43 protein-coding genes and 1 riboswitch (1 of these 44 only partly in view) are annotated in these 48,257 nt (G+C 70.8%); of the genes, 12 read left to right on the plus strand and 31 right to left on the minus strand.

The genetic code is table 11. The features are described 5' to 3' along the window. Positions 1–260: the start of a CDP-diacylglycerol--glycerol-3-phosphate 3-phosphatidyltransferase gene (pgsA, locus tag OO014_RS00930; protein ID WP_272460344.1), read on the minus strand. The gene continues 403 nt to the left of window position 1, outside the view; the window shows 260 of its 663 coding nt (coding positions 1–260); it begins with the start codon at positions 258–260; the stop codon falls past the left edge of the window. Further along, on the minus strand, positions 257–1,726 hold the full coding sequence (gene rimO / locus OO014_RS00935) for a 30S ribosomal protein S12 methylthiotransferase RimO (protein WP_272460345.1): 1,470 nt from the start codon (positions 1,724–1,726) through the stop codon (positions 257–259). Before rimO ends, pgsA begins: the two co-directional genes overlap by 4 nt. Positions 1,727–1,763: 37 nt before the next feature. Here rimO and OO014_RS00940 point away from each other — a divergent pair, with 37 nt between their 5' ends. Continuing rightward, positions 1,764–2,957, plus strand: coding sequence for a dipeptidase (locus OO014_RS00940; protein WP_272460346.1), 1,194 nt, complete (start codon positions 1,764–1,766; stop codon positions 2,955–2,957). A gap of 9 nt (positions 2,958–2,966) precedes the next feature. Here the strand turns inward: OO014_RS00940 and OO014_RS00945 are convergent, their stop codons facing one another. Together OO014_RS00945 and OO014_RS00950 are read right to left on the minus strand one after the other, a co-directional pair. After that, positions 2,967–3,716: a two pore domain potassium channel family protein gene (locus OO014_RS00945; protein WP_272460347.1), complete on the minus strand. Its 750-nt coding sequence runs from the start codon at positions 3,714–3,716 to the stop codon at positions 2,967–2,969. Positions 3,717–3,764: 48 nt separating this feature from the next. Beyond that, positions 3,765–6,725, minus strand: a complete 2,961-nt coding sequence (locus OO014_RS00950) for a DNA translocase FtsK (RefSeq protein ID WP_272460348.1) — start codon at positions 6,723–6,725, stop codon at positions 3,765–3,767. A 278-nt stretch (positions 6,726–7,003) separates the two neighbouring features. Continuing rightward, positions 7,004–7,130: riboswitch (SAM riboswitch) on the plus strand. A gap of 35 nt (positions 7,131–7,165) precedes the next feature. Between OO014_RS00950 and OO014_RS00955 the strand changes: the two genes are divergently transcribed. Then, positions 7,166–8,578: an aminotransferase class V-fold PLP-dependent enzyme gene (locus OO014_RS00955; RefSeq protein WP_272460349.1), complete on the plus strand. Its 1,413-nt coding sequence runs from the start codon at positions 7,166–7,168 to the stop codon at positions 8,576–8,578. 31 nt (positions 8,579–8,609) lie between these two features. Here the strand turns inward: OO014_RS00955 and OO014_RS00960 are convergent, their stop codons facing one another. The 11 genes from OO014_RS00960 to paaA all read right to left on the minus strand — a co-directional run bounded on the left by OO014_RS00960 (position 8,610) and on the right by paaA (position 18,860). Then, the gene (locus OO014_RS00960; RefSeq protein WP_272460350.1) at positions 8,610–9,602 is read right to left on the minus strand and encodes an endonuclease/exonuclease/phosphatase family protein; all 993 of its coding nucleotides are present in this window, start codon (positions 9,600–9,602) and stop codon (positions 8,610–8,612) included. Continuing rightward, positions 9,599–11,284 carry a ribonuclease J gene (locus tag OO014_RS00965; RefSeq protein WP_272460351.1) on the minus strand — a complete coding sequence of 562 codons (1,686 nt, stop codon included), beginning with the start codon at positions 11,282–11,284 and terminating at the stop codon, positions 9,599–9,601. Before OO014_RS00965 ends, OO014_RS00960 begins: the two co-directional genes overlap by 4 nt. A 52-nt stretch (positions 11,285–11,336) precedes the next feature. Continuing rightward, complete coding sequence (gene dapA, locus OO014_RS00970) at positions 11,337–12,221, minus strand: 4-hydroxy-tetrahydrodipicolinate synthase (protein ID WP_272460352.1); 885 nt, start codon at positions 12,219–12,221, stop codon at positions 11,337–11,339. A gap of 184 nt (positions 12,222–12,405) precedes the next feature. Further along, entirely contained in the window at positions 12,406–12,870 is a 465-nt protein-coding gene (locus tag OO014_RS00975; protein WP_272460353.1) for a dihydrofolate reductase, read from the minus strand. Positions 12,871–12,932: 62 nt separating this feature from the next. Further along, positions 12,933–13,748, minus strand: a complete 816-nt coding sequence (locus tag OO014_RS00980) for a thymidylate synthase (protein WP_272460354.1) — start codon at positions 13,746–13,748, stop codon at positions 12,933–12,935. Between the two features lie 106 nt (positions 13,749–13,854). Continuing rightward, the gene (locus OO014_RS00985; RefSeq protein ID WP_272460355.1) at positions 13,855–14,961 is read right to left on the minus strand and encodes a hypothetical protein; all 1,107 of its coding nucleotides are present in this window, start codon (positions 14,959–14,961) and stop codon (positions 13,855–13,857) included. Positions 14,962–15,107: 146 nt separating this feature from the next. Then, positions 15,108–16,229, minus strand: a complete 1,122-nt coding sequence (gene paaE / locus OO014_RS00990; protein WP_272460356.1) for a 1,2-phenylacetyl-CoA epoxidase subunit PaaE — start codon at positions 16,227–16,229, stop codon at positions 15,108–15,110. Continuing rightward, on the minus strand, positions 16,230–16,733 hold the full coding sequence (gene paaD / locus OO014_RS00995) for a 1,2-phenylacetyl-CoA epoxidase subunit PaaD (protein WP_272460357.1): 504 nt from the start codon (positions 16,731–16,733) through the stop codon (positions 16,230–16,232). Positions 16,734–16,747: 14 nt separating this feature from the next. Beyond that, positions 16,748–17,515 (minus strand): 1,2-phenylacetyl-CoA epoxidase subunit PaaC, encoded by a 768-nt coding sequence (gene paaC, locus OO014_RS01000; RefSeq protein ID WP_272460358.1) that lies wholly within the window; start codon positions 17,513–17,515, stop codon positions 16,748–16,750. After that, on the minus strand, positions 17,512–17,820 hold the full coding sequence (paaB, locus tag OO014_RS01005; RefSeq protein WP_272460359.1) for a 1,2-phenylacetyl-CoA epoxidase subunit PaaB: 309 nt from the start codon (positions 17,818–17,820) through the stop codon (positions 17,512–17,514). Before paaB ends, paaC begins: the two co-directional genes overlap by 4 nt. After that, positions 17,817–18,860, minus strand: coding sequence for a 1,2-phenylacetyl-CoA epoxidase subunit PaaA (gene paaA, locus OO014_RS01010; protein WP_272460360.1), 1,044 nt, complete (start codon positions 18,858–18,860; stop codon positions 17,817–17,819). Before paaA ends, paaB begins: the two co-directional genes overlap by 4 nt. Positions 18,861–18,940: 80 nt before the next feature. On the opposite strand from paaA, the gene OO014_RS01015 reads away from it, so the two are divergent. The 3 genes from OO014_RS01015 to OO014_RS01025 are packed head-to-tail and all read left to right on the plus strand — an operon-like array spanning position 18,941 to position 20,600. Next, positions 18,941–19,558 carry a GNAT family N-acetyltransferase gene (locus OO014_RS01015; protein ID WP_272460361.1) on the plus strand — a complete coding sequence of 206 codons (618 nt, stop codon included), beginning with the start codon at positions 18,941–18,943 and terminating at the stop codon, positions 19,556–19,558. Next, the gene (locus OO014_RS01020; protein ID WP_272460362.1) at positions 19,555–20,289 is read left to right on the plus strand and encodes an AzlC family ABC transporter permease; all 735 of its coding nucleotides are present in this window, start codon (positions 19,555–19,557) and stop codon (positions 20,287–20,289) included. Before OO014_RS01015 ends, OO014_RS01020 begins: the two co-directional genes overlap by 4 nt. Then, a complete protein-coding gene (locus OO014_RS01025) occupies positions 20,286–20,600 on the plus strand; it encodes an AzlD domain-containing protein (RefSeq protein WP_272460363.1) in 315 nt (104 codons plus the stop codon). The genes OO014_RS01020 and OO014_RS01025 overlap by 4 nt, the downstream gene beginning before the upstream one ends. Before the next feature lie 113 nt (positions 20,601–20,713). Here the strand turns inward: OO014_RS01025 and OO014_RS01030 are convergent, their stop codons facing one another. From OO014_RS01030 to rpsO, 4 genes are all read right to left on the minus strand, one after another. Beyond that, positions 20,714–22,360, minus strand: coding sequence for a hypothetical protein (locus OO014_RS01030; protein ID WP_272460364.1), 1,647 nt, complete (start codon positions 22,358–22,360; stop codon positions 20,714–20,716). A 116-nt stretch (positions 22,361–22,476) separates the two neighbouring features. Then, positions 22,477–23,241: a 4-hydroxy-tetrahydrodipicolinate reductase gene (gene dapB, locus OO014_RS01035; protein ID WP_272460365.1), complete on the minus strand. Its 765-nt coding sequence runs from the start codon at positions 23,239–23,241 to the stop codon at positions 22,477–22,479. Positions 23,242–23,357: 116 nt separating this feature from the next. Further along, positions 23,358–25,595 carry a polyribonucleotide nucleotidyltransferase gene (locus tag OO014_RS01040; RefSeq protein ID WP_272460366.1) on the minus strand — a complete coding sequence of 746 codons (2,238 nt, stop codon included), beginning with the start codon at positions 25,593–25,595 and terminating at the stop codon, positions 23,358–23,360. A 162-nt stretch (positions 25,596–25,757) separates the two neighbouring features. Continuing rightward, positions 25,758–26,027, minus strand: a complete 270-nt coding sequence (rpsO, locus tag OO014_RS01045) for a 30S ribosomal protein S15 (RefSeq protein WP_272460367.1) — start codon at positions 26,025–26,027, stop codon at positions 25,758–25,760. 361 nt (positions 26,028–26,388) lie between these two features. Between rpsO and OO014_RS01050 the strand changes: the two genes are divergently transcribed. The 5 genes from OO014_RS01050 to OO014_RS01070 all read left to right on the plus strand — a co-directional run bounded on the left by OO014_RS01050 (position 26,389) and on the right by OO014_RS01070 (position 31,782). Then, positions 26,389–26,544, plus strand: a complete 156-nt coding sequence (locus tag OO014_RS01050) for a DUF6131 family protein (RefSeq protein WP_272460368.1) — start codon at positions 26,389–26,391, stop codon at positions 26,542–26,544. Positions 26,545–26,688: 144 nt separating this feature from the next. Beyond that, the gene (locus OO014_RS01055; protein ID WP_272460369.1) at positions 26,689–27,162 is read left to right on the plus strand and encodes an NAD(P)H-dependent oxidoreductase subunit E; all 474 of its coding nucleotides are present in this window, start codon (positions 26,689–26,691) and stop codon (positions 27,160–27,162) included. Further along, positions 27,159–28,694, plus strand: a complete 1,536-nt coding sequence (locus OO014_RS01060; RefSeq protein WP_272460370.1) for an NADH-ubiquinone oxidoreductase-F iron-sulfur binding region domain-containing protein — start codon at positions 27,159–27,161, stop codon at positions 28,692–28,694. The genes OO014_RS01055 and OO014_RS01060 overlap by 4 nt, the downstream gene beginning before the upstream one ends. Further along, complete coding sequence (gene fdhF, locus OO014_RS01065; protein ID WP_272460371.1) at positions 28,691–31,528, plus strand: formate dehydrogenase subunit alpha; 2,838 nt, start codon at positions 28,691–28,693, stop codon at positions 31,526–31,528. The genes OO014_RS01060 and fdhF overlap by 4 nt, the downstream gene beginning before the upstream one ends. After that, positions 31,525–31,782, plus strand: a complete 258-nt coding sequence (locus tag OO014_RS01070; protein ID WP_272460372.1) for a formate dehydrogenase subunit delta — start codon at positions 31,525–31,527, stop codon at positions 31,780–31,782. The genes fdhF and OO014_RS01070 overlap by 4 nt, the downstream gene beginning before the upstream one ends. 345 nt (positions 31,783–32,127) lie before the next feature. Here OO014_RS01070 and lpdA read toward each other — a convergent pair whose 3' ends face one another. The 12 genes from lpdA to ileS all read right to left on the minus strand — a co-directional run bounded on the left by lpdA (position 32,128) and on the right by ileS (position 45,859). Further along, positions 32,128–33,525, minus strand: a complete 1,398-nt coding sequence (gene lpdA / locus OO014_RS01075) for a dihydrolipoyl dehydrogenase (RefSeq protein ID WP_272460373.1) — start codon at positions 33,523–33,525, stop codon at positions 32,128–32,130. Positions 33,526–33,598: 73 nt separating this feature from the next. Then, entirely contained in the window at positions 33,599–34,732 is a 1,134-nt protein-coding gene (locus tag OO014_RS01080; protein WP_272460374.1) for an FUSC family protein, read from the minus strand. A gap of 21 nt (positions 34,733–34,753) precedes the next feature. Beyond that, positions 34,754–36,661 carry a peptidoglycan D,D-transpeptidase FtsI family protein gene (locus OO014_RS01085; protein WP_272460375.1) on the minus strand — a complete coding sequence of 636 codons (1,908 nt, stop codon included), beginning with the start codon at positions 36,659–36,661 and terminating at the stop codon, positions 34,754–34,756. A gap of 91 nt (positions 36,662–36,752) precedes the next feature. Next, positions 36,753–37,253, minus strand: a complete 501-nt coding sequence (gene mreD / locus OO014_RS01090; protein ID WP_272460376.1) for a rod shape-determining protein MreD — start codon at positions 37,251–37,253, stop codon at positions 36,753–36,755. After that, entirely contained in the window at positions 37,250–38,140 is an 891-nt protein-coding gene (gene mreC / locus OO014_RS01095; RefSeq protein WP_272460377.1) for a rod shape-determining protein MreC, read from the minus strand. Before mreC ends, mreD begins: the two co-directional genes overlap by 4 nt. 5 nt (positions 38,141–38,145) lie before the next feature. After that, positions 38,146–39,180 (minus strand): rod shape-determining protein, encoded by a 1,035-nt coding sequence (locus tag OO014_RS01100; RefSeq protein WP_272460378.1) that lies wholly within the window; start codon positions 39,178–39,180, stop codon positions 38,146–38,148. Positions 39,181–39,274: 94 nt separating this feature from the next. Next, positions 39,275–39,697 (minus strand): nucleoside-diphosphate kinase, encoded by a 423-nt coding sequence (gene ndk, locus OO014_RS01105; protein WP_272460379.1) that lies wholly within the window; start codon positions 39,695–39,697, stop codon positions 39,275–39,277. Next, entirely contained in the window at positions 39,694–40,104 is a 411-nt protein-coding gene (locus OO014_RS01110; RefSeq protein WP_272460380.1) for a DUF4233 domain-containing protein, read from the minus strand. The genes ndk and OO014_RS01110 overlap by 4 nt, the downstream gene beginning before the upstream one ends. Positions 40,105–40,117: 13 nt before the next feature. Further along, on the minus strand, positions 40,118–40,564 hold the full coding sequence (locus tag OO014_RS01115) for a hypothetical protein (protein WP_272460381.1): 447 nt from the start codon (positions 40,562–40,564) through the stop codon (positions 40,118–40,120). A 98-nt stretch (positions 40,565–40,662) separates the two neighbouring features. Further along, positions 40,663–42,051, minus strand: coding sequence for a bifunctional folylpolyglutamate synthase/dihydrofolate synthase (locus OO014_RS01120; protein WP_272460382.1), 1,389 nt, complete (start codon positions 42,049–42,051; stop codon positions 40,663–40,665). Then, the gene (locus OO014_RS01125; RefSeq protein ID WP_272460383.1) at positions 42,048–42,599 is read right to left on the minus strand and encodes a GNAT family N-acetyltransferase; all 552 of its coding nucleotides are present in this window, start codon (positions 42,597–42,599) and stop codon (positions 42,048–42,050) included. Before OO014_RS01125 ends, OO014_RS01120 begins: the two co-directional genes overlap by 4 nt. After that, a complete protein-coding gene (ileS, locus tag OO014_RS01130) occupies positions 42,596–45,859 on the minus strand; it encodes an isoleucine--tRNA ligase (protein WP_272460384.1) in 3,264 nt (1,087 codons plus the stop codon). Before ileS ends, OO014_RS01125 begins: the two co-directional genes overlap by 4 nt. A 277-nt stretch (positions 45,860–46,136) precedes the next feature. Between ileS and OO014_RS01135 the strand changes: the two genes are divergently transcribed. Next, positions 46,137–47,546, plus strand: coding sequence for an FAD-binding oxidoreductase (locus OO014_RS01135; protein WP_272460385.1), 1,410 nt, complete (start codon positions 46,137–46,139; stop codon positions 47,544–47,546). Between the two features lie 12 nt (positions 47,547–47,558). Further along, positions 47,559–48,101 carry an NUDIX hydrolase family protein gene (locus OO014_RS01140; RefSeq protein ID WP_272460386.1) on the plus strand — a complete coding sequence of 181 codons (543 nt, stop codon included), beginning with the start codon at positions 47,559–47,561 and terminating at the stop codon, positions 48,099–48,101. The last annotated feature ends 156 nt before the right edge of the window (positions 48,102–48,257 follow it).

Below are 48,257 nucleotides of genomic sequence, written 5' to 3' on the forward strand. Positions count from 1 at the left end.
GGGTCGGCCACCTTGCCGAAGGTGGTGATCTGGCCGTTGCGCCGCGCGAGACGGCCGTCGATGCCGTCGGTGACGGCGGCCAGCACGAAGACCACAAAGGCCCAGAAGCGCCACCACGGGTGGGTGCCGCCATCGTAGAAGAGCAGCACCGCATAGACCGGGACGAGCAGGAAGCGGAGCACCGTCAGGGCGTTGGGCACGTTCCAGTCCGTCGGGCGCGGCGAGGGTCCCTCACCGTGCGGCAGCAGCGGCTCCGTCATACCGCCTCCGCGACGAGGTCGATGCCGTCGGTGCCCACCACGACGGCTCGGACCAGGTCGCCGACCGCCGCGCGCTGTCCGGGCGCCGGCTCGATGTAGGTCAGACCGTCGACGTCGGGCCCTTGGAAGGGAGCGCGTCCGACGAGCCGCCCGTCGTCCTCGTCGATCTCCTCGACGAGGACCTCGACGTGGTCGCCGATCCGCTCCTCGGCGCGCTGGGTCGTCAGCTCCTCCACGAGCCGGGTCAGGCGGTCGACCCGCTCGGCGATGACAACGGCGGGCAGCTTCTCGCCGTAGCCTTCGGCCTCGGTCCCGTCCTCGTCGGAGTAGCCGAACACCCCGACGACGTCGAGCCGTGCTTCGGTCAGGAACGCCTCGAGCTCGGCCACGTCGGCCTCGGTCTCGCCCGGGAAGCCGACGATGACGTTGCACCGGATCCCGGCCTCGGGGGCGTTGGCGCGCACCCGGGCCACGAGGTCGAGGAAGGCGGGCCGCGACCCGAAGCGCCGCATCCTCCGCAGCACCGGCTCCGCCGCATGCTGGAAGGAGATGTCGTAGTAGGGCACGACGCCGGGCGTCGCGGCCATCGCCTCAAGCAGCCCCGGCCGGATCTCGGCCGGCTGCAGATAGCTCACCCGGACCCGCTCGATCCCCTCGACGGCGGTCAGCTCGGGCAGCAGCTTCTCGAGCAGGCCCAGGTCGCCGAGGTCCTTGCCGTAGGAGGTGGAGTTCTCGGAGACGAGGAACAGCTCCTTGACCCCCTGCCCCGCGAGCCAGCGCGCCTCGGCGATGACATCGGCGGGCCGGCGCGAGACGAAGGCGCCGCGGAACATGGGGATGGCGCAGAACGAGCACCGGCGGTCGCAGCCCGACGCGATCTTGAGCGGCGCCCAGGGGCGCCCGTCGAGGCGGGCCCGGACCACGCGCGGACCGCTGGCGGGAGCGGGACCCAGCTCAGCGGCATACGACTCGGTGGTGCTGCCGTGGCCGGGGAGGGCGACCTTCGCGGCCTCCTCCTGGCGCGACGCGGGGGTCAGCGGGAGGAGTCGACGCCGGTCCCCCGGCGTGTGGCTCGGCACGTGCCCGCCCGCGAGGATGGTCTGCAGGTGCGCCGACATGTCCTGGTAGGAGTCGAAACCGAGGACGGCGTCCGCCTCCGGGAGCTGGTCGGCGAGGTCCTTGCCGTAGCGCTCCGCGAGGCAACCGACCGCGACGACCGCCTGGGTGCGGCCGCCGTCCTTGAGGTCGGAGGCCTCCAGCAGTGCGTCGATCGAGTCCTTCTTGGCCTGCTCGACGAAGCCGCACGTGTTGACGACGGCGACATCGGCCTCGGCGGCGTCGTCGACCAGTGTCCACCCCTCCGCCTGGAGGCGCCCGGCGAGCTCCTCGGAGTCGACCTCGTTGCGCGTGCACCCGAGGGTGACGAGGGCAACGCTGCGCGCGGCGGCCGGTGGGGGTGGGGTCATGCGACCCACTCTAGATGGGACCGTGTTCAATGGCTGAATGCCCGACCCTCTCGCCCACGCGCATGCCCTCCTCGCCGAGCACCCCCTCGTGGACGGCCACAACGACCTGCCGTGGGAGGCGCGCGTGCAGGTCGGCTACGACTTCGACCGGCTGGACCTGCGCTCCCGGCTGAGCACGACCGTCACCGACCTCCCACGCCTCCGGGACGGCGGCGTCGGTGGCCAGTTCTGGTCGGTCTTCGTGCCGAGCACCCTCCAGGGCGACGCCGCGGTGACCGCGACCCTGGAGCAGGTGGACGGGGTCCACCGGATGATCGGGACGTATGCCGCTGAGCTGGCTCTCGCGCGGACCGCTGACGACGTCGACGTGGCCAGGTCCCAGGGGCGGATCGCGTCGCTGCTGGGCGCCGAGGGAGGCCACTCGATCGGCTCATCGCTGGCGACGCTGCGCGCGCTGTATCTCCTCGGCGTGCGCTACCTGACCCTGACGCACAACGACAACGTCCCGTGGGCCGACTCGGCCACGGACGTGCCGGCCGTCGGAGGGCTGACGGAGTTCGGGCGCGAGGTCGTCCGCGAGATGAACCGCCTCGGGATGATGGTCGACCTGAGTCACGTCGCGGCGACGACGATGCGCGCCGCCCTCGACGAGAGCACGGCGTCCGTCATCTTCAGCCACTCGTCGGCCCGGGCGCTGTGCGACTCACCGCGCAACGTGCCCGACGACGTGCTGGGCCGGCTGCGGGACAACGGTGGCGTCTGCATGGTGACGTTCGTGCCGGAGTTCGTGTCGCCGACCGTCGCGGCCTGGCGGGTCGAGGCCGCTGCAGCGGCCGCGAAGGTGGGGGTCGACGCGAAGGACTGGCTCGCGTTCAAGCGCTTCGTCGCCGGCCACGTCCAGGACAACCCCAAGCCGGAAGCCGCGATCGCGGACGTGGTCGCCCACCTCGAGCACGTGCGCGAGGTGGCCGGGATCGAGCACGTCGGCCTCGGCGGCGACTACGACGGCACGGACTCCTACCCGGCCGGCCTGCAGGACGTCAGCGGCTACCCGCGGCTCGTGGCGGCGCTGGTCGAGCGGAACTGGTCGGACACCGACCTCGCCCTGCTCCTGCGCGGCAACACGCTGCGGGTGATGCGCGACGTCGAGGCGGTCGCCCGCGACCTGCAGACGACGCACGCACCCAGCCTGAGAACGATCGAGGAGCTCGACGCCCCACGGGAGGGCTGACGGGAGCGCTCAGCTCTGCCGGAACCGAGCGATGGTGAGGCCGACGAGTCGAGCCACGACGAGCGCGACGTAGAGCATGCCGGTGATCTGCTGGAGCAGCACGAACGACCGCGGGTGCGGCGTGATGGCGTAGATGTCCGAGAGCCCCGTGCCGGTCATGTTGGCGATCGAGAGATACAGCAGCTCGTACCAGGTCCGGGTGCCGGCCAGGTCCTCGCCGTGGATGACGAACGAGTTGGGCCAGATGAACTGGATCGCGAGGTAGAGGTAGGCGTACGCCCACGCCAGGACGGTGAACGTCGCCCCGGTCGCGAGGAGCTCGTCGCGGGTCACCCAGTTGTCGGCGAACATGTAACGGAGCAGGGCATAGCCGGTGTAGAAGTAGAACGCCGCGTGGAGCAGGGCGGACCAGAAGACGATGGTGCCGTTCTCCGGCCAGACCGACTCAGCGATGGTCAGGACGAGGACGGGGCCGCCGAGCAGGAACGACACCCACGTCAGGGCCGGCGTCGCCCGCACGGCGCGGACCGCGAGGAAGAGAACGAGGAGCCCCACCAGCCCGAAGGCGGCGTGACCCGCCTGCCGGAACTCGCCGAGCTCCAGCGTCTGGAGGAACGGGTAGAGCAGCAGCGCCAAGAGCTGGACGACGAGCAGTACGCCGGACGGGGTCTCGACGATGGTCCGCCGCCACCGGTCCAGTCGGCGCGGGGGGCCCGCCCTCCGTGGTGAGGACGGCCACAGCTCCAGCGATGCAGTCACGTCGGGGACTTTACCCGCGGCGGGCCGGTCGTCCCGGCAACCGACGCCTCACCAGCGATCGTCGCGTCGATCCGTGAGCTGCCAGGCGTCCTCCGACTCCTCGTCGTCCTCGGAGACGACGGGCGTCAGGTCGCCGGGCTGCCACGCCGCGACGGGCACGCTCGCGGTGTCGTCGACGTCCTCGCCGTGGGCGCGGCGCTCTCCGCGCTGGGCGACGAGGGAGGCGGTGCGGACCGGCTGTTCTTCCGCCGATGCCTCGTCGTATGCCGCTGGGCTCGCTTCCGGTGCGTCCTCACCTTCGACGATGGTCGGGTCCGCGCTGAACGGCGCCGGCTCGTCCAGGGGAACGCCGGACTCGTCGTCACCGACCGGTCCGGTGGTGTCGTTGGGATGCGGCACGTCCTCGCCGCGCAGGAGAGCCAGGGTCTGCTCGAGATCCTCGGGACGGACCAGCACGTCACGTGCCTTGGACCCTTCGCTGGGGCCGACGATGCCGCGTGATTCCAACAGGTCCATCAGGCGTCCGGCCTTGGCGAAACCGACGCGCAGCTTGCGCTGGAGCATCGACGTCGAGCCGAACTGCGTCGTCACGACGAGCTCGGTGGCCTGGAGCAGGACGTCGAGGTCGTCACCGATGTCGTCGTCGATCTGCTTCTTCGGCTGGGCGACCGTGACGTTCTCGACGTAGTTGGGCTTGAGCTGGGTCGTGACGAACTTGACGACCTCGTGGATCTCCGACTCGTTGACCCAGGCACCCTGCACTCGCATCGGCTTGCTCGCGCCCATGGGCAGGAAGAGGGCGTCGCCCTGGCCGATCAGCTTCTCGGCGCCGGGCTGGTCGAGGACGACTCGGGAGTCGGCGAGCGAGCTCGTGGCGAAGGCCATCCGGGAGGGCACGTTGGCCTTGATCAGACCCGTGACGACGTCGACCGAGGGACGCTGGGTCGCCAGGACGAGGTGGATGCCGGCGGCGCGGGCCAGCTGGGTGATCCGGACGACCGACTCCTCGACGTCGCGCGGCGCCACCATCATCAGGTCGGCGAGCTCGTCGACGACGACGAGAAGGTAGGGGTAGGTCGTCAGCTGGCGCTCTGAGCCGGGGAGCGGCTTGACCTTGCCCGCCCGGACCGCCTTGTTGAAGTCGTCGACGTGCTTGAACCCGAAGGCCGCCAGGTCGTCGTAGCGCTGGTCCATCTCCTTGACGACCCAGGCGAGTGCCTCGGCCGCCTTCTTCGGGTTGGTGATGATCGGCGTGATGAGGTGCGGGATGCCCTCGTAGGCGGTGAGCTCGACCCGCTTGGGGTCGACGAGGATGAGCCGGACCTCCTCCGGAGTCGACCGCATCAGGATCGAGGTGATCATCGAGTTGACGAAGCTCGACTTGCCGGAGCCGGTGGCGCCGGCGACGAGCAGGTGCGGCATCTTGGCGAGGTTGGCGATGACGTAGGCGCCCTCGACGTCCTTGCCGACCCCCATGACCATCGGGTGCTCGTTGCTCCGGGCCGTCTGGCTGCGCAGGACGTCGCCGAGCGCGACGTTCTCGCGGTCGGCGTTCGGGATCTCGATGCCGATGGCGCTCTTGCCCGGGATCGGGCTGAGGATGCGGACGTCGGCGGAGGCCACGGCGTAGGCGATGTTCTTGGACAGCGCGGTGACACGCTCGACCTTGGTGCCGGAGCCGAGCTCGACCTCGTAGCGGGTCACCGTCGGACCTCGCGTGAAGCCCGTGACGGCGGCGTCGATGTCGAACTGCTCGAAGACGTGGGTCAGCGACTCGACGACCTTGTCGTTGGCCTGGCTGCGCGTCTTGTGCGGGGCGCCGTGCGCCAGCATCGCATGGTCGGGCAGGTGGTAGGTGACGTTGCCCTCGAGGGAGAGCTGCTCGACCCTGGAGGGGATCGCCGACGTGGGGGGCGGCACGAGCTCCGGCTTGGGCCCGACCCTGGACGTGTCGGGCGCGCCGTGGGCTCGGGGGTCAGTGGCGTCGATGGCCTGCGTGCTTCCCGACGAACCCGCCGGTCGCGGTGCGAGGACGCCGGGCGCGGTGGGCCGCTTCTCCCCCGGACGCAGCTGCTGCGTCGGCTCGTCCTCGGCGCCCTTGGTCGCTGCCTGACGGAACGCCTCGTCGCCGTCGCGCTCGCTGAGGTCGACCGCCTTGCGCCGGCCCCGCTTCGTCGGGCCCGCCTCGTCGGCCGCCTCCGAGCCGTCGGCGGTGTCCGCGTCGTGCGGTCGGTGCAGCACGAGGTCACGCAGCTGGCGCAGCCGGTGCGGGATGTGGTTGACCGGGGTCGCCGTGATGACGAGGAGACCGAAGGTGCCGAGGAGGATGAGGATGGCGATCGCGCCGTAGCGGGACACGGCCGCGTCGAGCGGACTCGAGGCAAGGAAGCCGATGATCCCACCCGCGGCGCGCATCCCGTCCGCGCCGTCCGGCGGGTTCGGGATGCCGTCGCTGATGTGGGCCAGCCCGCTCGCGGCGAAGGTCAGCGCGATCGTCCCGACGATGATGCGGTTCGTCGCTGCATCGTCCTCGGGGGCACGCAGCACCCGCAGGCCCAGCAGGAGCAGCACCAGGGGGACTGCGTAGGCGATCCGCCCGAACGTGCCGGCGACGACGGCGTGGACACCCTGGCCGAACATGCCGTCGACGCCCCACCACTCGCGAGCCGCGACGATGATGGCCAGCGCGATGAGGGCGAATCCCACGCCGTCCCGGCGGTGCTCCGGCTCGAGGTCACGGGCACTGGCCCCGACGCGGCGCACCGCTCCCCCAGCCACGTGAGAGACCCCCATCCAGGTGTTTCGGACCGCCCGCACGGGCAGTGGCAGGCCTCCGCCCTTTGCCTTGCTTCGCGGCGCCGGACGCTTGGTCGTGCGAGTGCCGCCGCGGGGCGCAGCCGGGCGGGCCGCGGTCTTGGTCCGGGTCGACGGTGAGCCGCTCGCTCCGGACGACCCGCGGCTCGTCGAGGACGAGGCGGGCCGTGCGCTGCTGGACCGACGTGTCGCCATGTTCGCACCGTACGACACACACCCCCCTGAACTCACGCGTCACACGCGCAACACCGGCATTTATGCCCCAACCCGCGACCCCACCGCCCCCACCCCCCGCAACACGCCCGGAAGCAGGAAACTCCTCCGTGAAGCAACACGGGGAGTTCCGTGCTGCGGGGCGTGTTGCGTCGGGCGGCCGGACAGCGACAGCCCGCCCAGCGGCATACGTCTCAGATGACGACACGCCTGCCCGGCCCGGTGGACACATCAGCGGGAGTCTCCGTATCTTCGTCGCAGGTCATGAGCGCCAGCGTCAAGCCCCGGCTCGCTGGCCAGCAACCCTCCTCCGCGGTGGGGTGCTCCGGGTGACGACCAGGCCGTCCTCGCCACGTTCGTGGTGACGAGGACCGGCAAGCGCGGACCTGCACCCGGTGGGTCCCCCGACCCCAGGAGCACCCATGTCAGTTCTCCCCAGCACCCGTTCCGGCGCGCTCGACGGCCCGACAGCAACCGGTTGTGCCGGCGCGGGCCCGGCAGGCTTCACGACCCGGACCCGCCCTGCTGCCACCACGACGCCCGGCAGCCTCCCCGCGGTCGTGGGCGCCGGGCTGGTCGTCCCCACCGTGTCGGGACCGACCACCTACGCCAACCTCGACCACGCCGCGTCCACCCCCGCCCTGGTCACGGTCAAGGAGGCCGTTGACCGGGCCCTGGAGACGTACGCCTCCGTGCATCGCGGCGCCGGTTATGCCTCCCGGCTGACCAGCGCCTGGTACGAGCAGGCCCGGACCGAGGTTGCCGACTTCGTCGGAGCCCGGTCCGACGACGCCGTGGTCTTCACCCGCACGACGACGGACTCGTGGGCCCTGCTGGCTGCTGCCCTCCGGCACGATGCCACGGTCGTCGTCTTCGCGTCCGAGCACCACTCGACGCTCCTGCCGTGGGGGGACGACCGGACCGTCCGCCTCCCCGTGCCGCACACCGTCGCCGAGGCTCGGGACCGACTCGCCGACGCCCTCACCGCACGCCCCGACGGCCAGCGGCTCGTCGTCATCACCGCCGCCTCCAACGTGACTGGCGAGGTGTGGCCGATCGAGGACTTCGCCCGGCTGGCGCATGCACACGGCGCCCGCATCGCGGTCGACGCCGCACAGCTCTCGGCGCACCGGCGGATCGACCTCGCCGCGTGGGAGGTCGACTATGTCGCCTTCTCCGGGCACAAGACGTATGCGCCCTTCGGCACCGGCGTCCTCGCCGGGCGCTCCGACTGGCTCGACGGCGGCGACCCCTACCTGCGCGGCGGCGGTGCGACGCGCGCCGTGGCCGAGAGCGGCGTCACCTGGTCGACCGGTTCGGCCCGGCACGAGGGGGGCAGCCCCAACGTCATCGGGGCGATCGCCCTGGCTGCCGCGTGCGCCACGATCGCCGCCAACCGGGCGGCCATCGAGGCCCATGAGACACAGCTGCTGGCCCGCCTCCGCGAGGGGCTGCGATCGATCGACGGTGTCGAGGAGCTGTCGATCTTCAACGAGTCGAACGACCGCGTCGGCGTGGTTGCGTTCACGGTGCGCGGGTTCGACTCCTCGCTCGTGTCGCAGGTCCTCTCGGTCGAGCACGGAGTCGGAGTGCGCGACGGGCGGTTCTGTGCCCACCTCCTCGTGGACGAGCTGCTCTCCGGGTCAACGGAGCACGGAACGGCGGTGCGAGCCAGCATCGGTCTCGGCTCGACGGCTGAAGGCGTGGACCGGCTCATCGGGGCGCTCCGGGAGCTCGTCGAGGCCGGCCCGGCCTCCGCGTGGACCCACGACGGATCCGGCTGGGTCGTCGAGGGACTGGACCCGCGCGACCGTGAGGTCGTCCGCCCCTGGTGAACGGGACGGCCCTGGTCCGTAGGGAGCTGGGTCAGCTCGGCAGGGCGTAGGCGGCCCACACGATGGCGTGGTCGGTGCCGTGCACAGCTGTCTGTCCGGCCTCGACCACTGTCAGCCTGCGGCTCAGGAGATGGTCCAGCTGGACGTAGGGCGGCATGCGGTGACCGACGACGGGCCAGGTGCGCACCCAGCCCAGGCCAGCAACCTCGTGAGCGTCGTCGAGGCCTGCCGCCACGCTCCGGAACGCCGGATGGCCCTGGCTGGCGTTGAAGTCACCGGCGAGCACGAACGCCTCATCGACGTCCTGCCGGTCCCGCCACGTGCCGAGCGCCCGCAGCGCAGCCCGCCACTGCTCCGTGTCACCGGCCAACGGGGCCGGGACGTGCACTGCCTTGACCCGCACCGGCGTGCCGTTGACGTCGACCACGACCTCCGGCTGCAGGCTCGGCGTGTGCGCGTCCACCGGGTCGTCCCCCGTGGTCTCGGTGACCGGGAAGCGCGAGAAGACCATGGTGCCGGTGTAGGACTCCGGGCGGGTCTCACCCACCTGCTCGATGAACCAGCGGCCCAGACCGGCCTCCTCGAGGGAGGCAAGCGCATCGGGCGTGATCTCGGTGGCGACGATCACGTCGACTGACCGCGCCCGCACCGCGTCCGCGACCTGATCGGCATCGGCCATGCCGAAGGAGAGGTTCACGGACATCACCGTGAGGTCGGTCTTCGCGTCCGGCGCCGTGCGCGCAAACCAGCCGGGCAGGCTGATCCAGGCGGCCACGGCGACCGCCACCGTGACCGGCGCGAGCATCCACCACCGCCGGAGCAGCAGAGTCAGCACGAGGAGCAGCAGCAGGCCGATGGCCACGAAGGGTCCGGCCGTCTGGAGGATGACGACCGGCTGCGCGGTCGAGTCGAACCAGCGGGCCGCCCCTACCACTCCGAGGAGGACGAGGGCCAAGCCGATCGCGACGTCACGCCACGAGGTCCGACGGGACGTGCCGCGCCCGCCCCTACCGATCCGGATCACGCCTGGAGGACGACCGGGATGATCATCGGCCGGCGACGGATCTTGCCGCCCACCCACGAGCCGACGGCTCGACGGATGACCTGCTGGAGCTGCTGGTCGTCCCGCACGCCGTTGGCGACGGCCTCCTCGATGGCTCGTTCGACCTTGGGGATCACCTGCTGGAAGATCTCCTCGCTCTCGACGAAGCCACGCGCCGTGATCTCGGGACCCGAGGCGATCTTGCCGGTGGCGGCGTCGAGCACGACGATGCAGGTGATGAAGCCCTCGTCGCGCAGGATCCGCCGGTCCTTCAGGAGCGCCTCGTCGGTGCCGCCGATGTTGGTGCCGTCGACGTAGATGTAGCCGCAGTCGACGACCCCGGTGACCGAGGCGTGGCCGTCGACGAGGTCGACGACGACACCGTCCTCGGCGAGGACGACGTTGCGCTCCGGGACACCGGTCTGGATGGCCAGCTGAGCGTTGGCGAACATGTGCCGCCACTCGCCGTGCACCGGCATGACGTTGCGCGGCTTGACGATGTTGTAGCAGTAGAGCAGCTCGCCGGCGCTGGCGTGCCCCGAGACGTGGACCCGGGCGTTGCCCTTGTGCACGACGTTGGCGCCGAGGCGCATGAGGCCGTTGATGACGCGGTAGACGGCGTTCTCGTTGCCCGGGATGAGGCTGCTCGCGAGCAGGACGGTGTCGCCGGGACCGACGTTGATCCGGTGCTCGCCGTTGGCCATCCGCGAGAGCGCGGCCATCGGCTCGCCCTGCGACCCGGTGCTGATGAGCACCAGCTCGTTGTCGGCCAGGTCGCCGACCCGCTTGACGTCGACGAGGATGCCCTCGGGCACGTGGAGGTAGCCGAGCTCGGCTGCGATCCCCATGTTGCGGACCATCGAGCGGCCGACGAACGCGACCTTGCGCCCGGCCTTCGCCGCGGCGTCGAGCACCTGCTGGACCCGGTGGACGTGGCTGGAGAAGCAGGCGACGATGATCCGGCGCTGGGCGTGCCGGAAGACCTTGTCGATGGCCGGCGCGATCTCGAGCTCAGGTGTCGTGAAGCCGGGCATGTCGGCGTTGGTCGAGTCGGTGAGGAACAGGTCGACACCCTCCTCGCCGAGCCGGGCGAACGCGCGGAGGTCGGTGATCCGGCCGTCCAGGGGCAGCTGGTCCATCTTGAAGTCGCCGGTGTGCAGCAGGGTGCCGGCCTCGGTGCGCACGAAGACGGCGAGCGCGTCGGGGATCGAGTGGTTCACCGCGACGAACTCGAGGTCGAAGGCGCCGACGCGCTCGCGCTGCCCCTCCTTGACCGCGAGAGTGTAGGGCCGGATCCGGTGCTCCTTGAGCTTCGCCTCGACGAGCGCGAGCGTCAGGGTGGAGCCGATGAGCGGGATGTCACCCTTGAGCCGCAACAGATAGGGGACGGCTCCGATGTGGTCCTCGTGGCCGTGCGTCAGGACAATCGCCTCGATGTCGTCCAGACGATCGTGCAGGTACGAGAAGTCCGGGAGGATGAGGTCCACGCCGGGGTGGTGGTCCTCGGGGAACAGCACGCCACAGTCGACGATGAGCAGACGGCCCTTCGTCTCGAGGACGGTCATGTTGCGGCCGATCTCCCCGAGTCCGCCGAGGGCCACGACCCTCAGGCCGTTGTCGGGAAGCGGTGGCGGGGCGGTCAGCTCGGGGTGAGGATGGCTCACAGGGTTCCTGTCGGTGGGCTCGGCTGCTGGGGGTAGGGGTGGTGCTGCGTCCTCAGGCAATCGTCGCGAGGGCGGCCCGGACCTGGGCGCGCTGCTCGCCGGTCGCCTCCACGAGGGGCAGTCGCGTCGCGGCGGACTCGACGAGGCCCTGCTCGGCGAGGGCGGCCTTGGCCATGATGGCGCCCTGGGTCACGTACATCACCGCGTCGACGATGTCGTGCAGCGACCGGTGGATCGCTCGTGCGTCGTCCCAGCGTCCGTCGACGACGGCGTCGGCGAAGCGGCGGTAGACGGCAGGGCAGGTCTGTGACGTGACTCCGACGAAGCCGACCGCGCCGTTGACGAAGTGGGCGAGGTTCATCGCGTCGTCGCCGGAGTACCAGTCCAGACCGGTGGACTCCATCAGCTGGCTGGCGAGCCACAGGTCGCCGCGGGCGTCCTTGACCGCAACGATCCGGTCGTGCTCTGCGATCCGCAGGTACGTCTCACGGGCGATCGCGATGCCCGAGCGTCCGGGGATGTCATAGACCATGACGGGCAGGTCGCTCGCATCGGCAAGGGCGAGGAAGTGTGCGGTGAGGCCGGACTGCGGAGGCTTGTTGTAGTACGGCGTGACAGCCAGGACGGCGTGGGCGCCGGCCTGCTGCGCCATCTGCACCGACTCGACGCTCTTGGCGGTGTCGTTGCTGCCGGCCCCCGCGATGATCACGGCCCGGTCGCCCACGGCCGCGACGACCGCTCGGAGCAGCTCCTCCTTCTCGGCTGCCGTGGTTGTCGGGGACTCCCCGGTCGTGCCGGACACGACGATCCCGTCGTGCCCCTGGTCGACGAGGTGGTTCGCGAGGCGCTGGGCGGAGTCGAGATCGACCGATCCGTCTGCGCGCATCGGCGTCACCATCGCCGAGAGGACACGTCCGAGCCTGGGTGCGTCTGCCATGCGCCAAGGTTAGCGCCCGGGCCCGGGCCCTTCGGCCGCACGCCCACCACGCCGAGGTGGACGCAGAAAGCGAGGCACTACTCGCTCGGGGGTCCGAGTAGTGCCTCGCCACCCCTTCCATCGCACACCCGACCCTGGCGTTACACCGAATCGCCGAGAATTTTGATCCGGCCGGCTGCCATCGTCAGCGCCGGGCGTAGGTGACCCAGGAGAAGCCGTCATGCTCCTCGCGGTCGGTCTCCTGCCACTGGGCCTCGTCGATCTCGGGGAAGGTGACCGAGCCCTCCGGGGACCGGTCGACCTCGGTGATGACGAGCCGGGCCGCAAAGGGCATGGCCTCGCGATAGACCTCTCCCCCGCCGACGATGAACACCTCGTCCGCCGGCCCGGCGAGGCTCAGTGCCTCCGCGAGCGAGTGGGCGGTCTCGACGCCGGCGTGCTGCCACTCGGGTTGGCGGGTCACGACGATGCTGCGCCGCCCGGGCAGCACGCCCATCGTCTCGAACGTGCGGCGGCCCATGATCATCGGATGGCCCATGGTGGTGCGCTTGAAGAACTTGAGGTCCTCCGGCAGGTGCCAGGGCATCGCGGACCCGTCGCCGATCACGCCGTTGCGACCGACGGCCGCGATCATCGTCACGTTGGTCATGGAGCCACTGTCGCAGGTCCGCGGCGGAACGTCGCGGGCCGCGGCCGACACGTCGCTGCGGATCAGACGGCGATGGGCGCCTTGATGCCGGGATCCGCGACGTAGTCGACCAGCTCGAAGTCGTCGAGGTCGAACTCGTCGATGTCCGTCTTGCCCGGCGTGATCCGCATGGTGGGCAGGGGGTGCGGGGTCCGGGTGAGCTGGAGTCTGGCCTGCTCGAGGTGGTTGAGGTAGAGGTGGGCGTCCCCCAAGGTGTGGACGAACTCGCCCGGCTCGAGATCCGTCAGCTGGGCGACCATCTGGGTCAGCAGTGCGTAGCTGGCGATGTTGAACGGCACGCCGAGGAAGATGTCGGCGCTGCGCTGGTAGAGCTGGCACGAGAGCCGCCGGCGCCCACCGGGCTCCGTGGCCGGGTGGACGTAGAACTGGAAGAGCGTGTGGCACGGCGGCAGCGCCATGTCGTCGACGTCGGCAACGTTCCAGGCGGACACGATGTGCCGCCGCGAGTCCGGGTTGGTGCGGATCTGCTCGATCACCTTGGCGATCTGGTCGACGCGCCGGCCGTCGGGTGTCGGCCAGGACCGCCACTGGTAGCCGTAGATCGGCCCGAGGTCGCCGCTCTCGTCGGCCCACTCGTCCCAGATGGAGATGCCACGCTCCTGCAGCCACTGGACGTTGGTGTCACCCCGCAAGAACCACAGCAGCTCGCCGATGATCGAGCGCAGGTGCAGCCGCTTGGTCGTCATGGCCGGGAAGCCGTCCGCGAGGTCGAACCGCATCTGGTGCCCGAAGACACTGAGCGTGCCCGTGCCGGTCCGGTCGGACTTCTCCTGGCCGTGGGTCAGGACGTGGTCGAGGAGGTCGAGGTACTGCCGCACAGCCGCAGCCTAGCCCGGCCCACTGACATCCCGCCGTACCCGCTCAGGGTGTGTGCCGCGACCGGGTTCCCGGCCCCAGTCGCGGCACACACCGGCCTGACGAAAGTCAGGCCGCTCGGTCGGCGACGGCCGGGTCGGGCGCGCGCTCAGGCTCCGGGGCCGTGTCTCGGACGAGTGGCCAGAGCCCGAAGAAGTCGCCCGCCCAGGCCATGGCCGGGAAGGTCACGGCGAGGAGCGCATTGGCCAGCCACAGCTCGGCATCGAAGCCAGGGGCTCCCGAGGGCAGGTCACCGGTCACCAGCGGCATCACCGCGGCGTACGCGAGCGCGAGAACGCTGCCGACGAGGGCTGCGGCCGCTGCGCTCGCCAGACCCTTGACCGGCCCACGGAGGCTGCCGAACAGAGACCCTTGGAGCATGTTGAGCAGGATGACCGAGCCGAAGATGAACGGGATCGGCACTCGCACGAGGAACACCGGCGCGTCCATCCCGAGCCCGCGGGTCCCGACCCAGAAGAGGGCGCCGCCGATGACGACGGAGGCCAGCGTCCAGACGATGCCGAGGACCGGCTGGCGCATGACCGCACCGAACCGGGTCAGCGGCCACAGGTCGAAGTGGAGGAAGAGGAACATGACGGCGAGCGCGGTGACGGCGAGGACCGTCATGTCCCAGGCGTTGAAGAGCCCACCCGGGTCGAGCGAGGGCTGGTAGAACGGCGCACCCTTGGCGAACCCGTAGTCGAAGAGCACGTAGAAGAGGACGGCGTTGACGACGTAGGCCGTCACGAGGAGACCGAAGCCGCCGACGAGCCGGGTGCGCACGAGCGACCAGGGCCAGCCGCCCCACACGATCGCGAGGAAGAAGGTTGCCACGACCGACGTGATGATCGCCTGGATCACCATCGGGACGGGGGGCGTGACCCCGCCGCCGATGGTGGCGAGGTGCACCACCGCGATGACAGCCGCGACGGCCGCGGTCAGGACGAGGAACAGCAGTCCCCGCACCGGCTGGGGCCGCGCGGCAATCGACGCCGGCACGGCCCCGCGCCAGAACACCCCGATGACGATGCTCACGGGGATCGCGCACATGAGCGCGAACGACACCCAGCCCCCGAAGGTGGGCCAGGAGAAGAACGAGATGAAGACGAGCGCGGCGAGGATCACGGCGGTCGTCGCGACGACGCCGAGCAGGGGCTGGCGCAGGCGAGCGGGCAAGGGGCACCTCCAGGGGCAGGCGCGGCGGTGCTGCCGCGCGGCCCGAGGCTAGGGCGCCCGGCCCCTGTTGCGCCCGGACCGTTCCACGCTGAGGTACGCGGGGCTCCAGCCGGCCCGGTGACGCGCCCCGGAGGCGAGGTCTCGGCTCAGGCGTCGTAGTCCAGGGACACCTCGTCCGTGACCGGGTGGCTCTGGCAGGCCAGCACGATCCCGGCCGCGACCTCCTCCGGCTCGAGGGCGTAGTTCCGCTCCATCTGCACCTCCCCGGAGACGAGCCGGGCCCGGCACGTCCCGCACACGCCGTTGGTGCAGGAGTAGGGCGCATCGGGACGAGCGCGCAGCGTCGCGTCGAGGATCGTCTCCTCGCGGCTCGGCATGGGGATCACGGTGGTGCGCCCGTCGAGGTTGACGGTCACGGTCGCCGCGGGCGGCGCGGCCTCGTCGACGACGACCTTGCGCTTCGGCTCGGTCCCGTCCTCGACGTGGAAGATCTCGTGGTGGATGTGGTGCGGGTCGACTCCGCGCTCCTTGAGCAGCGCCTCGGCGCCGGTGACGAGACCGAAGGGGCCGCACAGATACCACTCGTCCACCGAGCCGACTGGCACGAGTGCGCCAAAGATGCGCTCGAGGCGCTCCGGGTCGAGCCGGCCGCTGAACAGCTCGACGTCCTGCAGCTCCCGGGACAGCACGTTGATGAGGTGGAACCGGCCGGGGAAGCGGTTCTTGAGGTCCTCGAGCTCCTCGAGGAACATGATCGTGCTCGTCCGGCGGTTGCCGTAGAGCAGCGTCGCCCGGGACGCCGGCTCCTCCTCCAACGCCGTGCTGAGCAGGGCCATCACCGGGGTGATGCCGGAGCCGGCGGCGATGGCGACGTGGTGTCGGGCCGCGCCGGGCTGCGTCGCGCAGGTGAAGCTGCCGAGCGGGGTCATCACCTCGAGCACATCGCCGGGGGCGACGACGTCGTTGAGCCAGGTGGACATGCGTCCCTGGGGCACACGTGCCGCGGCCACCCGCAGTGTCCCGGTGGCAGCCGCCGTGGCGCGGGACTGGCAGATGGAGTACGACTGCCGGACCTCCTCACCGTTGAGCACGGCGCGGATGGTCAGGTGCTGACCGGGCTCGAAGAGGTAATCGTCGGCGAGCTCCGGCGGCACGGCGAAGGTGATCGCGACGGACTCGTCGGTCAACCTCTCGACGTCGGCGACGGTCAGGTCGTGAAAGCGGGCCCGATGGCGGGCGGGTGCGCCCTCGGTGGTCAGGTCGGTCATTCAGATGGCCTTGAACTCGTCGAAGGGCTCGCGGCACGCGTCGCAGCGGCGCAGGGCCTTGCACGCGGTCGAGCCGAAGTGGGCGATCTCGGTGGTGTCGTCGGAGCCGCAATGGGGACAGGCGACGACGTGGCGCTGGAGCTGGACCGACACGGGTCCCCGCGACGGGCCTCCGCCCTCCGCTGAGGGCCCGGGAGGGGCGATGCCGAAGCGCGCCAACGCCTCTCGGCCGGCGGCAGTCATCCAGTCGGTGGTCCAGGCGGGTGACAGCTGGGTCACGACCTCGGAGCGGTAGCCGTGAGCGTCCGCCTCCCAGCGGATCCGGTCGGCGATGGCCTCCATGGCCGGGCAGCCGGAGTAGGTCGGTGTGATCGTGGCGACGACGGTGCGGGCGTCCTCGTCGACCGAGACGTCGCGCAGGATCCCGAGGTCAGCGATGGAGATCACCGGGATCTCGGGGTCCGGGATCCGGGAGATCGCTTCTGCGACAGTCGTCCTCGACACGGCCAGCACCGCGGTCACCACGTGGCGCCGGGATGGGAGCGCGCGATGTGCTGCATCTCGGCGAGCAGGTAGCCCATGGGCTTCGAGTGGATCCCCGCGCGGCCGCCCCGCGCGCGCCACGTGGGGGCGTGCAGGTCGAGCGTCGCCTCCTGGCACACGGCGGCGACGTGGGTGGTGACCGCCTCGTGCAGCGAGGACGGCAGCACCCCGATCCCCGACTCGGCGGCCGCGACGGACGCCTCGTCGTCGAAGAACAGCTCGGGCAGGTAGGGCAGCACCGAGTCGAGCGCCGCCTGCATCCGCGTGTGCGACTCCTCGGTGCCGTCACCGAGCCGCACGACCCACAGGGCCGCGTGGTCGAGGTGGTAGCGCACCTCCTTGAGCGCCTTGCCCGCCACCCCCGCGAGGACGGGGTCGCTCGAAGCGAGCAGAGCGGCATACAGCTCCCGCTGGTAGGTCGCGAACCACAGCAGTCGCGCCATCTCCTGCCCGAAGTCGCCGCGCTCCTGCTCGACGAGGTGCACGTTGCGCCAGTCCCGCTCGTCGCGCACCATCGCGAAGTCGTCCTCGCTGCGGCCCGTGCCGTCGAGGGTGCCGACGTGCGGATAGAGCGCCCGCGCCTGCCCGAGCAGGTCGAGCGCGATGTTGCCCAGCGCCATGTCCTCCTCGATCTGCGGCGCGTTGCTCATCCACTCGGCGAGCCGCTGCGCGTAGACCATCGCGTCATCCGCCAGACCCAGGACGTATGCCGCTGGGCTCGCTTGCGCTGCAACCTCGGTCACAGGTACTCCACGTCCTCGGGGACCTCGTAGAACGACGGGTGGCGATAGACCTTGTCAGCGGCCGGGTCGAAGAAGGAGTCCTTCTCCTCCGGGCTGCTCGCGACGATGTCGGAGGCCCGCACGACCCAGATCGACACGCCCTCCTGGCGGCGGGTGTAGAGGTCGCGACCGTTGCGCAGGGCCAGCTGCGCGTCGGGGGCGTGGAGCGAGCCGACGTGGACGTGCGAGAGCCCTCGCTTGCCACGGACGAACACCTCCCAGAGCGGCCAGCTCTTCTCGGTCGAGCTCTCGGGAGCTTCGGTCACGCAGCACTCTCCTTCTGCTTCGCTGCCTGCTTGGTTGCGTAGGCGTTGGCGGCTTCCCGGACCCAGGCGCCGTCCTCGTGGGCGCGGCGCCGGTGGGCGATGCGCTCGGCGTTGCATGCGCCGTCGCCGCGCAGCACGCGCCAGAACTCGTCCCAGTCGATCGGGCCGAAGTCGTAGTGGCCGCGCTCCTCGTTCCACTTCAGGTCGGGGTCGGGCAGCACGATGCCGAGCTTCTCCGCCTGCGGCACCATCATGTCGACGAACTTCTGGCGCAGGTCGTCGTTGGAGAACCGCTTGATTCCCCAGGCCATCGACTGGGCCGTGTGGCCGCCCTTGGCGGCCTCACCGGTGTCGGGCGGGCCGAACATCATCAGCGCCGGCCACCACCAGCGGTCGGCGGCGTCCTGGGCCATCGCCTGCTGCGCCTCGGTGCCGCGCATGAGGTTCCAGAGGATCTCGAAGCCCTGCCGCTGGTGGAACGACTCCTCCTTGCACACGCGGATCATCGCGCGGGCGTAGGGACCGTAGGAGCAGCGGCAGAGCGGCACCTGGTTCATGATCGCCGCGCCGTCGACGAGCCAGCCGATGGCGCCGCAGTCGGCCCAGGTGAGCGTCGGGTAGTTGAAGATCGAGGAGTACTTCTGCTTGCCGTCGTGGAGGCGGTCGAGCAGCTCGGCCCGGTCGATGCCGAGGGTCTCGGCGGCGCTGTAGAGGTAGAGCCCGTGGCCCGCCTCGTCCTGGACCTTGGCGATGAGGATCGCCTTGCGGCGCAGGCTGGGAGCGCGGGTGATCCAGTTGCCCTCGGGCTGCATGCCGATGATCTCGGAGTGCGCGTGCTGGGCGATCTGCCGGATCAGCGTCTGCCGGTAGTCGTCGGGCATGGCGTCCCGCGGCTCGATCCGCTGGTCTGCGGCAATGAGTGCATCGAAGTCACCTCCGACGTGCTCGCGGTGGTCCTCGTGCGCGAGTGCCTCGTCGTAGGCTCCCGTCTCTGCCGCGTTCAACGGCTCGTTCGGGTCGATGACGTCATTGCCATACATGCGTCCAGTATGCGAGATGGGCGCCACTCACACCAAAGTGGCCTTTCTGGGCGGGCCCGGCCGCCTGAGACCATGCGGGGGTGAGCCATTCGCACGACCACGGTCATGACCACAGCCACCCGCAGGGCCCCCTTGCCGACGCGAGCGTGCGGGTCGCGCGCGTCTCGGACGCGCCCGCCGTCGGCTTCGTGCAGGCCGTGGTCTTCCGGGAGGCGTATGCCGCTGTGCTCGCTCCCGAGGTCACCGCCGAGTTCCAGCCCCAGTCGTTCGCGAGCGCCTGGCGGACGACACTGGAGGGCGAGGCAGCGGGCGACGGCGTGCTGCTCGTCGCGTGCGCCGGTGACCAGGTGGTGGGCTTCGCTGCCGTCGGAGCGTCGAACGACCCCGACGCCGACGACGAGACGGCCGAGCTGCTCGTCCTCGGAGTGCACCCGGACGCCCGGCGGCAGGGCCACGGCTCGCGCCTGCTCCACGCCGTCGTCGACACCGCGCGGGCGCGCGGCCGCGGCACCCTGACGGCATGGCCGCTCGCCTCGGCCGAGGAGGTGCGGGCCTTCCTCGTCGCTGCCGGCCTCGAGCCGGACGGTGCCCACCGCGAGCGCGTCGTGGGACCTGCAGGTGAGACCGCGACGGAGGTCCGTCTCTCGGCGGCGGTGGCGGAGCCCGAGCCCGAGCCCGGGGCTGGGGCGTCGCAGTGACGGCCGAGGTGCTGCCGGCCGAGGAACGCCGGGTTGTCGTCCGGGAGGCCCTGTCCGTCGGGATCGCCACCGGCGCCTACGGCATCAGCTTCGGCGCGCTGGGCGTCGCGTCCGGCCTCGACGTCTGGCAGACCTGTGCGTTGTCGCTGCTGATGTTCACCGGTGGCTCACAGTTCGCCTTCATCGGCATCGTCTCGTCCGGTCTGCACGCGGCCCCTGCGGCCATCGCTGCCTCGTCGCTGCTCGGCATCCGCAACGGCCTCTACGCGCTGGAGCTGACGCAGCTGCTCGGCGTGCGCGGCCTGCGGAGGCTGGCGGCGGCCCACATCACCATCGACGAGTCCACCGCGGTGGCGGTCTCGCAGTCGCACGTCAAGGCGGCACGCCTGGGATTCTGGCTGACCGGGCTCTCGGTCTTCGTCCTGTGGAACCTCACCACGCTCGTGGGCGCCGTCGTCGGCAACGCCCTGGGTGACCCGAAGACGTGGGGGCTCGACGCCGCGGCGTGCGCCGCCTTCACGGCGCTGCTCTGGCCTCGACTGAAGAACCGGGACGCGGTGGGCATCGCCGTTGTCGCCGCCGTCGTCGCGGTGCTGCTGGCGCCGGCGACGCCGCCCGGGGTGCCGGTCATCGTGGCGGCGCTCGCGGCGTTCATCGCGTGGCGACAGCCGCGGGGGTCAGCGCGGGCGGAGTCCGGCGCTGTGTCGCCGGGGTCGGAGGTGCCGTCATGACGATGTGGGTGGCCCTGCTCATCGCGACCGCGATCGCGTTCGGGCTCAAGCTCGCGGGCTACCTCGTGCCCGCCGACCTGCTGGCCGAGCCGCATGTCAAGCGCGTCACCGCCGCCTTGCCGATCGCCCTGCTCGCGGCCCTCGTCGCCATCCAGACGCTCACGGGTGCGGGTGGTGCGTGGACGCTGGACGCCCGGCTCGCGGCAGTCGGCGTCGCCATCGTGGCCCTGCTCTTCCGGGCCCCGTTCATCGTCGTCGTGGTGCTGGGCGCTGCCACGGCTGCGCTGCTCCGGCTCGCCGGCTGGTCCTGATGCCCCCGAGCGCTGGCCAGACCGACAACGGGTCGACCAACCGGACGTCCGGGCGGCCCTGAGCGGGAGCGCCGCTCCAATGGGCCGAACGTCCGGTCGGTTGGCCCGTGCCGTCAGCGGGTGTCGTGCGGACGAACCGTCCGGACGTCCACGGCCAGCACCTGGGGGGCCGACGAGGTGGACTCCACGGCCACGGTGACGTAGCGGTGCTCGACGAGCCCGTCGGTCTGGACCGCCGCGACACCGAGTGCGTCGGCCATCTCCGGCTTCCAGGTGAGGACGTGGCCCTTCGGGGGCACCACGGTGACGGTGCAGCGCAGCGTCCCGAGCATCAGGGAGCCGGCCTCGGTGCGAACGACGAAGACCGACTTCGCCGCCTTCTCGCTGAGTCGGTATGGCTGGCAGGCGATCATGGTGCGGGCGGCGATGGCAGACTTCTCCGTCCACCCCTTGCGCAGCTTGGCCAGCTCGCCGACGGCGAGAGTGGGCTTCTGGCCCGACTCCAGGTATCGACCGGCCGTCTTGAGGAGTTCACCCGCGGCCGTGACCTGCTCGGACGTCGCGGTCGCGTCCACCGCCGGTGCGGGACCAGCCACGACCCCCTCTGCAGAGGCGGTCATGTGGTTCGTCCAGGGCTGGCGAGCGCTCTCGCGGTGGAACACGCTGAACTCCGTCCATGCCCGCCGCTTGGGGTCAGCGGGCCGGACCGCTTCCTCCGACGAGGTGATCACCCACATCGGATAGGCACCGAACGACGGCGCGTGGACGACCGCCCCGTCGTGGCTGAAGCTGACCACGGACCGCTTCTCCCGGGAAGCGATGTGCCAGGCCGTGTCGAACCGGTCGGCGACGAGGACCGGCCCGGAGTCGACCGCTGCCCAGGCCTTCGCATCGGGCTTCTTCACCTGCGCCGCGATGAGGGCGTTGTTGCGCTGGTCGTAGTCGTCGAGCAACGCCTTCGCGCCGTCCGCCGGGACGGCCACCTTGCGCAGCTCCGAGGGCAGCACGGCCGGCTCTGGCACGCTGACGCAACCGCTCAGCGCCAGCGACGCGGTGATCGTCAGCGCTCCGGCAAGGAGACGGCTCCGGTGGGCGACACCGGCGGGCTGATCCGCGGCCGGGGCCTGCTCCTTGGCCTCGCCGGCGACGCCGACCGCCGTCGGATCGGTGCGGCCGCGCCGTCGCAGCCGTAGCGCGACGAGCAGGAGGATGACGCCGAGCCCGACGAGGGCCAGGGTGAGCGCGAGGACGAAGATCCCGGGCAACCGCGCCCCGAAGCCCACCGTCAGGGCCGCCTCCGGACCAGCCTGGGCCAGGACCTGCACCGGTGAGCCGTCGAGCGTGACGGAGACGACCTGCTCGCCGGCCCCCACGGCCCGCTCGGACCAGATGTCGAGCGCCTCGGGGCTCTCAGGCAGCTCTGCCGCCGGCTCACCCACCAGGCGACCGGCCACTTCTCCGGTGGGCTCGATCCGCTGCACCCGAAGAGCGTGCGCCGTGCCGAGATAGCTCGTCACGTCGACTGGGTGTGCCGCCCCGACGAAGGCCTCGCCCTGCTCGGCCGTCACCCGGACCTGAACCGTCGTCGCACGGTAGGCCAGCAGTCCCGGCTCGGTGACCATCACCCGGGTGCCTGCCGGCAACGGCTTGGCGGGCAGTTCGAGGAGGTCATCCGGACCCACCGAGCCGGCGACGGCTCCCCCACTGACCATGAGAACGACCCCGATGATCCAGCCCAGCACGGGCAGGACACGTTTCATGAAGAGCTCCGATCGTTGCGCCGACGGACCCCTGGTGCCGCCGGTCGATCAGAGCCTAGGGAGCGGGCGCGAACGACGAGTTCGGTTGTCCACAGGCCCGATCCGGGCCGCAGACCTCAGTCGAGCCCGAGGTACTTCTCGAGGCCCACGGTCAGGCCGGGGTGGTCGGCGACCGCACGCACCGCAGCGATGACGCCGGGCATGAACGACGCCCGCTCGAACGAGTCGTGCCGGATCGTCAGCTGCTCACCCGCGTTGCCGAAGAGGACCTCCTGGTGGGCGACCAGCCCCCGCAGCCGGACCGAGTGCACTCGTATGCCGCCGAGCTGGGCCCCGCGCGCCCCATCCGGGTCGTGGGTGGTCGCGTCGGGTACGGGCGGGAGCCCGGCGTGGTCACGAGCCGCGCCGATCAGCCCCGCGGTCCGCGCCGCGGTCCCGCTGGGCGCATCCACCTTGTTCGGGTGGTGCAGCTCGATGACCTCGACCGACTCGAAGTAGGGAGCCGCCTTTGCCGCGAAGGACATCATCAGCAGCGCGCCGATGGCGAAGTTCGGGGCGATGAGCACCCCGACACCGGTGCCGGAGCTCGACGGCGGGGCAGCGTCGAGCTGCCCGCGCAGTGCAGCGATCCGCGGCTCGTCCCAGCCGGTGGTGCCGACGACGACGTGGATCCCCCGCTCCACGCAGTGCGCGACGTTGCCGGGGGACGCAGCGGGGACGGTCAGCTCGACCGCGACGTCCGCCCCGGCCAGGTCACCGAGCTCGTCCCCCGAACCGTAGGCGCCGACGAGCCGCAGCCCTTCCGCCGCCTCGACGGCCCGGACCGCCTCGGACCCCATCCGGCCGCTCGCACCGATGACTGCCACCTTGATCTCCGCCACGAGCCAAACCCTATCGACGAGCGCAACCGAGCCCAGCGGCATACGGACAACGGCGTGTGGCCCGCCACCCCCGAGGGGTGACGGGCCACACGGACGATCCGGTGGACCGGAGCGGATCAGGCCTCGGCCGGAGCCTCGTCCTTCGCGTCGGACGTCTCGGCCGCCTGCTCGCCCTCGGGGAGGACGGCAGCGAGCGAGAGCTTGCCGCGCGGGTCGATCTCCTTGAGCTCGACCTGGATCTTCTGGCCGACCTTGACGACGTCGTCGACGCTGTCGATCCGCTTGCCGCCGACGAGCTTGCGCACCTCGGAGATGTGCAGCAGGCCGTCCTTGCCGGGCAGCAGCGAGACGAACGCGCCGAAGGTCGTCGTCTTGACGACCGTGCCGAGGAAGCGCTCGCCGACCTCGGGCATCTGCGGGTTCGCGATGGCGTTGATCGCCGCGCGAGCCGCCTCGGCGGACGGGCCGTCGACCGCGCCGATGAACACGGTGCCGTCGTCCTCGATGGAGATGTCGGCGCCCGTGTCGTCCTGGATCTGGTTGATCATCTTGCCCTTCGGGCCGATGACCTCCCCGATCTTGTCGACGGGGACCTTCACCGTGATGATCCGCGGTGCGTAGGGGCTCATCTCGTCCGGCACGTCGATGGCCTCGGCCATCACGTCGAGGATGTGCAGGCGCGCGTCACGGGCCTGCGTCAGCGCGCCGGCCAGGACGTTGGCCGGGATGCCGTCGAGCTTCGTGTCGAGCTGGATCGCCGTGACGAACTCCTTGGTGCCGGCGACCTTGAAGTCCATGTCGCCGAAGGCGTCCTCGGCACCGAGGATGTCGGTCAGCGCGGCGTACTGCGTCTCGCCGTCGACCTCGTCGGAGACCAGACCCATCGCGATGCCCGCGACCGGCGCGCGCAGCGGCACACCGGCGTTGAGGAGCGACAGCGTGGACGCACAGACCGAGCCCATCGACGTCGACCCGTTGGAGCCGAGGGCCTCGGACACCTGGCGGATCGCGTAGGGGAACTCCTCGCGCGTCGGCAGCACCGGCATGAGGGCACGCTCGGCGAGCGCACCGTGGCCGATCTCGCGACGCTTCGGCGAGCCGACCCGGCCCGTCTCACCCGTGCTGTAGGGCGGGAAGTTGTAGTTGTGCATGTAGCGCTTGCGCGTCACCGGGTTGAGGGTGTCGAGCTGCTGCTCCATCTTGAGCATGTTGAGCGTCGTGACGCCCATGATCTGCGTCTCGCCGCGCTCGAAGATCGCCGAGCCGTGCACGCGCGGCAGGACCTCGACCTCGGCGCCGAGGGCGCGGATGTCGGCGAGGCCACGGCCGTCGATGCGGACCTTGTCGCGCAGGATGCGCTGGCGGACGAGCTTCTTCTGGAGCGAGCGGAACGCGGCGGAGATCTCCTTGTCGCGCCCCTCGAACTGCTCGGCGAGCTGCGCCTTGACGGCGGCCTTGATCTCGTCGAGGCGGTCCTCACGCTCGGTCTTGCCGGCGATCGTCAGCGCGGCGGCGGCGTCAGCCGACGCGGCGGACTCGACGGCAGCGAAGACGTCGTCCTCGTAGTCGAGGAAGACCGGGAACTCCTCGACCGGCTTGGCCGCCTGGGCGGCGAGCTCGGCCTGGGCCTCGCACAGCACCTTGATGAACTTCTTGCTCGCCTCGAGGCCCTCGGCGACGACCTCCTCGGTCGGCGCCTGCTTGCCCTCGTTCTTGACGAGGTTCCAGGTCGACTCGGTCGACTCGGCCTCGACCATCATGATGGCGACGTCGTCACCCACGACGCGGCCGGCGACGACCATGTCGAAGACCGAACGCTCGATGTCGGAGAAGTTCGGGAAGGCGACCCACTGGCCGTCGATGAGCGAGACGCGCACGCCACCGATGGGGCCGGAGAAGGGCAGACCGGAGATCTGCGTGGAGGCGCTCGCGGCGTTGATGGCGAGCACGTCGTACTGGTGGTCGGGGTTCAGGGCGAACACCGAGATGATGACCTGGACCTCGTTGCGCAGCCCCTTCTTGAAGGTGGGGCGCAGCGGCCGGTCGATGAGGCGGCAGGTGAGGATGGCGTCCGTCGTCGGGCGACCCTCGCGGCGGAAGAACGAGCCGGGGATCTTGCCGATCGAGTACATCCGCTCCTCGACGTCGACCGTCAGGGGGAAGAAGTCGAACTGGTCCTTCGGCGTCTTGCCGGCGGACGTGGTCGACATGATCATCGTGTCCTCGTCGAGGTACGCGACGACCGCTCCGCCGGCCTGCTTGGCCAGCCGTCCGGTCTCGAACCGGACCTTGCGGGTGCCGAAGCTGCCGTTGTCGATGACGGCCTCGGTGAAGGTGATGTCTGGACCCTCCATGTAGGGGCCCTCGCTTTCTTTCTCTCTTCGTGCCCTCGCACATCGTCGTTGTGTGCGGGGTTTTCCATCCGTGCGCCGGCCCCACCCGACGGGGTCGAGGTCGCCGCACGACGACGAAAGGCGGTCACCGCAATGCTGCGGTGACCGCCTTTCGTCACGTGTTCATCGACGCAGGCCGAGGCGCTTGATCAGCGCGCGGTAGCGCTCGATGTCGGTCGCCTCGAGGTAGCGCAGCATGCGCTTGCGGCGGCCGACCAGCAGGAGCAGACCACGACGGCTGTGGTGGTCGTGCTTGTGGGCCCGAGCGTGCTCGGTGAGGTCCTTGATGCGCTGCGTCAGCATCGCGATCTGCACCTCGGGGGAGCCGGTGTCGCCGTCCTTCGTGGCGTACTCGGCCATGATCTGCTTCTTCACGTCAGCTTCCAATGGCATGGATGACCGACTCCTTCTCTTCTCGTTGCGCGGTGCTCCAGGGCATGTCCACCTGGGCGCTCTCTGTCCGCGGCCGGTCAAACGGCATCGCCAAGCGTAACAGCGGGGCTCCCACCTGCCCTAATCGTCGGCACGCGGGCTCCCCTGCTCGTCGACATCATGCCGTATGCCGCTGGGCTCGCTGGGCGGTCAGGTGGCCCGCGGAGCCGGCTGAGCGGCATACGGCCTCGTCGTCCTGCCCGATGGGCCACGACCGCGGGGGGTAGCGCGCGAGAGGGTGGCAATGGTGCTGTTTGTATGCGTGAGGGCGCGGGTACGTGGACGGTGCTCGGGGCCACAACTCAAAAGGAGCAATCACCACATGATCATCCTCGGACTCATCCTGTTGCTCATCGGCATGTTCGCCAACATCCCGATCCTCACCACGATCGGCACGATCCTGATCGTCGTCGGTGTGGTCCTCTGGATCCTCGGGGCGACCGGCCGCGCGGTCGGCGGACGCAAGTACTGGTACTAACGCCCACTCGTGAACCTGGAAGAGCCCCCGCTCCGGCGGGGGCTTCTCCATGCCCTCCCCCGGCTCCCGGCCTCCACGGGGCCCCCGGGTGCGTTCTGCTTCGGACCTTCATAGACTCAGGAGGAACCCAACGACGGGAGCACGATGACGCACGCGACGAGCCCGCGCAGCGGGCTGGATGTCCAGCGAACCGAGACGGTGCGCCGCCTCACCGAGCAGCACGCGAGGGAACGCGGGGCACTGATGGTCGTGCTCCACGCGGTCGTCGCCGAGCTCGGCCACATCACGCGCGAGGACGTCGAGACGATTGCCGACACGCTCAACCTGTCGGTGGCAGACGTGCACGGTGTCGTCTCCTTCTACAAGGACTTCCGGACCGAGCCGGCACCGGCCCACACGGTGCACCTCTGTCGGGGCGAGGCCTGCCAGGCCGTCGGCGCCGAGGCGGTCTTCGCGGAGGCGCGCGAGGCGTTTGCGCAGCGCGACGACGTCGAGGTCGACGAGGTCTTCTGCCTCGGCAACTGCGCCCTCGGCCCGTCGGGGATGGTGGACGGCCGGCTCCAGGGGCGGCTGACCGGCGAGCGGCTGCTCGGCCTGAGCGAGGGGTGGGTCCGGTGAACGCATCGTCGACCACCGTCTACGTCCCGGCCGACTCCAGCGCCGTGGCCGTGGGCGCGGACGCCGTCGCGGAGGCACTCGCCGGCCACGAGGGCGTCAACGTGGTGCGGACCGGCTCCCGCGGGATGCTGTGGCTCGAGCCCCTGGTCGAGGTGGAGACCCCCTCCGGGCGGGTCGGCTACCCGAACGTCACGCCGGGCGTCGTCGCGGGGCTCGTCGCCGAGGGCATGCTCTCGGGCGCCTCGGTGGGTGCGTCCATCGGCGTCGTCGAGGATCACCCGTGGCTGGCCCGGCAACGGCGCGTGTCGTTCGCCCGGATGGGCGTCATCCCGCCGACCGACATCGCCGCCTACGAGGCGCACGGGGGCTGGGCCGGCCTACGTCGGGCCCTGACGCTCGAGCCGGCGGCCGTCGTCGCGGAGGTCACCGCTTCCGGCCTGCGTGGTCGTGGCGGCGCCGGGTTCCCCACGGGGATCAAGTGGCAGACCGTGCTCGGGGCGGCGGCCGACGTCAAGTTCGTCTGCTGCAACCTCGACGAGGGCGACAGCGGCACGTTCGCCGACCGGATGCTCGCCGAGGGCGACCCCTTCACCCTGATCGAGGGGATGCTCGTCGCGGCGCACGCCGTCGGGGCTCGTGAGGGCTACATCTACTGCCGGTCCGAGTACCCCGCGGCAGCGGCCACGCTCCGCCGGGCCATCGACGTCGCCTACGCCCACGGCTGGCTCGGGGACCGCATCCAGGGCAGCGACCTGTCCTTCGACCTCTTCGTCCGCCTCGGCGCCGGCGCCTACATCTGCGGCGAGGAGACCTCGATGCTCGAGTCGCTCGAGGGGCGCCGGGGCGAGGTGCGGGCCAAGCCGCCCATCCCCGCGCTCGAGGGGCTCTTCGGCCGGCCCACTGTGGTCAACAACGTGCTGACCTTCGCGGCGGTGCCGATGATCCTCGCCGACGGTGGCGCGGCCTACGCCGCCCTCGGGTCGGGGCGCTCCCGCGGGACGCAGGTCTTCCAGCTGGCGGGCAACATCCGGCAGGGCGGGGTCGTCGAGACCGACTTCGGGGTGTCGCTGCGCGAGCTCGTCGAGGACTACGGCGGCGGCACCGCCAGCGGTCGGCCGGTGCGCGCGGTGCAGGTGGGTGGCCCGTTGGGCGCCTACCTCCCGGCCGCCGCGCTCGACGTCCCGATGGACTACGAAGCACTGCTCGAGGCAGGCGGCATGCTCGGCCACGGCGGGGTCGTCGTCTGGGACGACACCTTCGACGCGGCCAGGATGGCGCGCTTCGCCATGGAGTTCTGCGCCAAGGAGTCGTGCGGCAAGTGCACGCCGTGCCGGGTCGGGTCGCAACGTGGCGTCGAGACCCTCGACCGGATCATCGCCGGGACGGAGCGGGACCGGAACCTGCTGCTCCTCGACGACCTGTGCACGACGATGACCAAGGGCTCCCTGTGCGCCATGGGCGGCCTCACCCCGATGCCGGTGCAGAGCGCCATCCGGCACTTCGCGGAGGACTTCGACAGGAGGACCTCATGACCACCTTCCTCACCCGCGACACCTACTCCCCCGAGCCCGACCTGGGCACGCCCCCGGTTCCGGGCCCCCGGACGGCGCACGTCGTCATCGACGGTGTTGCAGTCGACGTCGCCCCGGGCACGTCCGTGCTCCGAGCGGCGAAGGAAGCGGGGATCGAGATCCCCAAGGCGTGCGCCACCGACACGCTCAAGGCCTTCGGCTCCTGCCGGCTCTGCGTCGTCGAGATCGATGGCGCCAAGGGCACCCCGGCCTCGTGCACGACACCGTGCGCCGACGGCATGGTCGTCTCCACCCAGACCGAGCAGGTCCGCCAGGTCCGCCAGGGGGTCATGGAGCTCTACCTCTCGGACCACCCGGCCGACTGTCCGGGGTGCGCTCGCGGCAACTGCGAGATGCAGGCGCTCGCGCGTGAGGTCGGCGTGGCCGAGGTCCGCTACGGGCTGGGGGGCGCCAACCATCTGTCCGACCGTCCGGACGAGTCGAACCCCTACTTCACCTATGACCCGAAGGCGTGCATCGTCTGCTCGCGTTGTGTGCGCGCGTGCGCCGAGGTCCAGGGCACCTTCGCCCTGACCGTCGAGGGCCGCGGCTTCGACTCCCGGATCTCGGCCAGCGGGGCTCCCAGCTTCCTCGAGTCCGAGTGCGTCTCCTGCGGGGCGTGCGTGCAGGCCTGTCCCACCGACGCCCTCACGGAGAAGTCGGTGATCGAGCTCGGCATGCCCACCCGGTCGGTCGACACGACGTGCGCCTACTGCGGTGTCGGCTGCTCGTTCCGGGCCGAGGTGCAGGGATCCGGCGACGGGACCCGCGTCGTGCGGATGGTGCCGAGCAAGACGGGCGGGGCCAACGAGGGACACTCCTGCGTCAAGGGCCGTTTCGCCTACGGCTACGCCTCCCACCAGGACCGTCAGCTGGCCCCGATGGTGCGCGACTCGATCCACGACGAGTGGCGGACGGTGACCTGGGACGAGGCGATCGAGCGGGTGGCCGCCGGCTTCACGGACATCCAGGCTCGGCACGGCGTCGGTGCCATCGGCGGCATCTCCTCCTCCCGGTGCACCAACGAGGAGGTCTACGTCGTCCAGAAGATGGTGCGGGCCGCCTTCCGCAACAACAACGTCGACACGTGCGCACGCGTGTGCCACTCCCCCACCGGCTATGGCCTGAACCAGACCTTCGGCACGTCGGCGGGCACCCAGGACTTCGCCTCGGTCGAGCACTGCGACGTCATGCTGCTCATCGGAGCCAACCCCACCGACGCCCACCCCGTCTTCGGGTCGCGGATGAAGCGACGTCTGCGCGAGGGCGCCCAGATCATCGTGGCCGATCCCCGTCGGATCGACCTGGTCCGGTCTCCCCACGTCGAGGCAGCGCACCACCTGCCCCTGCTGCCGGGCAGCAACGTCGCCTTCGTCAACGCGATGGCGCACACCATCGTCACCGAGGGGCTGCACGACGAGGCCTTCATGAGAGCCCGGTGCGAGGGAGTTGATGACTACCTCGAGTTCATTGCCCGTGAGGAGAACTCACCGGAGGCGACCGCTGCAGCGACCGGCATCGACCCGGCCGAGCTGCGGGCGGCGGCCCGGCTCTATGCCGCGGGCCCGAACTCCGCGATCTACTACGGGCTCGGCGTGACCGAGCACAGCCAGGGCTCGACGATGGTCATGGGGCTCGCCAACCTCGCCATGCTGACGGGCAACGTCGGGCGCGAGGGCGTCGGCGTCAACCCGCTCCGTGGGCAGAACAACGTCCAGGGGTCGTGCGACATGGGTTCGTTCCCGCACGAGCTGCCCGGCTACCGTCACGTCGGCCTCGACGACGTCCGCGCGATCTACGAGTCGCTGTGGGGCCTGACGCTCGACCCGGAGCCGGGCCTGCGGATCCCCAACATGTTCGACGCCGCGATCGGCGGGTCGTTCAAGGGCCTCTACGTCCAGGGTGAGGACATCGCCCAGTCCGACCCCAACCTCAACCACGTCCGCGAGGCGCTGACGTCGATGGAGCTCGTGGTCGTCCAGGACCTCTTCCTCAACGAGACGGCCAAGTACGCCCACGTGTTCCTGCCCGGCACGTCGTTCCTCGAGAAGAACGGCACCTTCACCAACGCCGAGCGCCGCCTCAACCGCGTCCGGCCGGTGCTGCCCAGCCGCACCGGGAAGGACGAGTGGCAGGTCGTGTGCGACATCGCCACCGCGATGGGCTACCCGATGTCCTATCCCGACGCCGGCGCCATCATGGACGAGATCGCCGCCACCACGCCGACCTTCGCCGGAGTCTCCTTCGAGCGGTTGGACGCCGAGGGCAGCCTCCAGTGGCCGGTCAACGACAAGGCTCCCCACGGGACGCCGACGATGCACATCGGTGAGTTCGTCCGGGGCAAGGGCAAGCTCGTGCCGACCGTCTTCGTCCCCACGACCGAGACGACGAGCCGTCGCTTCCCGCTCATCCTCACGACGGGCCGCATCCTGACGCAGTACAACGTCGGGGCGCAGACCCGCCGGACCGCGAACGAGACCTGGCACCCGGAGGACGTCCTCGAGATCCACCCGGCCGATGCTGAGGTGCGCGGGATCCGGACCGGGGACCGGGTGGAGCTGACCAGCCGGGTCGGGACCACCACCCTGCACGCCGTCGTGTCCGAGCGGATGCAGCCCGGTGTCGTCTACACGACTTTCCATCACCCCGTGACGGGGGCCAACGTCGTCACCACGGAGAACTCCGACTGGGCCACCAACTGTCCGGAATACAAGGTGACGGCCGTCCAGGTCGGGGTGGCCAACGCCGGCGACGAGGCGCTCGCCCAGGCTTCGGAGGCGGTGGCCTCGCGATGAGCGCGGAGCTGCCCCCGGAGATCCGCCTGGGCAACGACATCGCTCGCGCCCTGCACCACCTGCCCGCCGACGAGGGCGCGACAGCACTCGCGACCCACCTCAAGAAGTTCTGGGAGCCGAGGCTACGTAGGGCCCTCGTCGAGCGGGTCCGGGCCGACGACCCTCGGGTGGACCCGCTGCTGGCCCGCGCCACGGCCACCTACCTCGAGGGCGACGTCGACCGGGCCGAGGTGGCCGAGCCCTCCGGCGGCTGACCGCCCCCCACCAGCTCGAGTGGCCCCATCATCCACACCGGGGTCCCACTCGAGTGGCCCCGCCATCCACACTCGCCCCACCGGGTCCGGGCCCCAGAGCGGAGTCTGCGTCCCCGCGAGTTCCGCGGCCAGCCACGGGGACCGCTCCCCCTGCTTGGCGGCGGCCGAGGTCGCGGCGCAGAGAGACCGTGAGGCCCCGACGGGGAGCAGAAGGAGGCACGGCGTCAGCCGCTCGACGAGATCGCACCCGGGGCATTGGCGGTGTGACACGACTCAGCCCCGCACCTGAGGTCACCCTCGGGTGCGGGGCTGAGCCCAGCGGCATACGGTCTCTCGAGGTGGCTCTCAGAGGTTGATCATGTGGCCGACGATGCCCTCGACGGCTTCCTTCATCGCCTCGCTCAGCGTGGGGTGCGCGAAGACGTTGCGGGCCACCTCGTCGGCGGTGAGGTCCCACTGCTGGGCCAGCGTCAGCGCGGGCAGCAGCTCGGTCACCTCGGGGCCGATCATGTGCGCGCCGAGGATCTCGTTGTGCTCCGCGTCCGCCACGATCTTGACGAAGCCGACGCCCTCGGCCATGCCGCGCGCCTTGCCGTTGGCCGAGAAGGGGAAGCTCGCCGTCTTGACGTCGTAGCCCTTCTCCTTGGCCTGGGCCTCGGAGTAGCCGAACGACGCGATCTGTGGCTGGCAGAACGTCGCCCGCGGAATCATGTCGTAGTTGAGCTCCATCGTCTCGGCATCGCCGATCGTCTCGGCGGCGACGACGCCCATGGCCTCGGCGGTGTGCGCGAGCATGAGCTTGCCGGTGACGTCGCCGATGGCGTAGACGTTGGGCACGCTGGTGCGGCACCGACCGTCGACCTCGATCGCGCCACGATCGGTCATCTTGAGCCCGAGGCTCTCGAGGCCGTAGCCGTCGGTGCGCGGGGCGAAGCCGAAGGCGGCGAGGAACTTGTCGGCCTCGAGGACCTGCTCGTCGCCACCCTGTGCGGGCTTGACGGTGACGCGGACGCCGGAGCCGGTGTCCTCGACATTCTGGACCGCCGTGGACAGCATCACCTTGACGCCGAGCTTCTTGTACTGCTTGAAGAGCTCCTTCGAGACGTCGGCGTCCTCAGTGGGAACCATCCGGTCGAGGAACTCGACGATCGTCACGTCGACACCGAAGTTCTTCATGACGTAGGCGAACTCGACCCCGATCGCGCCCGAGCCACCGATGATGATCGAGCCGGCGAGGTTCGCGTCGAGAATCTGCTCCTCGTAGGTCACGACGTTGGTGCTGACCTGCATGCCCGGGAGCATGCGCACCGTGGCGCCCGTGCCGATGATGAGGTTGTCGAAGGTGACCGTGCGCGAGGAGCCGTCGTTGAGCGCGACGTCCATCGACGTGGCGCTGGTGATCGTGCCCCAGCCGTCGATCTCCTCGATCTTGTTCTTCTTCATCAGGTAGTGCACGCCCTTGGCGCTGGCCTCGGCAACGCCACGGCTGCGCTTGTGCGTCACGTCGTAGGACATCGTCGCTTCGCCCTCGATGCCGAAGGTCTTCTTCTCGTGCGTGATGATGTGCGCGATCTCCGCGTTGCGCAGCAGCGCCTTGCTGGGAATGCACCCGACGTTGAGACAGACGCCACCCCAGTACTGCTTCTCAACGACGGCAACCTTCTTGCCGAGCTGGGACGCGCGGATCGCCGCGACGTAGCCACCGGGTCCGGCACCGAGCACAACGACATCGAAATCAGCCATGGGCGACAGCCTATCGGGGGCTGCGGCAGCGCAACGTGGCTGTCCGCGGACGGCCGCACCAGCGGCCTGGGGCTCAGCCGCGGGGGCGTTCCCGCGGTACCGCCGCGATCGCGTCATCGACGTCGACCCCGGTCACCTGGAGCAGATCGACGACGACCGAGCGCAGCTGAGCCAGGACGGTCTCGACCACGAGGTTGTCCGTGCGTGGCAGGTGGGACGTCGCGACGGCCACCGCGAGCACCGCCTTGCGGCCGATCTCGGGGCTGGCGTTCTCGGCCAACGCCCGGGCGATGAGGTCCGCGGCGTCGGCCAGCTCGTCGATCAGCTCGCGATAACCGCTGGGCAGCCGCTCTCCCCGACCGACCACGACGGTGACCTTGCGGACGAGGACGCGGGTGCTGCGCATCGCCAGGTCGAGCGGGTCGATCAGGTCCGCCATCTTGCGCACACCCCCGGCCTGGCGCCGGGAGAACGGCGAGCTGTGCAGGACGGAGAGCCCTTCGTCAGCGGCGGTGCGCAGCTCACGCAACAGCGACTCGGTCTCGCGTGCCGAGGCGAGAACCGCTGCTGCGGCGGCCACGTCGCCGTCACCGGCGCTGGCCGCCGCACGACGGAGCAGCTCGCTGATCTTGCGCGCGACCCCGGCCGCCGCGACCCGCGGCCTGCGAAGCGGAGCCTGCGGCGCCACCGTCGCCGCGACCAGGGCAACCGCGCCACCGATGAGTGCGTCGGTCCACCGGACGAAGGCCTGGCCGGGTGTCGGGGCCAACGCTGCGACGACGATCCCCTGGACTCCCGCCTGCGTGACGAGGATGGGACCGCCACCGACCAGGAGCGCCAGGCTCATCGCGACCATGACGACGACGGCGATCTGCCAGCCCCCGCTCCCGGCGACGCTGACGAAGAGGTCAGCGGTGAAGACTCCGACCGCCACCCCGACCGCGACCTCGACGACCCGTCGCAGCCGCTGGCCGTAGGAGATGCCCAGACAGACGACGGCGACGATCGGCGCGAAGAACGGCGTCTGGTGGGCCAGGACGTCACTGGCGACGAACCAGGCGACGCCGGCAGCAACCGCGCACTGGACGACGAGGAAGGCGCGCGAGCGGAGCCTGCCGAGCCGGGTCGACACCCCGACCCGGCTGCGGTCCCAGGCCCGGTCCAGGGCATCGAGGACGCGGGCGTCGGATCTCAGGTAGTCGTCCACGGCACCATCCTCGTGCGTGCGTCAGCGTTCGAGACGGATCGCGTCGAAGATCTCGCGGACCGCCGGCGCGGCGACCCGCGATCCGGAGTCCCCCTGGCTGACGACCACGACCACCGCGTAGCGCGGCCGGGTCGTCGGGCCGTAGCCGGCGAACCAGGCGGTGGCCTCCTCGCCGAAGACCTCGCCGGTGCCCGTCTTGCCGGCCACGGGGTACTGCCGCTGCGGGAAGCCGGCGAAGGCGGACCCTGCCGACCCGCCGGGGCGTGTCACGTCGCCCAGGGCGCGACGCACGTAGGCCAGCACCTTCTGCTGCACCGGCACGCGGCTCACCTGGCGGGCGGGGATCTGCGTGACCTGGCCGCCGGGAGCACGGAAACCGGCGGCAACCTGGGGCTGCCACAGGGTGCCGCCGTTGGCGATGGCCGCGAAGACCACGGCCATCTGGAGCGGCGTGACGGCCAGGTCTCCCTGGCCGATGGACAGGTTGACCGCGTCACCGGCGCGGTACTGATAGCCGGTGGCGCAGTTCTCCTTGGCCAGCTGCGTCAGATAGCTGGCACGTTCGCGGTCGCTGCGCCGCAGTTCGGGGTAGCCGGTGCGCGCGCGCCGACAGGTCTGCTCCCGAGTGGCCTCCCAGTACTCCCGCTTCCAGGTCCGGTCCGGGATCGTCCCGGCGGCCTCACCGGGAAGGTCGACGCCGGTCGGTCGGCCGAGCCCGAACGACCGGGCCATCGCCACGAACGGGTCGACGCGGGAGGCCGGCGCGGAGAGGCCGCCCTGGTCGAGCCACGTCCGGTGGGCGAGCCGGTAGAAGACCGTGTCGCACGACACGACGAGCGCCCGGTGCAGGTCGATGGGTCCGTAGCCCCTCGACTCGAAGTTGTTGAAGACGTGGTCGCCGATCCGGTAGTTCGGGGTGCAGTCGTAGCGCCCCTTGAGCGAGGCACCGGCGGACACGGCCGCCGGCACGGAGATCACCTTGAACGTCGACGCCGGTGGGTACGTCTCGGCGATGACGCGGGACCGGAGGGCGGCTCCAGCCTTCTCGCTCGTCAGGCGCCGAAGCTCGCTGGCCGTGATGCCTCCGACGAAGAGGCCGGGGTCATAGGTCGGGTGGCTGGCTGCTGCGACCACGGCGCCGTTGGTGACGTCCAGCACCACCGCGGCCCCGGAGTCCGCAGGGTGCCCGTCAGCGCGGGCGCGGGCGACGGCTCGGGCGAGGGCACGCTCGGCCGCACCCTGGATGTCCGCGTCGATGTGTGTCACCACGTCGAGGCCGGGGGTGGGCGGGACCGACGAGACCGTCCCGGTGACGGCGCCGCGCGGGTCGATTGACACGGTCGTGCGGCCGCTCGTGCCCCGCAGCACGGCGTCGTACGACCCCTCGAGTCCGGCCCTGCCGACCAGATCCTCGGCCCCGATGGCGCCGCCACTCGACTCCACCTCTGCGGCCGTCGGACGGGCCACGTAGCCGACGAGGTGCGCCGCCGACACGGTTCTCGCCATCGGGTGGCTGCGGGCCGGCTCGGCCACCACCCCGATCCCGGTGAAGACCTCCGGCCGCTCCAGCAGGCTCAGTGCCCGGCGCGGCTCGACCTCAGTCGCGAGCGGGATGGGTGCATAGGGCGACCCGTTGAAGCAGGCGGGAGCGGGCGGGGCGCCGGCGGTGCCGCACAGCATGGTCTTGGCCCAGAGGTCCTCGAACGGTCGGCCGAGCGCCCCCGCGACGGCAGCGACGAGCGAACGTCCCTCATCAGGCGCGTCGAGGAGCACCGACCTGGGCACGGTGACCGTCGTCGTGTAGCTGTTGGCGACCAAGGGGCGCCCCTCCCGGTCGAGGATCGACCCACGGGCGGCCTGCTCGGTGACCACGCGGGTCGTGATGGCCGCCGCTGCAGGCCCCGCAGGTGGGCCCTCGACGAGCTGCACGTGCGCCAGCCTCCCCACGAGGAGGGCGAAGAGCGAGCCGAGCAAGGCAACCGCGACCCACCCCCCGCTGCGTGGCCGGCGTCGAGGCATCTCAGCCGAGCCGTCTGCGCACGAGCGCGCGGTCGACCGCGACGAGGACCGGCAGGAGGAGGAGCCCCGCCGCCAGCGTTGCGGTGAGGGTGGCGAGGATGCCGGCGAGGTCGACGCTGCCCTCGGCGACGACGGCTGAGCCGGCGCGACCACCCAGCACCACCACGGCCGCGAGGGCGAGCGCCGCCAGTGGCCGAACGAACGATCTCGAGGAGGTCCGCCGCAGGCTTCCTGCTGCCGCCCCTGCGAGCATCAGCGTCAGGGCGGCCAGCCCCAGCGGAGCACCCACCGGTGGCACGATCTCGAGCACCCAGCCCGCGGCCAGACCCAGCAGGGCGCCGTGGACCGGCCCGCGCAGAACCGCGCTGGAGACGACGCCGATGAGGACGAGATCCGGCACCAGACGACCCGGCACGCCGAGTCGCGGCAGCACCGTGGTCATCAACAAGGCCGCGCCGAGGACGTAGCCGACGCGCACGAGGCCGAGCAGCGAGATCCTCACCCGGCCCCCACCACGTCTCCGCCCCGCTGTCCGGCCGGCTCTCCGGCCGGCTCTCCGCCCGGCGCTCCGACCGGCTCCTCGACCACGGGCCGGGGTTCGTCGCGCGCCGCAGGGACGAGCACGGCGACGACGTCGAGGCCCTCACGGTCCACCGCCGGCGCGACCCGTGCCGTGACGGTGGTGCGGCCGGGTTGCGGCTCGACGGACACCACCCGGCCCACGGTGACGCCCGCCGCATACGGGCGACCGCCCACGCTGCCGAGGGTCGTCACGAGGTCACCGACCGCGGGGCTGCCAGGTTGCGCCAGGGCGAGGGAGAGCTGCCCGTCGTCGTCGGCGCCGCCTCCGGCGGGAATGGGCGACACGGTGCCGAGGAGCCCGCGATCCCCCACCCGCACCGCGACGACCGACTGCGCCGCACCGAGGAGCTGCACGTCGCTGGTCCAGGGCGCGACGGCGACGACCCGGCCGACCAGCCCGGCGGACCCGACCACGGTCGAGTCGACCGCGACGCCGTCGTTCGAGCCGACGTCGAGCGTCAGCGAGCGCCCTCCGAGGGCGCTCGCCTCGCTCGCGACGACCTGCCCGATGACCACCGAGCGTCCGGTCACCGCACCGTCCGCGACGAGGTCCCGAACCTGGCTCAGCGCCTGCACCTCGCGGCTCAGCCGGTCGGCTTCGGCCCGCAACCGGGCGTTCTCGGCCGCGAGCTCGGCCACCCGTCCGGGTGGCGCCCCGGACAGGACGCGTTGGACCGGACCGACGACGGTCCCGGACGCGGAGCGGATGGCGTCCACGGCGGGATGACCGGCCAGGTCGGCGACGAGCACGGCGAGCGTCGCGACCACGAGCAGGGCCAGGAGGCGGCGCTTGGCGTGGTGCGACACGCCGCTCAGCGCCTCTGGTGGGGGGCCAGGACCCGCTCGAGGCCGGAGAACTCGTCGACGCACCGACCTGCCCCGCGGACGGAGGCGTGCAACGGGTCCGCCGCGACGGTCACGGGGACACCCAGCTCGTGGCGCAGGCGCTCGTCGAGCCCGCGGAGCAGGGCACCGCCACCGGTCAGGGTGATGCCGCGGTCGAGGATGTCACCGGCCAGCTCGGGTGGGCACACGTCGAGGGTGGTGCGGATCAGGTCGGTGATCTGCAGGATGGGGGCCTCGATGGCACGGCGGACCTCCGCGGAGCCGATCTCGATGCTCTTGGGCAGCCCCGTGACGAGGTCGCGGCCCCTGACGCGGGTCGTCAGCTCTCGTCCGAGCGGGAAGACCGAGCCGATGGCCAGCTTGATGTGCTCGGCGCTGCCTTCACCGAGGAGCAGCGAGTACTCGGCCTTGACGTGGCTGATGATCGCGTCGTCCACCTCGTCGCCGGCGACGCGGACCGACGCGGACGTGACGACGCCACCGAGGCTGATGGCTGCGACGTCGGTCGTGCCTCCGCCGATGTCGACGACCATGCTGGCCGCGGTCTCGTGAATCGGCAGTCCGGCGCCGATCGCCGCGGCCATCGGCTCCTCGATGAGGTAGACCTGCCGGGCGCCGCAGCGCAGTGCCGCGTCCTCGAGGGCGCGACGCTCGACCCCCGTCACCTCGCTCGGGACGCACAGCACCATCCGGGGCCGGGCGACCCGGGAGGTGCGGACCCGGTCGATGAACAGGCGCAGCATCAGCTCCGCCTCGTCGGCGTCGGAGACGACCCCGTCACGCAGCGGCCGCACCGCGCGGATCGTGCCTGGGACGCGGCCCAGCATCTCCTTCGCCTGCGTGCCGGCCGCGACGAGCCGTCCGGTCTGGGCCTCGACGGCGACGACGGAGGGTTCGTCCAGGACGATGCCCCGCCCCTTGGCGTGGATGAGCGTGTTGGCCGTGCCGAGGTCGATCGCCAGATCACGCCCGAGCGGGCGCAGTCCGAGGATCGGGCTCATACCGGGGATTGTGCCTGCTGTCCCGGCCGAGATCGTGGACCTCGGAGCCGGCGCGGCCGCGGTGTCGGACCGGTCGCGAGCGGCCGGCCCGCGATCAGAGCTGCGGGAACCAGATCGCGATCTCGCGGGCAGCCGACTCCGGCGAGTCGGACCCGTGCACGATGTTCTGCTGGACCTTGAGGCCCCAGTCGCGCCCGAGGTCCCCGCGGATCGTCCCGGGTGCCGCGTCGGTGGGGTTGGTCGCGCCGGCCAGGGACCGGAAGCCGCGGATGCAGTCCTGACCCTCGATGACGGCGGCGGTGACCGGGCCGGAGCTCATGAACTCGACGAGCGGCTCGTAGAACGGCTTGCCCTCGTGCTCGGCGTAGTGGGCGGCGAGCTGCTCCACGGTCGGGGTCAGGATCGAGAGTGCGACGAGCGTGTAGCCCTTGGCCTCGATGCGGCGCAGGACCTCACCGCTGAGGCCGCGCTGGAATCCGTCGGGCTTGACGATGACGAGGGATCGTTCGATGGTCACTCGGCCACCCTATCGGCGCCGTCGTCGGGGTCCGGACCGCCCGCTTGGGCCTCGTCGATGCGGCTGCCGAGGAACAGGCAGGTGGTCCACAGGACGAGGAAGATCAGCCCCACGACGAGCATCATGGGCAGGATGAGGGCGCTGGCCAGGGTGAGCACCTGGACGAGCCAGCCGAGGGTGACGCCGTAGGGCCGGCGCATCAGTCCGGCGGCGAGGATGCTGAGGAGGGCGAGGCCCGAGCCGACGAGCAGGTAGGTGGTCGAGCGGTGGGCGTCGGGTCCGGTGGCGGCGACGGCTCGGGCGACGAGGGCGCCGAAGAAGACGCTGATGGACTGTCCGACGAGCACCGTGGCGAGCATGCGCCAGGTGAACTTACCGGTGGCCCCGTAGAAGGTCAGACGGCGCATGCGCAGATGGTCCTCAGTAGTTCTGCGTGGTGTCCCACGACCGGATGATGGCTTGGGCCTCGGAGTCGCTCGCCCCGGTCGCCTCGGCGTAGAGCGCCATGGCGTCCTCGCGCCGACCGGCCGTGACCAGCTCGCTGATCCGGTTGCGGGCCTCTGCGGTGAGCCGGCCCTCGGTCCAGGCAGCGGCGGCGTCGCGGACGCCCGGCCCCTGGCCGGGCACGAACCACGAGTCGATGGCGCGTTTGGCGTCGGGCAGCGGCGCGCCGGTGGCCTCGCGATAGATCTTCACTGCGTTGATCTTGTGCCCTGCGCTGATCTCGTGGCTGATCTTGGAGCGCACGGCGTCGGTGAGACCGACGTAGCGCTGCTCCCGGTCGCGCCGTCCGAAGATGCGTCCGTAGAGGACGGCGATGGCCATGACGACGGCCACGATGAGGACGAGCTTCACCACAGGGTGCATGGCGGACAGACTACGGGGCGGGTCGGAAGGGACACACCCGAGTCCGTATGCCGCTGAGCTCGCTCCTCGACGCAGGCTCGGTCCCGGCCCTCCCGCCCTCAGGTCTCCGTGCGGCCGAGGAGGAGACGGACCTCTCCGGCCGTGATGACCGAGCCGGTGGCGATGACGCCGCCGCCCATGCCCTCCTCCTCGGCCAGGGTGACGGCCCGCTCGAGGGCGTCCGGCAGGTTGGCCTCGACGGTCACCCGGGACTCACCGAAGATCTCCGTGGCCAGGGCGCCGAGCTGGGCCGGTGCCATCGCCCGGGGCGATGAGCTGCGGGTGACCACGACGTGATCGAGCCTGGGCTCGAGCACCTCGAGGATGGCCGTGGCGTCCTTGTCGGAGACGATGCCGACGAGGCCGACGAGGCGGGTGAAGGTGAAGGCCTCGTCGAGGGCAGCGACGAGGGATCGCGCGCCGTGCGGGTTGTGCGCGGCGTCGACGAGCACGGTGGGTGACCGCCGGACGATCTCGAGGCGTCCCGGAGAGGTCATCCGCCCGACCGCCGCCGTGAGCACCTCGTGGTCGATGGCCTGCTGGCCACCGCCGAGGAAGCTCTCGACTGCCGCCACCGCGGTCGCGAGGTTGCTCGCCTGGTGTGCTCCGTGGAGCGGCAGGAACAGGTCGGGGTACTCACCGGCGAGGCCGCGCAGGCTGATCTGCTGGCCGCCGAGGGCGACCTCGCGCGCGAGCACGCCGAAGGCGTCCCCCTCGAGGCGCAGCTCCGAGCCGACCTCCTCGGCCCGCTCGGCGAGCACGGCGGCGACGTCGGGGTCCTGGATCCCGGCGACGGTGACCGAGCCAGCCTTGATGATGCCGCTCTTCTCGTGGGCGATGTCGACGACGTCGTCACCGAGCAGGTGCGTGTGGTCGAGGTCGATGGGGGTGATGACGGCGACGGTCCCGTCGGCGACGTTGGTCGCGTCCCAGGACCCACCGAGCCCCACCTCGATGACCGCGACGTCGACGGGCGCGTCGGCGAAGGCGGCGAAGGCGATGGCGACGAGCACCTCGAAGAAGTTCATCCGCCGTCCCCCCGACGCCAGCGACCGGTCGTCGACGATCTCGACGAGCGGGGCGACGTCCTCGTAGGCGGCGATGAACTTGTCGCGCGGGATCGGCTTGCCCGACAGCGTGATCCGCTCGCGCAGGTCATGCAGGTGCGGCGAGGTGAACCGGCCGGTCGAGAGGCCGGTCTCCTGGAGGATGGTGTCGATCATCCGGCTCGTCGAGGTCTTGCCGTTGGTGCCGGTCAGGTGGATGACCGGATAGCTGCGCTGCGGGTCCCCGGCGAGCTCCATGACCGCGGCGATCCGCTCGAGTGACGGGCCGATGTCGTTCTCGGGGGCGCGAGCGAGGATGGCCTCCTCGATCTCGCGCATCCGCTTCATCTCCTCGAGGTTGCGTGCCGCGTCCTGGGCAGCCTGGTCAGGTCGACCGCTCATGCGTCCTCCCCCGCTCCGATCTCTCGGACCATCCAGATGGTGTCGGGCAGCCCGGAGCCGGACGCCTCTCGATGGGTCTCGATGAAGCCGTGGGCGCGGTGGAACCGCGCGGCGTAGGCGTTGCCGTCGGGGTAGGCGACGGTGACCCGCGTGTGTCCCGCCTCCCGGGCCCGGTCGAGCACGGCGTCCATCAGCGCGGAGCCGACACCTCGCCCGTGGTGCTCGGGCAGGACATAGAGCTTCCAGAGGACGAGGTCAGCGTCCTGGGTCCCGAACGCAGCCATCCCGACGACGATGCCGTCCAGTTCGGCGACGATGGTGCGGCCCTGGCGGATCGAGGCGGCGACGACGTCCGAGGTCCACCACTTGGCCAGGCCCATGGCGACGTAGTCCAGCCCGGCGATGGGCTCGTGGATGATCGGCCAGGTGCGGTGCCCGATGCTGAGCACGGCGTCGAGGTCGTTGCCCTCGGCCGCGCGCACCACGAGGTCTCCCACCGGGCCACCCTCTGCGGAGCCGGGCATGTCCGTCGCCTCCATCCCCGTCATGCCTTGGTCACCACGATCGTCGCCGGGAAGCCGTCGCCCACCGTCACCGGGGTCCCCACGCCGTCGCTGAGGGCGTGCTCGGGGCCGGCGGACGAGAACTGGGTGGCGAGCGTCTCGGCCACGAGCAGGTCGCGGTGCGTCACCGTGGCCTCGAAGACCTCCGGCGCACCCTGGATCGTCAGGCTGATCCGGTCGCTGACGTGCAGGCCGGAGTCGCGGCGGGCCTGCTGCACGGCGCGCACGAGGTCACGGGCCACGCCCTCCGTGGCGAGCTCGGGCGTGACGTGCGTGTCGAGGACGATGAAGCCGCCGCCCGGCAGGGCCTCTACGGCGGTGGAATCAGAGTCGGACCGAGTCAGGACAAGGTCGCGCGTGTACTCCCCCGGCTCGAGTTCAACCCCTCCGGAAGTGACGACTCCGGCTGCGGTTACCGACCAGTCGCCCGACTTACTTCCCTTGATTGCGCGCTGCACGTCTTTGCCCAGCCGGGGCCCTGCCGCACGAGCATTGACAGTTAGGCGCTCGCCCATGCCGAGTTCCTCCATGGTCACCGTCTCAAGGCTCTGCAACGTCACCTTCTTGACGTTCAGTTCGTCCTGAATCAGTGATTTGAACGGTCCCAGGGCCTCATCTGTGGGCAGCAGAACGACGATCTCGGCCAAAGGAAGCCTAGCTCGGAGCCCATTGGCCTTGCGCAGCCTCGAACCCACCGAGCAGATCTCTCGGGCCCGGTCCATGGCCACGACGAGCTCGTGGTCCGCGGGGAGCTCCTCGGCCTGGGGGTAGTCCGTCAGGTGCACGGACCGCTCCCCGGTGAGCCCACGCCAGATCTCCTCGGTGGTGAGGGGCAGCAGCGGTGCGATCGCCCGGGTGACCGTCTCGAGGGCGGTCCACAGCGTGTCGAAGGCCGCGAGGGAGTCCTCCGTCTCGCCTCCCCAGAACCGGTCGCGCGACCGTCGGATGTACCAGTTCGTCAGCACGTCGAGGAACGAGCGCATCGTGTCGCACGCGGCCGCGATCTCATAGCCGTCGAGCTCCTCGGTCATCTCGGCGACGAACTCACGGACCTTCGCGAGCAGGTAGCGGTCGAGCACGTGGCTGGACGAGGTCGAGTGCTTCGCGTCGTAGCCCTCGCCGCTCCGAGCGGTGTTGGCGTAGAGCGCGAAGAACGACCAGGCGTTCCACAGCGGGATCATCACCTGCCGGACACCGTCGCGGATGCCCTGCTCGGTGACGATGAGGTTGCCGCCGCGCAGGATCGGCGAGGACATGAGGAACCACCGCATCGCGTCGGCGCCGTCGCGGTCGAAGACCTCCTGCACGTCCGGGTAGTTGCGCAGCGACTTGCTCATCTTCGCGCCGTCCGAGCCGAGGACGATGCCGTGGCTGACGCACGACGAGAAGGCCGGACGGTCGAAGAGGGCCGTCGCGAGGATGTGCAGCGTGTAGAACCAGCCGCGCGTCTGGCCGATGTACTCGACGATGAAGTCGCCCGGGAAGTGGTGCTCGAACCAGTCGGCGTTCTCGAACGGGTAGTGCACCTGGGCGAAGCTCATCGACCCGGAGTCGAACCACACGTCGAGGACGTCCTCGACGCGGCGCATCGTCGACTTCCCGGTCGGGTCGTCGGGGTTGGGCCGGGTCAGCTGGTCGATGAACGGCCGGTGCAGGTCCGTGACCTCGACGCCGAAGTCGCGCGACAGCTCCTCGAACGAGCCGTAGACGTCGGTGCGGGGGTACTCGGGGTTGTCCGAGCGCCACACGGGGATCGGGCTGCCCCAGAAGCGGTTGCGCGAGATCGACCAGTCGCGGGCGTTGGCCAGCCACTTGCCGAACTGGCCGTCCTTGATGTGCTCGGGCGTCCAGGCGATCTCCTGGTTGAGCTCGAGCATCCGGTCCTTGATCTTGGTGACCTCGACGAACCAGGACGAGACGGCCATGTAGATGAGCGGCTCGCGGCAGCGCCAGCAGTGGGGGTAGGTGTGGTCGTAGGTCTCGCGGCGCAGCAGGACGGTGCCCTCGGTCGTCGCGCCCATCTCGCCCTCGCCGCGAGTGCGCGCCTTCAGGTGGTCGATGATGTGGGCGTTGGCGTCGAAGACGTGCATGCCCTCGTAGTCGGTGACGGGGTAGGTGAAGCGGCCGTCGGCCCCGACCGGCACGACGACGTCGATGCCGAAGGCGTCGGTGAGGACCTTGTCCTCCTCACCGAAGGCGGACGCGATGTGGACGAGCCCCGTGCCGTCCTCGGTCGTGACGTAGTCGGCAGGCAGCACGACGTGGCCCTTGGGGTGGCCCGTGAAGTACGAGAACGGCGGCGTGTAGCGGCGCCCCACGAGCTCGGAGCCCTTGAGTCGCTGCACGACCCGGTCGGCGACGTCCTCTCCGAGCTCCTTGCGGTAGGACGCGAGCCGCGCCTCCGCGATGATGTAGCGCTCCGTCGTCCCGCTGAACTCGGACTCGACGACGACGTAGTCGATGTCGGGGTGCACGGCCATGGCGATGTTGGACGGCACGGTCCACGGGGTCGTCGTCCAGATGAGGGCGAGCTCGCCGGTCTCGAGGCGGTAGCCGATCGTGACCGCGGGGTCCTGGCGCATCTTGTAGACGTCGTCGTCCATGCGCAGCTCGTGGTTGGACAGCGGGGTCTGGTCGTTCCAGCAGTAGGGCAGGACGCGGAAGCCCTCGTAGACCAGGCCCTTGTCGTAGAGGGTCTTGAACGCCCAGATGACCGACTCCATGTAGCCGGGGTTGAGGGTCTTGTAGTCGTTGTCGAAGTCGACCCAGCGCGCCTGGCGGGTGACGTAGTCGCGCCACTCCCCCGTGTACTTCAGCACGGAGGTGCGGCAGGCCTCGTTGAACTTGTCGATACCGAGGTCGACGATGTCCTGCTTGGTCTTGAGGCCGAGCTGGCGTTGCGCCTCGAGCTCGGCGGGCAGGCCATGGGTGTCCCAGCCGAAGCGGCGCTCGACGCGGCGGCCGCGCATCGTCTGGTAGCGCGGGACGATGTCCTTGACGTAGCCGGTCAGCAGGTGGCCGTAGTGCGGCAGGCCGTTGGCGAAGGGCGGGCCGTCGTAGAAGACGAACTCGTTGGCGCCCTTCTCACCGGCCTCGCGGTTCTCCACGGAGGCGATGAAGGTGCCGTCCTCGTCCCAGTACTTGAGGACCCGCTCCTCGATCTCGGGGAAGCGCGGGTTCGACGGGACGCCGGCCCTGGGATCTACTGCGCCGGACGGGTCGGTGCTGACCTTCGGGTACACCATGGGTCGTGGTCTCCTGCTGCGTGGCTCGGACTGCTCGTGGGCTCTCGTTCACGAGGACGACGTCGCCCGGAGGCTCTGCCGCGGTACCACCCCGCTTGCCGCACGACCGCGCGTGACCCGGGAACCGAGCCCAGCGGCATACGACCACTCTTGTGAAGGCTGTGACGGGCCCTCCCGTCCGGGTCTAGTGAGCCCCAGCCGGGCTGGGACCGTTCTTCCGGAGGCTCGCCGCTGATGACGGCTCAGACGCCTGTGCCCTGAAGTCTAGCCTGTGAGCGTGGCCACCTTCCCGCCCAGCGTGCAGTCCCGCGTCGTGACCGACGAGGACGTCAAGCGGACGTATGCCGCTGACGCCGGCCCCGAGCCCAGGGACCCTGCGCGCGACGTGGCCTCCGACTACACGGTCGTGCGCGCCCGCGACGTCGCGGACGTGGTGGCCGTGCTCGAGCACGCGCAGGCGACCGGGACGCCGGTGGTGCCCCAGGGCGCGCGGACGTCACGGGTCGGCGGCGCGCGAGCCACGGACGGCTGCATCGTGCTCAACGTCGAGGCGCTCGACGCCATCGAGACCATTGACCCCGTCGAGGGGATCGCCGTCGTGGGACCCGGCGTGGTCAACGCCGCGCTCAAGGCGGCTGCGGCGGAGGCGGGCCTGTTCTACGGGCCGGACCCGGCATCGACGGCCACGTGCACGATCGGCGGGAACGTCGCGACCAACGCCGGAGGACTGTGCTGCCTCAAGTACGGCGTGACGGCCGACTGGGTCAAGGCGCTCGACGTCGTGCTGCCGGGCGGTGAGGTGATGCGGACGGGCCACCGGACGATCAAGGGGGTGACCGGGCTCGACCTGACGGGCCTTTTCGTCGGCTCCGAGGGGACGCTGGGGGTGACAACCCGTGTCGTGACGCGGCTCGTGCCGGCGCCCGACCCGGCGCTGACGGCGCTGGCGACCTTCGGCTCGCTCGACGAGGCAGTGCGCGCGGTGGTGGCGTTGCGGCTCGACCGGCACCGGCCGTCGCTGCTCGAGATGATGGACCGCGCCAGCCTGGACGCCGTGCGCGGCTTCGGGGACTACGGCTTCCCCGAGGAGTCCGAGGCGGTGCTCCTCGTCCAGTCGGACCGGCCGGGGCACACGGCCGAGGACGTCGCGCGCTATGGCGAGCTGATGACCGCGGCGGGCGCTGTCGAGGTCGCCGTGGCGGAGGACCGTCAGGAGGCTGACCTGCTCCTGCAGGGGCGGCGGGTGCTGAGCACTGCGGTCGAGGCGCTGGGGGCCCGGATCGCGGAGGACGTCTGCGTGCCGGTCGGGCGGCTCGGCGAGTACGTGCGGGGGGCGGCCGAGGCGGCCCGACGGTTCGACGTCCGGATCCCGGTGAGTGGACATGCCGGTGACGGCAACCTGCACCCCTCGATCGTCTATCCGTATGGCGACGCGGGTGCTCGGGAACGGGCCTGGGCCGCCTTCGACGAGCTGATGCAGCTCGGCCTGTCGCTCGGCGGGACCGTGGCCGGCGAGCACGGGATCGGCTCGATCAAGCGGCGCTGGTTCGCCGCGGAGGTGGGGCCTCGGGAGGTCGAGCGGCAGCGCGCGATCAAGGCCGTCTTCGACCCGTCCGGGATCATGAACCCGGAGGTCGTCTTCGGCCCGGCGGGGCGGGTGGCCGGTGCCGCGGGGCCGGCGACCTGATAGGAAAGCGACATGGGCGACATGACCGACCTGGAGACCAGCGCTGCCTGGCTCAGCCATGAGGACCTCGAGAGCGCCCGCGGGCGGCTGCCGATGCTCTACGTCCACGCCGTGCCGGTGCGCGTCGACGACCGGGGCGTGGTGACCCACCTGGGGCTGCTGCTCCGGGCGGACGACGACGGGGGCATCGGGCAGGAGGTCGTCGGAGGCCGCGTCCGCTACCACGAGAAGATCCGGGACGCGCTGGCCCGGCACATCGAGAGCGACCTCGGGTCCGTCGCCTTGCCGCGGATCCCTGTGTCGCCGCAGCCCGTCGCGATCGCGGAGTTCTTTCCCACGCCTGGCGTGACGCCGTATCACGACCCCCGGCAGCACGCGGTGTCGCTGACCTACATCGTTGCCGTCATGGGCGACTGCCAGCCGCAGCAGGACGCCCTCGACCTGTCCTGGGTGACGCCCGCCGAGGCTGTCGAGATGGCGATGCGCGGCGAGATGTCGGGGTCGCACGGGGTGCTCGTGCGGCAGGCGCTGGCCCACGTGGGGTTCCCTGTCTGATCTGTTCGCCTTTGCCCGAGTTGCCGTGGTGGTGAAGGATTCCCGGATCGCTTCGGGACTTTTGGGACCTTCTTCGCACATCCCATAATGAAAGTGACGCACATCACATTGGCGCGTACCGTCGAAGAGGGGCTGCGCTGATCAGGGAGGCCCGCG

It is taken from the genome of Intrasporangium calvum, from assembly GCF_028446585.1.
GTDB classification, from domain to species: Bacteria; Actinomycetota; Actinomycetes; order Actinomycetales; family Dermatophilaceae; genus Intrasporangium; species Intrasporangium calvum_A.

Bases quoted from the DNA above. Each gene is read 5' to 3' on its own strand.
- OO014_RS00950 (WP_272460348.1), bottom strand. From the start codon at position 6,725: ATGGCGACACGTCGGTCCAGCAGCGCACGGCCCGCCTCGTCCTCGACG.
- rpsO (WP_272460367.1), bottom strand. From the start codon at position 26,027: ATGCCATTGGAAGCTGACGTGAAGAAGCAGATCATGGCCGAGTACGCC.
- OO014_RS01110 (WP_272460380.1), bottom strand. From the start codon at position 40,104: ATGCGCCGTCTGACCTTCTACGGGGCCACCGGTAAGTTCACCTGGCGC.
- ileS (WP_272460384.1), bottom strand. From the start codon at position 45,859: ATGGTGTACCCGAAGGTCAGCACCGACCCGTCCGGCGCAGTAGATCCC.
- OO014_RS00975 (WP_272460353.1), bottom strand. From the start codon at position 12,870: ATGACCAACGTGACGATGATCGCGGCCGTCGGTCGCAACGGCGTGATC.
- OO014_RS01100 (WP_272460378.1), bottom strand. From the start codon at position 39,180: ATGAGCCCGATCCTCGGACTGCGCCCGCTCGGGCGTGATCTGGCGATC.
- OO014_RS01070 (WP_272460372.1), top strand. From the start codon at position 31,525: ATGAGCGCGGAGCTGCCCCCGGAGATCCGCCTGGGCAACGACATCGCT.
- rimO (WP_272460345.1), bottom strand. From the start codon at position 1,726: ATGACCCCACCCCCACCGGCCGCCGCGCGCAGCGTTGCCCTCGTCACC.
- fdhF (WP_272460371.1), top strand. From the start codon at position 28,691: ATGACCACCTTCCTCACCCGCGACACCTACTCCCCCGAGCCCGACCTG.
- dapA (WP_272460352.1), bottom strand. From the start codon at position 12,221: ATGGCAGACGCACCCAGGCTCGGACGTGTCCTCTCGGCGATGGTGACG.
- OO014_RS00955 (WP_272460349.1), top strand. From the start codon at position 7,166: ATGTCAGTTCTCCCCAGCACCCGTTCCGGCGCGCTCGACGGCCCGACA.
- OO014_RS01040 (WP_272460366.1), bottom strand. From the start codon at position 25,595: ATGGAGGGTCCAGACATCACCTTCACCGAGGCCGTCATCGACAACGGC.
- paaE (WP_272460356.1), bottom strand. From the start codon at position 16,229: ATGACCGACCTGACCACCGAGGGCGCACCCGCCCGCCATCGGGCCCGC.
- OO014_RS01120 (WP_272460382.1), bottom strand. From the start codon at position 42,051: ATGAGCGGTCGACCTGACCAGGCTGCCCAGGACGCGGCACGCAACCTC.
- OO014_RS01055 (WP_272460369.1), top strand. From the start codon at position 26,689: ATGACGCACGCGACGAGCCCGCGCAGCGGGCTGGATGTCCAGCGAACC.
- OO014_RS01030 (WP_272460364.1), bottom strand. From the start codon at position 22,360: ATGAAACGTGTCCTGCCCGTGCTGGGCTGGATCATCGGGGTCGTTCTC.
- lpdA (WP_272460373.1), bottom strand. From the start codon at position 33,525: ATGGCTGATTTCGATGTCGTTGTGCTCGGTGCCGGACCCGGTGGCTAC.
- OO014_RS01050 (WP_272460368.1), top strand. From the start codon at position 26,389: ATGATCATCCTCGGACTCATCCTGTTGCTCATCGGCATGTTCGCCAAC.
- OO014_RS01125 (WP_272460383.1), bottom strand. From the start codon at position 42,599: ATGACGGGGATGGAGGCGACGGACATGCCCGGCTCCGCAGAGGGTGGC.
- OO014_RS00940 (WP_272460346.1), top strand. From the start codon at position 1,764: ATGCCCGACCCTCTCGCCCACGCGCATGCCCTCCTCGCCGAGCACCCC.
- OO014_RS01115 (WP_272460381.1), bottom strand. From the start codon at position 40,564: ATGCACCCTGTGGTGAAGCTCGTCCTCATCGTGGCCGTCGTCATGGCC.
- OO014_RS01025 (WP_272460363.1), top strand. From the start codon at position 20,286: ATGACGATGTGGGTGGCCCTGCTCATCGCGACCGCGATCGCGTTCGGG.
- paaA (WP_272460360.1), bottom strand. From the start codon at position 18,860: ATGTATGGCAATGACGTCATCGACCCGAACGAGCCGTTGAACGCGGCA.
- OO014_RS01140 (WP_272460386.1), top strand. From the start codon at position 47,559: ATGGGCGACATGACCGACCTGGAGACCAGCGCTGCCTGGCTCAGCCAT.